Annotated in this window: 49 protein-coding genes and 16 tRNA genes; 8 read left to right on the plus strand and 57 right to left on the minus strand. The window is 45.5% G+C overall.

Annotated elements, in window-relative coordinates; genetic code table 11:
• Positions 1-189: 189 nt before the first annotated feature.
• From pgsA to WFJ73_RS31985, 8 genes are all read right to left on the minus strand, one after another.
• Positions 190-777 carry a CDP-diacylglycerol--glycerol-3-phosphate 3-phosphatidyltransferase gene (gene pgsA / locus WFJ73_RS31950; protein WP_336776825.1) on the minus strand — a complete coding sequence of 196 codons (588 nt, stop codon included), beginning with the start codon at positions 775-777 and terminating at the stop codon, positions 190-192.
• 461 nt (positions 778-1,238) lie between these two features.
• Complete coding sequence (locus tag WFJ73_RS31955) at positions 1,239-1,703, minus strand: SMI1/KNR4 family protein (protein ID WP_336776826.1); 465 nt, start codon at positions 1,701-1,703, stop codon at positions 1,239-1,241.
• 141 nt (positions 1,704-1,844) lie between these two features.
• Positions 1,845-2,366 (minus strand): GNAT family N-acetyltransferase, encoded by a 522-nt coding sequence (locus tag WFJ73_RS31960; RefSeq protein ID WP_336776827.1) that lies wholly within the window; start codon positions 2,364-2,366, stop codon positions 1,845-1,847.
• A 153-nt stretch (positions 2,367-2,519) separates the two neighbouring features.
• Positions 2,520-2,813, minus strand: coding sequence for a hypothetical protein (locus tag WFJ73_RS31965; RefSeq protein ID WP_336776828.1), 294 nt, complete (start codon positions 2,811-2,813; stop codon positions 2,520-2,522).
• A gap of 1,092 nt (positions 2,814-3,905) precedes the next feature.
• Positions 3,906-4,238 carry a hypothetical protein gene (locus tag WFJ73_RS31970; RefSeq protein WP_336776829.1) on the minus strand — a complete coding sequence of 111 codons (333 nt, stop codon included), beginning with the start codon at positions 4,236-4,238 and terminating at the stop codon, positions 3,906-3,908.
• Between the two features lie 281 nt (positions 4,239-4,519).
• Entirely contained in the window at positions 4,520-5,032 is a 513-nt protein-coding gene (locus WFJ73_RS31975) for a hypothetical protein (protein ID WP_336776830.1), read from the minus strand.
• A 295-nt stretch (positions 5,033-5,327) separates the two neighbouring features.
• Positions 5,328-6,242: a phosphotransferase gene (locus WFJ73_RS31980; RefSeq protein ID WP_336776831.1), complete on the minus strand. Its 915-nt coding sequence runs from the start codon at positions 6,240-6,242 to the stop codon at positions 5,328-5,330.
• A 372-nt stretch (positions 6,243-6,614) separates the two neighbouring features.
• The gene (locus tag WFJ73_RS31985; RefSeq protein ID WP_336776832.1) at positions 6,615-7,013 is read right to left on the minus strand and encodes a hypothetical protein; all 399 of its coding nucleotides are present in this window, start codon (positions 7,011-7,013) and stop codon (positions 6,615-6,617) included.
• A gap of 804 nt (positions 7,014-7,817) precedes the next feature.
• Here WFJ73_RS31985 and WFJ73_RS31990 point away from each other — a divergent pair.
• Together WFJ73_RS31990 and WFJ73_RS31995 are read left to right on the plus strand one after the other, a co-directional pair.
• Positions 7,818-8,315, plus strand: coding sequence for a hypothetical protein (locus WFJ73_RS31990; protein ID WP_336776833.1), 498 nt, complete (start codon positions 7,818-7,820; stop codon positions 8,313-8,315).
• A gap of 29 nt (positions 8,316-8,344) precedes the next feature.
• A complete protein-coding gene (locus WFJ73_RS31995) occupies positions 8,345-8,938 on the plus strand; it encodes a hypothetical protein (RefSeq protein ID WP_336776834.1) in 594 nt (197 codons plus the stop codon).
• A 360-nt stretch (positions 8,939-9,298) separates the two neighbouring features.
• Here WFJ73_RS31995 and WFJ73_RS32000 read toward each other — a convergent pair whose 3' ends face one another.
• The 3 genes from WFJ73_RS32000 to WFJ73_RS32010 form a co-directional block, all read right to left on the minus strand.
• A complete protein-coding gene (locus WFJ73_RS32000; RefSeq protein WP_336776835.1) occupies positions 9,299-9,691 on the minus strand; it encodes a hypothetical protein in 393 nt (130 codons plus the stop codon).
• Positions 9,692-10,354: 663 nt separating this feature from the next.
• The gene (locus WFJ73_RS32005) at positions 10,355-11,284 is read right to left on the minus strand and encodes an SPFH domain-containing protein (RefSeq protein WP_127493835.1); all 930 of its coding nucleotides are present in this window, start codon (positions 11,282-11,284) and stop codon (positions 10,355-10,357) included.
• Positions 11,285-11,287: 3 nt separating this feature from the next.
• The gene (locus WFJ73_RS32010; protein WP_336776836.1) at positions 11,288-11,713 is read right to left on the minus strand and encodes an NfeD family protein; all 426 of its coding nucleotides are present in this window, start codon (positions 11,711-11,713) and stop codon (positions 11,288-11,290) included.
• Between the two features lie 303 nt (positions 11,714-12,016).
• Here WFJ73_RS32010 and WFJ73_RS32015 point away from each other — a divergent pair, with 303 nt between their 5' ends.
• Positions 12,017-12,217 carry a hypothetical protein gene (locus tag WFJ73_RS32015; protein WP_336776837.1) on the plus strand — a complete coding sequence of 67 codons (201 nt, stop codon included), beginning with the start codon at positions 12,017-12,019 and terminating at the stop codon, positions 12,215-12,217.
• A 423-nt stretch (positions 12,218-12,640) separates the two neighbouring features.
• Here WFJ73_RS32015 and WFJ73_RS32020 read toward each other — a convergent pair whose 3' ends face one another.
• The 11 genes from WFJ73_RS32020 to WFJ73_RS32070 form a co-directional block, all read right to left on the minus strand.
• The gene (locus tag WFJ73_RS32020) at positions 12,641-12,859 is read right to left on the minus strand and encodes a hypothetical protein (RefSeq protein ID WP_336776838.1); all 219 of its coding nucleotides are present in this window, start codon (positions 12,857-12,859) and stop codon (positions 12,641-12,643) included.
• Between the two features lie 157 nt (positions 12,860-13,016).
• Entirely contained in the window at positions 13,017-13,652 is a 636-nt protein-coding gene (locus WFJ73_RS32025; protein WP_336776839.1) for an HAD family hydrolase, read from the minus strand.
• 436 nt (positions 13,653-14,088) lie between these two features.
• Positions 14,089-15,345 carry an outer membrane protein assembly factor BamB family protein gene (locus WFJ73_RS32030; protein WP_336776840.1) on the minus strand — a complete coding sequence of 419 codons (1,257 nt, stop codon included), beginning with the start codon at positions 15,343-15,345 and terminating at the stop codon, positions 14,089-14,091.
• 174 nt (positions 15,346-15,519) lie between these two features.
• Entirely contained in the window at positions 15,520-15,804 is a 285-nt protein-coding gene (locus WFJ73_RS32035) for a hypothetical protein (RefSeq protein ID WP_336776841.1), read from the minus strand.
• 624 nt (positions 15,805-16,428) lie between these two features.
• Positions 16,429-17,196 carry a nucleotidyltransferase domain-containing protein gene (locus WFJ73_RS32040; RefSeq protein ID WP_336776842.1) on the minus strand — a complete coding sequence of 256 codons (768 nt, stop codon included), beginning with the start codon at positions 17,194-17,196 and terminating at the stop codon, positions 16,429-16,431.
• Positions 17,197-17,792: 596 nt separating this feature from the next.
• Complete coding sequence (locus tag WFJ73_RS32045) at positions 17,793-18,170, minus strand: hypothetical protein (RefSeq protein ID WP_336776843.1); 378 nt, start codon at positions 18,168-18,170, stop codon at positions 17,793-17,795.
• A gap of 169 nt (positions 18,171-18,339) precedes the next feature.
• Positions 18,340-18,909, minus strand: coding sequence for a GNAT family N-acetyltransferase (locus WFJ73_RS32050; RefSeq protein ID WP_336776844.1), 570 nt, complete (start codon positions 18,907-18,909; stop codon positions 18,340-18,342).
• Between the two features lie 56 nt (positions 18,910-18,965).
• Entirely contained in the window at positions 18,966-19,463 is a 498-nt protein-coding gene (locus WFJ73_RS32055; protein WP_336776845.1) for a 2,4'-dihydroxyacetophenone dioxygenase family protein, read from the minus strand.
• A 332-nt stretch (positions 19,464-19,795) separates the two neighbouring features.
• Complete coding sequence (locus WFJ73_RS32060) at positions 19,796-19,951, minus strand: helix-turn-helix domain-containing protein (RefSeq protein ID WP_336776846.1); 156 nt, start codon at positions 19,949-19,951, stop codon at positions 19,796-19,798.
• A 150-nt stretch (positions 19,952-20,101) separates the two neighbouring features.
• A complete protein-coding gene (locus tag WFJ73_RS32065; RefSeq protein ID WP_336776847.1) occupies positions 20,102-20,896 on the minus strand; it encodes a TrmH family RNA methyltransferase in 795 nt (264 codons plus the stop codon).
• Between the two features lie 8 nt (positions 20,897-20,904).
• A complete protein-coding gene (locus WFJ73_RS32070) occupies positions 20,905-21,570 on the minus strand; it encodes a potassium channel family protein (RefSeq protein WP_336776848.1) in 666 nt (221 codons plus the stop codon).
• A gap of 155 nt (positions 21,571-21,725) precedes the next feature.
• Here WFJ73_RS32070 and sspI point away from each other — a divergent pair, with 155 nt between their 5' ends.
• Positions 21,726-21,953 (plus strand): small acid-soluble spore protein SspI, encoded by a 228-nt coding sequence (gene sspI / locus WFJ73_RS32075; protein WP_336776849.1) that lies wholly within the window; start codon positions 21,726-21,728, stop codon positions 21,951-21,953.
• Here the strand turns inward: sspI and WFJ73_RS32080 are convergent.
• The 5 genes from WFJ73_RS32080 to WFJ73_RS32100 form a co-directional block, all read right to left on the minus strand.
• On the minus strand, positions 21,950-23,149 hold the full coding sequence (locus tag WFJ73_RS32080) for an alpha-D-ribose 1-methylphosphonate 5-triphosphate diphosphatase (protein WP_336776850.1): 1,200 nt from the start codon (positions 23,147-23,149) through the stop codon (positions 21,950-21,952). The genes sspI and WFJ73_RS32080 overlap by 4 nt on opposite strands.
• Positions 23,150-23,276: 127 nt before the next feature.
• Entirely contained in the window at positions 23,277-24,377 is a 1,101-nt protein-coding gene (locus WFJ73_RS32085) for a Gfo/Idh/MocA family protein (RefSeq protein ID WP_336776851.1), read from the minus strand.
• Positions 24,364-25,065 carry a ThuA domain-containing protein gene (locus WFJ73_RS32090; RefSeq protein ID WP_336776852.1) on the minus strand — a complete coding sequence of 234 codons (702 nt, stop codon included), beginning with the start codon at positions 25,063-25,065 and terminating at the stop codon, positions 24,364-24,366. The genes WFJ73_RS32085 and WFJ73_RS32090 overlap by 14 nt, the downstream gene beginning before the upstream one ends.
• A gap of 30 nt (positions 25,066-25,095) precedes the next feature.
• Positions 25,096-26,265 (minus strand): Gfo/Idh/MocA family protein, encoded by a 1,170-nt coding sequence (locus WFJ73_RS32095; RefSeq protein WP_336776853.1) that lies wholly within the window; start codon positions 26,263-26,265, stop codon positions 25,096-25,098.
• 29 nt (positions 26,266-26,294) lie between these two features.
• Positions 26,295-27,299 carry a LacI family DNA-binding transcriptional regulator gene (locus WFJ73_RS32100; RefSeq protein WP_336776868.1) on the minus strand — a complete coding sequence of 335 codons (1,005 nt, stop codon included), beginning with the start codon at positions 27,297-27,299 and terminating at the stop codon, positions 26,295-26,297.
• 217 nt (positions 27,300-27,516) lie between these two features.
• Here WFJ73_RS32100 and WFJ73_RS32105 point away from each other — a divergent pair, with 217 nt between their 5' ends.
• A complete protein-coding gene (locus WFJ73_RS32105; RefSeq protein WP_336776854.1) occupies positions 27,517-27,858 on the plus strand; it encodes a TM2 domain-containing protein in 342 nt (113 codons plus the stop codon).
• 9 nt (positions 27,859-27,867) lie between these two features.
• Positions 27,868-28,254: a TM2 domain-containing protein gene (locus WFJ73_RS32110; protein ID WP_336776855.1), complete on the plus strand. Its 387-nt coding sequence runs from the start codon at positions 27,868-27,870 to the stop codon at positions 28,252-28,254.
• Between the two features lie 62 nt (positions 28,255-28,316).
• Here WFJ73_RS32110 and WFJ73_RS32115 read toward each other — a convergent pair whose 3' ends face one another.
• The 4 genes from WFJ73_RS32115 to WFJ73_RS32130 form a co-directional block, all read right to left on the minus strand.
• Positions 28,317-29,906 carry a peptide chain release factor 3 gene (locus WFJ73_RS32115; RefSeq protein ID WP_336776856.1) on the minus strand — a complete coding sequence of 530 codons (1,590 nt, stop codon included), beginning with the start codon at positions 29,904-29,906 and terminating at the stop codon, positions 28,317-28,319.
• A gap of 42 nt (positions 29,907-29,948) precedes the next feature.
• Positions 29,949-30,575 (minus strand): cyclase family protein, encoded by a 627-nt coding sequence (locus WFJ73_RS32120; RefSeq protein ID WP_127491048.1) that lies wholly within the window; start codon positions 30,573-30,575, stop codon positions 29,949-29,951.
• 39 nt (positions 30,576-30,614) lie between these two features.
• Positions 30,615-32,159: a glucose-6-phosphate dehydrogenase gene (gene zwf / locus WFJ73_RS32125; protein ID WP_336776857.1), complete on the minus strand. Its 1,545-nt coding sequence runs from the start codon at positions 32,157-32,159 to the stop codon at positions 30,615-30,617.
• A 123-nt stretch (positions 32,160-32,282) separates the two neighbouring features.
• Positions 32,283-32,960, minus strand: a complete 678-nt coding sequence (locus WFJ73_RS32130) for a YwmB family TATA-box binding protein (protein WP_336776858.1) — start codon at positions 32,958-32,960, stop codon at positions 32,283-32,285.
• Positions 32,961-33,145: 185 nt separating this feature from the next.
• Between WFJ73_RS32130 and WFJ73_RS32135 the strand changes: the two genes are divergently transcribed.
• Together WFJ73_RS32135 and WFJ73_RS32140 are read left to right on the plus strand one after the other, a co-directional pair.
• Complete coding sequence (locus WFJ73_RS32135) at positions 33,146-33,526, plus strand: hypothetical protein (protein ID WP_336776859.1); 381 nt, start codon at positions 33,146-33,148, stop codon at positions 33,524-33,526.
• Between the two features lie 75 nt (positions 33,527-33,601).
• Positions 33,602-34,267 carry a hypothetical protein gene (locus WFJ73_RS32140; RefSeq protein WP_336776860.1) on the plus strand — a complete coding sequence of 222 codons (666 nt, stop codon included), beginning with the start codon at positions 33,602-33,604 and terminating at the stop codon, positions 34,265-34,267.
• 106 nt (positions 34,268-34,373) lie between these two features.
• Here WFJ73_RS32140 and WFJ73_RS32145 read toward each other — a convergent pair whose 3' ends face one another.
• The 26 genes from WFJ73_RS32145 to WFJ73_RS32270 form a co-directional block, all read right to left on the minus strand.
• Complete coding sequence (locus tag WFJ73_RS32145) at positions 34,374-35,072, minus strand: response regulator (RefSeq protein WP_442956011.1); 699 nt, start codon at positions 35,070-35,072, stop codon at positions 34,374-34,376.
• 4 nt (positions 35,073-35,076) lie between these two features.
• Positions 35,077-36,090: a sensor histidine kinase gene (locus tag WFJ73_RS32150; RefSeq protein WP_336776861.1), complete on the minus strand. Its 1,014-nt coding sequence runs from the start codon at positions 36,088-36,090 to the stop codon at positions 35,077-35,079.
• Positions 36,091-36,220: 130 nt separating this feature from the next.
• Complete coding sequence (locus WFJ73_RS32155; RefSeq protein ID WP_336776862.1) at positions 36,221-36,922, minus strand: PspA/IM30 family protein; 702 nt, start codon at positions 36,920-36,922, stop codon at positions 36,221-36,223.
• A 2-nt stretch (positions 36,923-36,924) separates the two neighbouring features.
• A complete protein-coding gene (locus tag WFJ73_RS32160; RefSeq protein WP_336776863.1) occupies positions 36,925-37,419 on the minus strand; it encodes a PspC domain-containing protein in 495 nt (164 codons plus the stop codon).
• The gene (locus tag WFJ73_RS32165; protein WP_248758096.1) at positions 37,407-38,093 is read right to left on the minus strand and encodes a PspA/IM30 family protein; all 687 of its coding nucleotides are present in this window, start codon (positions 38,091-38,093) and stop codon (positions 37,407-37,409) included. Before WFJ73_RS32165 ends, WFJ73_RS32160 begins: the two co-directional genes overlap by 13 nt.
• 24 nt (positions 38,094-38,117) lie before the next feature.
• Positions 38,118-38,417, minus strand: coding sequence for a LiaF transmembrane domain-containing protein (locus WFJ73_RS32170; RefSeq protein WP_248758095.1), 300 nt, complete (start codon positions 38,415-38,417; stop codon positions 38,118-38,120).
• 216 nt (positions 38,418-38,633) lie between these two features.
• Positions 38,634-39,737: a GerAB/ArcD/ProY family transporter gene (locus tag WFJ73_RS32175; RefSeq protein WP_336776864.1), complete on the minus strand. Its 1,104-nt coding sequence runs from the start codon at positions 39,735-39,737 to the stop codon at positions 38,634-38,636.
• Between the two features lie 6 nt (positions 39,738-39,743).
• Entirely contained in the window at positions 39,744-39,983 is a 240-nt protein-coding gene (locus tag WFJ73_RS32180) for a hypothetical protein (protein ID WP_336776865.1), read from the minus strand.
• A gap of 16 nt (positions 39,984-39,999) precedes the next feature.
• Positions 40,000-41,202 (minus strand): Ger(x)C family spore germination protein, encoded by a 1,203-nt coding sequence (locus tag WFJ73_RS32185; RefSeq protein ID WP_336776866.1) that lies wholly within the window; start codon positions 41,200-41,202, stop codon positions 40,000-40,002.
• Between the two features lie 34 nt (positions 41,203-41,236).
• The gene (locus tag WFJ73_RS32190; protein ID WP_336776867.1) at positions 41,237-42,697 is read right to left on the minus strand and encodes a spore germination protein; all 1,461 of its coding nucleotides are present in this window, start codon (positions 42,695-42,697) and stop codon (positions 41,237-41,239) included.
• Between the two features lie 168 nt (positions 42,698-42,865).
• Positions 42,866-42,947 (minus strand) — tRNA-Leu (locus WFJ73_RS32195).
• A gap of 12 nt (positions 42,948-42,959) precedes the next feature.
• Positions 42,960-43,036 (minus strand) — tRNA-Arg (locus tag WFJ73_RS32200).
• 18 nt (positions 43,037-43,054) lie between these two features.
• Positions 43,055-43,128, minus strand: a tRNA-Cys gene (locus tag WFJ73_RS32205).
• Positions 43,129-43,137: 9 nt separating this feature from the next.
• Positions 43,138-43,212 (minus strand) — tRNA-Gly (locus WFJ73_RS32210).
• 5 nt (positions 43,213-43,217) lie between these two features.
• Positions 43,218-43,292 (minus strand) — tRNA-Gln (locus WFJ73_RS32215).
• A gap of 29 nt (positions 43,293-43,321) precedes the next feature.
• Positions 43,322-43,397: transfer RNA gene (locus WFJ73_RS32220), tRNA-His, on the minus strand.
• Positions 43,398-43,419: 22 nt separating this feature from the next.
• A tRNA-Trp gene (locus tag WFJ73_RS32225) sits at positions 43,420-43,493 on the minus strand.
• 3 nt (positions 43,494-43,496) lie between these two features.
• Positions 43,497-43,580 (minus strand) — tRNA-Tyr (locus tag WFJ73_RS32230).
• A gap of 7 nt (positions 43,581-43,587) precedes the next feature.
• Positions 43,588-43,663: transfer RNA gene (locus tag WFJ73_RS32235), tRNA-Thr, on the minus strand.
• A gap of 25 nt (positions 43,664-43,688) precedes the next feature.
• Positions 43,689-43,764: transfer RNA gene (locus tag WFJ73_RS32240), tRNA-Phe, on the minus strand.
• Between the two features lie 15 nt (positions 43,765-43,779).
• Positions 43,780-43,856, minus strand: a tRNA-Asp gene (locus WFJ73_RS32245).
• A gap of 36 nt (positions 43,857-43,892) precedes the next feature.
• A tRNA-Met gene (locus tag WFJ73_RS32250) sits at positions 43,893-43,969 on the minus strand.
• 17 nt (positions 43,970-43,986) lie between these two features.
• A tRNA-Val gene (locus WFJ73_RS32255) sits at positions 43,987-44,062 on the minus strand.
• Positions 44,063-44,144: 82 nt separating this feature from the next.
• Positions 44,145-44,219 (minus strand) — tRNA-Glu (locus WFJ73_RS32260).
• Between the two features lie 39 nt (positions 44,220-44,258).
• A tRNA-Ser gene (locus WFJ73_RS32265) sits at positions 44,259-44,349 on the minus strand.
• A 5-nt stretch (positions 44,350-44,354) separates the two neighbouring features.
• Positions 44,355-44,430: transfer RNA gene (locus WFJ73_RS32270), tRNA-Asn, on the minus strand.
• Positions 44,431-44,603 lie beyond the last annotated feature (173 nt).

The raw sequence follows: 44,603 nt of genomic DNA on the forward strand, positions 1-44,603 counted from the left end.
ATATATTCCTGTTCCGAAAGGGACGGTTATTTGTCATACCCTTTTTTCACTATATCATCTCTTGAAACGACAATTAACATTTAATTATTGACAAGCTATTAGCTGGAATAGTTGAGAAAAGCAGCCGGTCATAGTGACCGACTGCTTCCCTGTTATGGAGCTAACGTTCCCCGTTAGCGCAATAAATTATTATTGCTTCAGTTGTAGCTCACGATAATTATTTTTCATGTATTTATACCCGGAATATGCAGTCAAAGCAACAGCCAAAATCATGATAGTCAGGTCAATTGGAAACTTCGTGAAATACGAGAATGGGTAATTGCCTAATAATACTGCAGTAATTGCAACTACTTGGAGAACTAATTTTAGTTTTCCATGTTTATCTGCTGCAAGCGCAGTGCCCTTCGCAGCAGTCAGGAGACGGATTCCAGATACCATTACTTCACGACCTATAATTATAACTGCAATCCAAGAAGGAATCATTTTTTGCTGAACCATCATAATTAAAGCGGCTGAAACTAAAAGCTTATCGGCGAGTGGGTCCAACAACTTTCCCAAATTAGTAATTTGATTATACTTACGAGCGATGTATCCATCTAATTTGTCGGTAGCTGATGCAATAACAAAAATTCCAACTGCCCAGTATAAACCATAGTGATTTATGTAATTCAAAAGCTCTATGCGCTCTGCTATCCACGATGGATATTGTTGAAAGGCGAGTAGAAAAAGTGGAATCATCCCAATTCTTACGATTGTAATTTTATTAGCGAGGTTCAATTATTCATCACCATCCAATTTAGTTTTATGCCTTAATATTACCATATTTACACAGTAAATCATGCGTAAAATAGAATTAGTTGTTAGTACTAATCTGCACTTTACTTCAATAAAGCTGCAGCTGATCCTCCGATCTGCTGCAGCTTTATTGAGTGAACTAAAGTTTCCCGTTAGTTGAACGCTCACTTCGATGGTAAATATTCTTGAGGGGGGTTATCGAATCCATCCCAGAAGAACCAAAGTCTTTTACACTCCTCGCAAACAAAGAACATTTTCATTTGAGTGTATAGCTCTTCAGAATCAACTAGCCCCTGCACTTTATCGTAATCAACATCTGAGATAAAATTGTATTGGATTTTACATGGGATGTCCCCGAATCGTAGAATATTCCCACAACTACAAAGCATTTTTGGGCATTACTCATCCTCCTTATTGGCAACTTCACTATCGTTCCTTGTAGTTTAATTCCTTTTAACAGCTTTTTGAATTTGTAACTCTATGTTATCAATTCTCTTTTGTGCTTTTTCTTTAATATAATCTAACGATTTACTCCATTTCTTAATCTTATTTGTTTCATGATTCCATATGTAGACATCTGGAAACAGTAATGTTGAATTCGACTTTTTAAGTACCAACTGATTCCCTGTATCGCCTGATGCTATTGAAATAAGTTCTTCGTGCATGTAATCCCAACGTGCTTTTGTGTTTTCGTAAACTATATGGTTTGAAGTTTTTCGAGGATTAGATTTATCAAAAACGGGGTAAAATCGCCAGCCTCCTGGTAGTTCCAATCCATTTGATACCTTCCAAATCTCATTTAATTGTTCGGGGAATTCCACTCCTAGTTCTTCCGCGGCCGCCTTTATCATTTCATCAGTGACACCAAGATTTAGGGAAGTCACTTCACTGGTTTTATTTGTCTTCACTTTCGCTCCACCTCACTTTAAATGTATCTCGTCAACTAAATTTATACAATCATCTTATAACTTTTCGAATAATCTATCAGTAAAGAAGCCGCCGATCGTGTCGGCAGCTTCTTTACTGGTTTTTTTAACTATCGTCTCCCGTTAGCTTAAATCAGCACCTGACTCAAATACAAAGACAGGCCCATTCCATTTCTCGTTCTGCAGAATAGTCTCTTGATAATCATTGTTTGTATACTCATAAATAACTTGCTTCCAAAAGGTATAAGCAGGCTGGTTATTAGCTGTCTGCCTCACTTCCCAAAAACCAGCAAACTGTTCAAAGAGTAAGCACGCAACATGCCTGCCAACCCCTTTACGTCGGTACTTCCTCATAATAAAAAAATCACTTATTACATTGGTTTTCTCTGCTGTACTCAACTTCATATATTCCTTTGGTACGTCCAGACTAATTAAGACAAAGCTTGCAATTTCTCCATCAGCCTTTACCATCAATGGACGCCGGTACTCGTCTGTCCATTGATGATCAAAGTATTTGTATAAGTACAAACCGTGATTATTAAGAACATGTCCGTCAAATTCACTACTGTCGTAACGATATAGTTGTATGAGATTATAAAGAATTGTTTTATCTTCATAAGGAACCTGCAATAATTCGATTCTCATTTTACCCCTCCTCCATTTGGTTAATTTTACTACAAACCTAATGGTCGAGTACCTTTATAAACAAACTATTCTACCTTACTTTAACAACAAACTGGCAACAGATAAGAGGTCTGCTGCCAGTTTGTTGTTTTAAACTAATGTTCTTACGTTAGCTTAATTCAAATTGGTAAAATAAGTTCTGAGATTATTCCAGACATCTTCAATAACGAAATAGTTTTCTCTTGCCTTTAACTCTTGACCTTTATTATCAACGTAATGAATAAAGATCTCTAGATTATCTCCAACTGTATCGAGGCTCCAGTCTAAGTAAACTACTGTATCGCCAATAGCGAGTTCATCTGATCTGGTCAAATCAAGTTCGCCATCATCATCAGTAACTACATTTGAAATAAATCCTTCAATCACATAAATTCTATCCCCTTTTCGACTTTCACTTGATACACTCATATTTCACCAGCTTTCCCTACGTATATTAATGAGGCTATTGTTTTCCGTTAGCTCAATCCTCAAGTTCATTATTAATATCTCTTTAACCACGACTGCCAAAGAAACAATCCTGAAAAAATGACTGACGCTATTGACAACCATTTATTGCTTTCATGAAGCTTAAGCAACCAGATAATATAAAAAAGGAAACAAAATAAGGTTGTCGAACTAAACCACCATCTGATGTGAAAAGAACTTCTATTAAAAACTTGTTCATGCTTTTTATTTACGACAAACCCCCAAAAATATAAAACAACAGCAATACATACCAAAATCAAATAAACAATCCACATCCCTCCGCTGAAGTATGGAATTTTCTCTCATCATTAATTCGGAGCATACGCCACGCAATCCTGCCCGTTACTTCAATGACAACGGCAGCTGATCATAGACCGGCTGCCGCATATCGTAATTGAACTATCGTTTCCCGTTAGCATAATGATTTATAAGGTATTCCAAAGTTTCAATATCACTAAACCAATATAATAAATGTTCAGGACCGGATTTATAACGAGGACGATCGTGTAAGCCATCATGCGTTTATCATTTTTCTGTAGATTCAAATTGTAGGTACCTCGCCACCATTTCCCTATCGATTTCGTAATGATTCCATGGTTATGAAAAACAAATTGACCGCTACAAGTAAATATTCTCGAAAAAATTCACTCGTATTACCACTTACCAATCCAATCAGAATATCAAGCGACTTATTCTTTTGATAATCATTATACATAGCAGCGATAAAGCTAAGTAGTAAAAAGAAGGTAGAGCATTTTAAAGACCACCTTACCAGTATTGCATAATTTCCACCTGATTTTCAGTAAAGTATGTGCTTTACGCCGAAGAATAAAATAACACTTATAATAATGATTGCGACCGCCATAATAGACTCCTTAACTTCTTGATGAGGACGATATTTATTACGGTGGCCATAATGTAACGTTGCACCATTATTCAAACAATTCTGCTGCCCTTCAATGAATAACAACGGTAGCTAATACTATGATCGGCTGCCGCTATGTTTGTTTATTGAGCTAACGTTCTTACGATAGCTCAAATTCCAATGTAAATGATTAGATATTCACCTGTTTCAACCATCGATGAAAATTCAGTTAATCGATTTAATAAATCAAGGACTTCTCTTCTGTTAAATTTTAATCTTTCATATTCACCAGTTGATTGTTGACCTTCATCATCTTCACTCCAGGTATACCGCCCTCTTAAAATTACATCTTCAGGAGCTACATCAAACATACAGTACCATGCTTTCATAATCTTTATAAACTTTACCGCACCATTCTTATCAATTATCGAGCGTCCGTAGTAATTAAATCCTAACATACGTTCATTTTGCCTATCCGGATTTGATGTTTCAATCCAATTCAATGAATCCTGCATATAACCAAACATGTCGTCATGTATTTGTACAACTTTTTCCGAATTGCAAGCAATGTATTGATTAATACCAGCTATGGAAATTTCCTCGAATTTACTTTTTGAGATAAGAACAAAGTCATGAACTAAAGCTATAAAAAAACCTCCCTTATTAGTTGTTTTTTACCCTATTTTACCACGCTAAACTGCCCATTACTTCAATAAAGCTGCAGCTGATCCTCCGATCTGCTGCAGCTTTATTGGTTGAACTATAGTATCCCGTTAATGTGATATCATTCTAAAATAGGTATATGTATTTGTCCGATTCTTCGATCTTCATCAAGCCACTCCATATGGATGTCAGATCCAATTAAATATAAATAACCATCATCCGATTTTATTCCCACCTCAAAATTATTCAACACAAACTTTATAGAGAGATACTCCACTTCATCGTTAAACAATGGGGATTTATAACCTGTATATCTTTTCTTTTTACTTTGTTCTTTCAGATCCAACTCATCTAATAATAAATCAAATTCGGTATCATAAATTGTAAAAGACTGATTAACAAAGTCAGGGGCATTCCAATCAAAATGAGCAACGAAATTCATAGTAAATTTGAGCTTTTTCCAGACCCAAATCCCTGAGTTTTCTTTGTTACCTTCCCAATTGTAATAATCAATAATGACAATACATTTTCTGTTAAACTGATCATTAGAAATCAGTTCAATAGATGTTATTTCACTATCGTGGAAATATAGGTTACCTAATTTATCTTTATAATTTTTGAATGGATTTCTCACTAATGTTCATCCACCTTAAATTGAATTCAATATAATTATCTCTCTTTATAATACTACCACATATTGGAACTAAACTGACCGTTAGTTGAACGAAGGCAGCTGATCTTTTTCACTGACCAGCTGCCTTCGTGTTTTGTTGAGCTATCGTTTCCCGTTAGAGAACGACTTACTCTGTTGAATTTCGTGTTCCTCAACATAAAGCGGTATCAGAGAAGGCGAATCGTACCTTATCGCGGCTTTAAAACGACAAAATGGTGCCGATAGCCATAGCCCCAGCTGCAACGAAATAATGAGCCTAATCCGACAGTGCTCGCATGATGTTGGATTTCGCCTCTGCCGCAATCGCTTCATTCCCGTCATCGACCGCTTGCATCAAGATCAGTACGGGGATGTATACCGCGATCAGCCGCGCCAGCAGCTTCGTTTCCTCGTCCGCTCCTCCGTAAGTTTCGAAAAACACGCCGCGAGCGTAAGGTGGTAAAAAGCTGTAAGCAACGCTCAAATCGCAAGCCGGATGGCCTACGCTCAGATCGCCCCAATCAATGATGCCGGAAACGATCCCGTTCTCATTCACAAGCATATTTTTGAAATGAAGATCGCCATGTAGCAGTGCATTCACCGCCTCGACACGGTCCGTTTGCAGCCTGCTAATATACGCTTCGATCACACCGGACTCCTCCGGCGACAAGTGTTCAACCACCTTCGATAGAAAGCCCTCCAATTTCACTTTGCGCGATGCTATGTCTGTCAAGCTTCGATGATCTTGCTGAACTCCGCACTTCAGCGCCGCCTGCACCGGAAACTCATGCATTCTCCGCAAAAATTTTGCCAGCGTCTCTGCCGATAAAGCCCGGCGTTCTTCCGTCAAACCGATTGGGAAATCTCCTGGCACGTAGGCATAGCCAAGAAATGGTGCCGGGTATTCGTCACTTGCTTCGCCATAAAACAACGGTTTCGGATAGGGGAGAGTCATATATGCCTCCAGCTTCGGCAGCAGCTTCCCTTCCATACGAATCGAGCCAACTGCAATCGTTCTTCTTGGAAACCGGAACACGTACTCGTCACCGATGAGAAAAACCGTATTGTCCCAGCCCCAGCCCAATCGCTTCACTTGCTTCGATGACAGCTGAGGGAATTGTCTGCCGATCAGCGTCCGCGCCTGCTCTTCGTTAACCTCCCACTCCGCATCCCATACATTCGTTCCTCCCATGAAATGTCTGCCTCCTCGTTCCTTACTTTATTTAGACGTTTACATTCCCTGGAAGTTACGCATAACTGCCCGTTACTTCAATGAGCATCAAAAAGGAGCTGGCCTCATGGCAGCTCCCCCACTATCGTTTCTCGTTAGCTCAATGCTAAGTTCGCACGTTTAGAAAAAGCAGACCTGAATTATCAATTAGCGTATATTTATTATCAGATATTCGGTCCTTTAAAGTCTGCCCAATTAGGATGGCCTGGAACTTTTGTAGGTTATCTTTAAAGTTAAGATTGACTAAGTTATATTGTTCATTTGGCCATCCATCGTCAACATTAAAAAGACCCTTGATATCCTCTTCTATCGCTAGTCCGCCAACACTAAAATCTAGCATCTATACAGTGAGATCAAGAGATGTATGAACTCATCTAACTCTTCACCTTTTACCCCAGGCTGATTCCACTCCGGGGCATCAGTTGTAGCACCATAAAAACAAATCGAAAATGATACTAGACCGGAACTTATTTTCTCAACTAAAAGTAAAGCTCTCCGCAGTCGGGCAGTATGAACAGTTAAGTTAAGTGTTATTTGATGAATCATTACACTGTTAGTATCGTTTTCGTCATAAAGAGAGCCTTCGTAGTATTGTTGGAGGTATTCCGGAGGATTGTGAACTTCTATTCTAACGTCACAATTCTCCAGCTTAGAGACTATATTTTCCATCTCGGTTGGATCATTCATAATAAAACTAACTTCTAAAAAGGGCCCTCCTTGTAACCAACTCATTACTAATCACCTCACTAGCAATACTACCACATATTGTAACTATCCTCCCGTTAGCCATCCATGCATCTCATATTTGCACCACAGAGCATTAAAGTTAGCTCGTTCTTTCATGGTAGCTAAATAATTTTATGGTCTGCACTAGATTATGCGACTCTCAATGTTACCATGTTCTTGTCACCCGACAGCACCTTCCTTGGGCTTGTCTCACGCTTAACCTCAACTCACTCGCAGTTACTGACGTTGTTCCCAGTAACGATCTAGAGTGCCATCTAAATCTTCCTTAGGTGATGCCATGACTTAGCAGACGTGACCCTGCTATAAAAAAAATAAATAATTCCCCTTATAGCCCATGGCAGCCAGGCAATAACGATTCCAGGTAAATGGTTATTCGCTATTGTTTATCCTTACTTCGAGGCGCAAGGGAAAGGTATAAAGTCGCCGATAAATACATGCATGACCACTTCCTTTCTTCCCCTCATTCCGAGGTTACAAATGTTCATACACCTAACCATGATGAATGTTTCAATTATATGGATATTTTTTAAAAGCTGATTGATCTGCGAAGCACCAGATCGGAACGATCAAACTCCAGCAAACGGCAAGGCAGCCACCGCAACAGCTGCGAAGCACCAGCCACCCGAGAGGACCCGATTACACCGTCAGAGCTGAGGGGGAATTAGGTAAATAAGATCATATATCGGAAAAATATAAATACATTATAGAAATGGTAATATATTCATAATAAGATAGATCTGTGCTATTATAGCTGTGAATGAATAATAATTTATTGGGAGGTTAATATTTATGAAACGATTTATTTGTGCCGTTTTAATCTTCACTCTCTTACTATCAGCCAACGCTGTATTCGCTAATACTGATCCTGGCTGGGGTTCACAATCTCCTAATATCAATGTACCTCCAATCACTTATAACAATACTTGGAAGACGCCTATGGATGCTGCTGCTTCCGCATGGAACGGTACAGCTACTCTCGTAACAGTCGGTACATTATCATCCTCTAAAAATTCATTAATAGTGTCTAGTTATTCAGATACTTGGTACGGAAATTCATCATCTGCAAACCCAGGGCCGTTTACTATCAAATTAAATTCAAGAACCATTAATAGGGATGCCACAGACTTTGCAAATTTCGTTCAATCCGTTTTAGTTCACGAATATGGTCATGAATTCTGCTTAGATCATACATCACAAACTTCCATCATGAACGATTCGCGTGATCGTAATACTATGAAAGTCCCTCAACCATATGATGTTTCTGAAGTAAACACAGTTTATAAATAAAGAATAAATTTATTAGGGAGGATTTAATAATGAAACATAAAAAATTTTACATTGGTTTTGCATTCCTTGTTTTGGTAATTGGTACGATGCTTCTAATAAATAGAAATGACACAAGTGTAAAAAAAGTATCCATCTCTGCAGATTATCCGGAATATGATAATTTGGATAATCTAATTGATAAGGCGGATACAATTATTAAAGGTAAAGTAATTGATTATAAATACAAAGAAATAAGCATAGCCCAAAATCCTCAAACCGATGACGAACGCCTTAATCCTGGCGGCAAAATAGATGATAGTCTTTTGCCGTATACAATTTACACTGTTGAAGTTAAAAAAACATATAAAGGAAATATCGAGAAAACAGAAACAATTCAAATTAAAGAACCTGGTGGAATTTTTGGTAATACTGAATATATCAATAAGGATAGTGCTAACCTCAAGAAAGGAAACAATTATGTTTTCTTCCTTGAGACTTATCCAAACTCTCCTGCTAGTTTGCTGAACCCTATTCAAGCCAGCTATCAATATGATGATAAAGATAATATTATTAATGATAATAACAACAAAAAAATTAAATTTAAAATGAAAGATTTGGATGAGAATCAAAAACTCAAAAAGTAAAATAAAAGGGATGGTAATCATGGACTAAAAGTCTTGATTACCATCCCCTTTATTAAGAGTTATAGTGCGTGTCTATCCTTTGTTTAAGCCCCCCCTTGCACCGCTGTGTTGCATGTTTCTCCGAAACTTAGCTTCATCTGGAAAATAAGGGGATGGTTTAGGTAATTAAAGTTGATTATCCTAACGGAAGGACACTACAAAATAATTTTGGCCTTAAGACCGTTCAGTAAAATGAACGGTCTTTTTTTACGTAAAAATTTGAATGTCCGAAGTTTAGGTAATGTAACGTCGCCCACATTAATAATCCATAGCCCGGCTTCATCCAGTGGATTGTAATGGAGAAAACAACGTCTAATATTATTATCCTTCAACTAATTGATAAAATCTAATGTCTCCATTTCCTGTTTCAGCTATCAGTACGTCGTTTCGCTCTTTGACACGGAATATCTTTGTTCCGATTTCCAGTTTATTTGCTGTTCCGTTATTAAAATCTTTACCATTATTACTTTGGTGATTGATTTCAGTTACTTGTATGTCTTTGGTTAATTTTAACTCGTCTACCCAAGGAACTCCTGCATTATAAACGGTCTCTCTGTACATGAAAATATTAGCATTCGAATCCATTCTTAAAACTTCTTGTGCTGTTGGATTTCCAATTGTATTAGTCTCAATCTGCTTGGTGGGTTCTTTACTGCAGCCAATCAACAAAGCAAAACTACAAATTACAACATAAATAATCATCCTTTTTACCAATTGTAGCCCCCCTTTACCAAATCCATTGATTGAATATAAACGTGGAAATCCTCAAGGATGTTGCAGCCTTTATTCAACTATGCTGCCGTGGGAGTTTAATAAGACTGCAGCTGGCCACATGAGAATATAGTCGAGAATGTTATTAAGTTCTTGGTCACTCATCGGGATTGTTATGAAATTCTTGGTAAGGTTCGGCGCGATCGAATGCCAGCGAACGGCTAAGGCAGTCACGGCTCCAGCTTAAACTCAAATTTTCAAGTAGTGGTTTGCGATCTTGCTGGAAGGTGCTTGTTCGCATGCCATAATTGCGAAGGCAAATAGGAGTAACATTGATGCACAAAAAATTTTCTTCATATAGAAACCACCATCTTCCCCATTAGTACCGAATTCAAAAATAATAACGGGATATTCCCTTGTTTTGTTGCGCAAAGCTACCCTTCGTTCTACAAAAACGCAGCCGTACGTAATTCTCGGCTGCTGGCGTGTTGCTGAACTATCGTATCCCGCTTAGCTTAATGCCCACCCACAGTCTACAACTTTATTTTCACGGTCTAATACTTTATTTTTCAGTCTAATACTTTATTTTTTCAAGACAGCAGGTCACAATTGTGACCTGCCATGGCTGTTTTTTGTGTGTTTTGATTGTGAATTTTACACTTTTATTCATTTTTGCACATCAAAAATCTTGCTGATCATACCGACAGATCCCAGCGCATTCATAACCTCGGTCGGAACAAAGATCGTCGACGCCTTCCCCTCTGCCATTTGCGCTAAGGCTTCGAATGACTTGTAAGCTAAAATTTGCGGATCTAAGCCTGCCTCTTTGATTGCTTCGATCCGAGCCCGCTCCGCCTGCGCGACATGTCTGATCGCTTCCGCTTTCCCCATCGCTTCAAGCTCCTGCGACTTCTGCTTGGCTTCCGCGTCCAAGATTTGCCGCTTCTTCTCGGCTTCTGCTGCCAAGACGACAGCTGCTTGTTGGGCTTCTGCGCGCAGAACGGTCGCCTGCTTCTCCCCTTCCGCCTGCAAAATGCTGGCGCGCTTCTCACGCTCCGCTCTCATCTGCTTCTCCATCGAATTTTGAATATCCGCTGGAATTCCCAACTGCAAAATTTCTACCCGATCAATCCGAACGCCCCAATTCTCCGATGCATTATCGAGCGCCTGCCGCAATTCTGCTTGAATGCGGTCACGGTTGGACAATATTTCGTCCAGCTCCATCTTCCCTATCGTGGCTCGCAGGGCGGAAGCGACAATATTGTGGATCCCTTCCACATAATTCGCAATTCCATACGTTGCCAGCTTCGGATCGACTACTGTAAAAAAGGTTGCCAGTTCGACGCCGATGGCCACGTTATCCTTCGTAATCACCGATTGCGAAGGTACTGTTTCCTGCTTCATACGAAGATCATGACGGATCCGAACTCTGTCGATAATCGGAATGATGAGATTTACCCCGGCATGTAGCGTGTTTGAATATTTGCCTAACCTCTCCACAATCGCTACCGATTGCTGAGGGATAATGCGAACGCCTCTTGCGATAATGACAACAACAATCACGAGTATGATAATAAATACGATTACGCCTGTCATTTATTATCGGCTCCTTTCTACAATCAGTTTTGTTACGCCTAACCCCTTAATTCGCACTTTCTCGCCCTTGCTTATCGATTCATCCGCGACGGCCGACCATATTTCACCGTTCACGCTGACTAGTCCAATCTCGCCGCGTACAATATCTTGCACGACAAAGGCTTCTTGGCCGATCAGCCTTTCCTTAATCTCTGGCATCGTATCCGTTGAAGTAGGAATGACTTTGCGTATAATTGGAATTAACCATACGTACATCAGAAATGCTGAGCCCACGAAAACAAAACATTGCACCAGAAATGAAGTGTTTACGAACACCATACCTAGCGCGATGAGAGACGAAATGGAGAGCAACAGAAAATAAAAGGTACCTGTATTCAGTTCAATCAACAAGAAAATAGCGAACAGAATAAGCCATCCGATCCAAAGCATAGTCCCCCTCCCTTACATGATTCCATAGTACATGGCTATGTGAGACAGGAATAAAGTATGCAGTAGACTACCTAATCCATCATTCCAAGTGGGATTTCCGGCGAAAACATACCTTTGGACAATATTCCCAACATTTCCCTAATCATTGGTATCGAAAATGCGCATTACAAATAAACATAACCAGCCATTGACGTCTACTTGCACCCCCTATATAATGGCTGAATCTAGAGCAGCGCCTCACGAACCAGCATCATATGGATTTATTTTTACCACACGAAGCACACGATCAAAGCCATTGATGATTTGTCTGAGCAGCATCGGCTGCTGAGCGCCGCCCATGCAATCAGCGGCTATAAGATTATCGGCGACGAAGAAGTTCTGTTCTACGATACATTAGCGCTAGTGAAAGAGCAGATTTTGCTGACGTTGGAGAGGACATTGGATGACCTCGAACACAAAGGAGACAAATATCACGAGAAGAATTTTAAAGATGGTGTGGAGTGACAAACACGGAAGTTGTGTCTTGAATACTCCGGCCGTATATCCAGGCGACGATGAAGCATTATTAGAGCAGCCGTGGCAGGTCACATCATGACTTGCCACGGCTGTTTTTTTGTGTCCCTTTGTGAATCACACTTTAAGAGCGCTTCTGGAGGAGATTAATGTGAACCGCACAAAAATCATTGGATTAAGTCTATTAGCACTTGGAATTCTTGTTCTGAGAAAATAAAGTATTAGACTGGATGTATTGAATTCGTGCGGTTTTTCGAATTACAAAATCGTCAGGCTCAAAAAAATAAGTATTAGACTGCCCCCTAGAAACGGAACAGCAGCAGTCATGAACCTGAGAATAAAGTCCTAGACTGCTGCTGTTTTTGAACTATCGTTCCTCGTCGTAATCCCCACTAGAATGAGGAAGGTGTCCTGCTATTTATCCTTTAAAAGAAAATAGTTCTTTAATCCGCTACAAATAACAAGTAGTCCGATAACAATTGCAAGGGTTCTAACAATAAATTCAGCAACCAATAAATCCCCCATGACATGTGTAGTATCGTACCATTTGCCTGTCACTATAACGGGCGAAAGCGCGATGAGTATGCCGATGATAAGACTGCAGAAAAGAAATACTGATTGATTCGGTTTCATATTAACTATCCTCCTTAAGAATAATTCCCTACCTATTTTACACTTCCATTATATGGATAGTTGCGTTGATAAAAATAGAGCAGCTACCGTTGTGGCAAACTGCTCCTGGATGGCAGGACTATCGTTTCCCGTTAGCTTAAGCTCCCTTGTGTTATTGTCAATTCAAGATAATATCCTTTAGTTCAATCAGAGTTTTGATTCGATAGTTGGCTTTTGTAAAATCATGTGTCTTTGTGAAGTCATTATGTACAATAGCACAGTCGATACCAGCCGCCACGGCTGAATTCAACCCTCTATTTGAATCCTCTACAACCAGGGTCTCTTCTTTGGTAGCACCGAAACGCTCTAAGCCAGTCAAGTATGGTTCCGGGTGCGGCTTGGTGTGCTCGTAGTCTTCACGAACAAGGACGAATTCCATGAATTGTCTAATCTGACGCTTTTCATGAATAAGTTGAAAATCCACACGTTTTGCAGTCGTCACGATCGCCATGCGAACGTACTTTGACAGCTCGGCTAGAGTTTCAACTACACCTTCGATCTCTATAGCTTCTGTTCTTAGATATTCCTGATAATAAAAGTTTCGGACCTCACGCTGCTTGCTGATGATCTGCTCATCAATACCTGCTGCCCTAGCTTGGGACCAAGTCCCCAATGACTGGGTCATATCGCGAAGGTATTGATCTTTATCCAAAGTAAATCCAATATCAGCCAGAGCGCGTGCTCCCGCTTTGTAATACCAGAATTCCGTATCAACTAGAACACCATCATGATCGAAGAGTATGTAATTTTTCATTGTTTCGGTCTCCTTTTTCAGCTGCGGCAACCTTGGTGGCCACCAAGTATATTGTCCTCCAGCCTGCCCAACCTTTGTCCATTACCCTAACAATGTATTAACTTAAAAATAAGTTGATCAAGTTCAATAATACCAAATATTGGAACTGCCCTACCCTTACTTCAAAAACAACCGGCAGCGGATCTTGGTTCTGCTTGCTGCCGGTTGTTGTTCTGAACTATCGTTCCCCGTTAGCGCAATAACTTTCGGAAGTACTTATCCTGTTGGTTTTGTTAGCTCCTAGCAAGGATAGAAAGCATTAAGAACACTACGCAACATCTTATTCCCAAGATCGTATTATTGGTTAGGATGACTAGCCTAGCGATCCTTTGTACACCATTTCTAAGCTAAAGTTCTCCGCAATGACTGAGCAAGCCGTCTTTCACCGCCAGTGCGTTTACTTTTTTCGAATTGTGACTTTGTAGATACCCGCATCTCCGTTCGCAGAAACGGCCACCCCTTCCGGACTTACATAAAGCGGTGTATACGATCTGTTAATGTCTCTTGTCAGCACAATAAAGCGCTCATTCCCGTTCGAATCAAGCGAATATAGATGTCCGCCATTATCAAGGAAATAGACATTCCCCTGGTCATCGCTCATTAAAGAAAGTGGCGCGATCGAGGAGTATCCGCTAAATCTTAATTTATAATGCCAAATGATTTGTCCCTTTTCGTTGAATTTGACGACTCCATTCCCGCTCGGTAGTCCATAAGAATCTTCTTTCTCGGGTGCATAGAACCCCCCTTTTCTGTCGTTCGGAAGGGTAAACCGATTATAGCTTGCATAATCAATCTTTGGCTCTTTGACTCGTTTTCCTGTATTTGCATCAAAGTACGTATGCTTCAGATGTTGAGACGACACCAAATACCGATCGTTTCCTATGACCTCGAATAAAGCCGATCCTAGTTTTTCTCGCCAGACCAGTTGCTGTTTAATATCCCGTTTCTCGATCCACCCGTTTTGGTCTAGAATATAAACATTGCCTGAACTGTCCACTCGTAGGGATACCGTCGTCACTTGCTTCAGATTCAAATTGTTTGTTATCGAAGGTACCTTCATTTTCCAAGCTAACTTACCGTCCCGAATACATACGATCGCGTCACTGGTCACTGTGTAGAAAGCATCTTGGGGTCCGGTTTGCCAGACAGGACTGAACATCTGCTGCGGTTCCGTGAATGTATATTTCCATTTCAACTTCCCCTTCAAATCAAACGCGTAAAGTACATTCGGTTTAGCCGCATGGAGCATAATTGAAGGCAATACGTAAACAAACAACGTGTCCTTGCCAGGGATTAACTGCTGATAACCTTGCTCCTGAATAATCGTTTTCTGAGCCAGCTTCCCTGATGAATCAAAGGCGAAAAGCACGTCCTCATCTACGCCCTTAAATACATTAAAGTTATCTAACGCATATGTCCACTTGGTAATCGGTGAATAATAGAGCTCCTTCGGTGTTATCTCAGGAGCTAGACTGTCAAATAAAAAAGCCGCGTTCCCTCTAAATTGGCCATGTGATTGGCCGTCAATCTTGATTGTCGTAAACTGGCTGACTGGAATTTGCGTTAATGTACCTGTTGCTGATACCGATGAGGCCGCCATCAGTATCCCCATGCATAAGATTATGAATCTGCTTATTCGCTTGACCATTCGCATTTACCTCGCTCCCGTTTGTTGAGAAAATTTTGCCGAATTTACTCTAATAAATCTATGGGAATATATCGGCTTTAAAGGAAGCAAAATTTGGGGTTGATTGCATTATATTGTTACCTTTTATCCCCGATGTGTTAAATAACCAGTGCCCATTAACTTCGTAAGTTTCATTTGGCATCAGCCACTTACCAACAGCAAGTTTGTATCACCCGATTGAGAGTTGCTTTTTACTGACTCTATAAAATTCACCTGAGTATCTTTTACATAAACGGGATAGTGACCTCTGTTCTTTATTGTTGCATTAAATTTAATTGATTGCGAGGTATTTATATTTTCTTGATCTTTAGAAGTGGCTCCCAAACCACTGACAAACGTATTGGGTAGAAACCAAGTTCGAAAATAAACACCAAGGAAAATAGCAATTGCCAATAACAAAAACGGAATAACTAAAGACTTCCGCATTTCCCCCCTCCTTTCCACAGCTTCTCCGTTACATAATATTACCACAATATGTAACTATCCTCCCTCTATGAAGAAACACTTTTCTCTTAAATACTCTCGTTTTCTTAGATTTTGAACGTTTTTCTTTCATACCAGACAATCATTAGATGGAACAAGGTTGTAGAAGATGTGCAAATATGGGGCGGAGAAAGCGCAAATATATATCCACCCAGACCACTCGTTTTAAAAAGTGGACATTCTGGACATATATGGTCGCACTTTTGGATCTCCTCTTAGGCTCATGACGGTCAACCCTCCCATGTCTCACAGAGTCTTCGCTCCCACATTCCTTCATTCAACCTGTCCATGAGGTGGAGGTCGGATATGCTGCCCGACAGGATCTTCGTCCGTATGATAGTTCTGTTCCGACTCATCCGTGCTTCAATTGTCTGTATTCCGTATTAATGTTCTACTAAGAAAGCATTGAATAGGTACCGCTTCGTGCTCGATGGCCAAATAATTTGTTTCACAGTAATAATCTTCTTACATACCGATCAACATCCTTATTTTTTTGATGCCCCGACGGACTTAGGGGCTGGATGTGTTCACTCGCTTCTCAGAGTGACCCGGAGCGTCAATATGGTGTTAGCCGAAGGAAGTTCTGGAAGCAGCCATTGCATTTAAGGCGTTCTCAAAATAGCTAAATACTTCATCTGCAATTCCCAGAAACTCTTCAACAAGTACATTACTATCTAAGTAACAAGCATACAGATAATCAACTAAAGCGGAGTCAATCTCACAATAGTTTAATATGCCATTCTTCATCTTTATAATGTCATCTTGCCATACACCTGTATCTTCTAAAACCAAAGAGTATAATGCACGAATTAATCTCTTAGAGTAACCTTTAATATATCTAGTTTTCATTGTGTTATCACTAGCATTAGAAAGTAAACTATGTATACGATCTACTTCCTCCTTGGTCTCTGTATTTAAGGCTAAAATGAACTCTGGAGAAATAATTATGGGTGGTACTTTTTCACCAACATCATGACCATATACGCAAACACAAATTATCTTAACCCAAAAACCCCACTCATTTGGTTTACTTAATACATCGTCAATCGAGCAAATTATCGTATCAATCTTAGTTACTACTGGATATTCTTCCAAAAGCCTATCTTTAATATTTGTCAATCTTTCGTAATCAATATCTTTGGGATGTGCACATACAATAGTAAAGTCTGCATCTGACTTAAAAGGTATAGCAGTTCCTTTTGGAATCGAGCCACACATATAAATGCTATGAATCTTACCTTTAAATTCAGTAAGTATATTATCTATATACTTATCAACAAACTCCTTATATTCACTTTGTATTACAATTCTATTTATAACTTTTTCTAATATCATATAGACTCCTCCTAAATTAAGAACTTCTTTCGGCTAACGTTCTGGTATTCACGAGCCCGAGAGGTTAAGGACCGTAGGGAACGGGTCGTCAGACTTAGCCTCGCAGGGTTGTCCGGCTGCCACGCTTCCCCGAAATCACTCTGCCGGACCGAGGGCGTCAGCCCGAAGCGTGAATATGGTGTTATCGGACGGTCTCGCCTTCATTGAGATACCTTCAAAATGTCTTTCATCTTCTATCGCTCTTAGGACTCAATTTCTCTCTTAATCTTCAATTGCTCTTCTATTGTCTTTTGATCTTCAATCGCTATTCTATATTCGTCCCCACATGTAGTCTCTTCACCTCGAAAATAAACGGCCCCTTAGATCACTGAACTAAAGTTCTTCGTTAGTTGAACGATCATTGTCATCATAATCGTCATAAGCATCTCCGAGTGGCTGGAAATCCGTCAGGAGGGACGATCTGGCATTGATACTCCTTGTTTTCAAAAAGCATTACTCCTCCGCAAAGTTCATAAAAGTGTTTAAGATCCTCAGGGAGGCTGTAATCCTCCGTTTCTGGCATACCTTTTACTGGATTAACTCTACAGTGGGGTAAGCTAGCTATCTGTCGTAATAATGCCTCTATGTTCTTCAAACTTCATCGATCCTCTCCTGTTCCACAAAACATTCTTAGGGTCTAGGTCACCATGACTGATGACCATATTCGTTAACATTTGCTTAGCTGAATTTATAGCTTCGAGATTCCAATCGTTAAGCATTTGACAGATTAGCAATGAGTTCGGATCTGATGAAGTTTTGCATGGCTGTTGGTCTGGCCATAATTTCTCGTTTAATGCTTTGACTACGTATTTACCTGAGGTGGTTTGTACTGCATACATACGATGTAATAAACCGCCTGATAACGCAGTAGGGGCAATTGTTATATCACCAAGCCCTAATTCATTACATAGAGCTTCTATTTGACGAGGGTCCATTCTTATTCACCTTCCCACATCATCTACCATTTCGTATAATACAATTTCTTTGTAGCCATTACGATGTGCTGCCAGATCGCTTAACGACAGAAGGAGCAACTGCCGCGGCGGCAAACTGCTCCCTGGAATGATCAAACTAAAGTTCTCCGTTAGGTTAACAATGTATGACTTATATAAGGTCTCTTATAAGTTCCAATGCCTGCACAGTTTGATTCTCATATCCTCCTGGTGCATTTTCATAAAGCTCCAACTCAAATCCAGCCCACTTATAAAGCTTTATTGCTTTAAAGGCCCAAGTTGATGTAGGTATATACATTATTTGATCACCTTCCACATCTATCATATGCCTTATGCCTTGTGCAATTATCGCTTTACCAAGTCCTAATCCTTGAAAGCGCGGCTTAACAGCAACCCACTGAACAAATGGATGCCGACGAATCCCTGTATATCTCCACCAAGCAGTAAAAGTACCAATTTTTTCGCCGTCATCAGCCTTAATAAATAAAGTTCTTATTTTAACTTCATTTATGTAAGGAAGATAGTTCATAGTAAAATACTCCAAAGCAACTTCTTTAGAGCTAAATTCCAAGACAGATGTTTCAATTTCCGCCCACGATTCTTCATCCCCAGCCTGAAACATTTCGAAAGAGAATCCTTTAGGTAATGAAGCTTGTGGAAGCAGTGTTCCTGCATTACGTTTAAGAATGACTCTGTACCATTCCAAACTCGTATCAAGCATAACTCCCCTCCTTTTTTGTCTCCCGATACCCTATGGGATAGATGTAGTACCTAGACTTAATATATCAGGTCATCTCTGGCTTCAATCCCATGCAATTCGCAATAAGCTCTATACTTATTTAAAACGGTATAAATATCGTCTTGACCAACAATTTGATCATTCTCATCAAAGTACTGTAGAGCTCCCCCCAATATAAATAGCGTTATTACTTCATCGTTCTCCGTTACAAGGGTATGAATGTCACCCGGTGGCTCGAAGATAAAGGTTCCCGGTTCAGCAATCCATTCTCGCCCTTCATATCTCCATTTTCCCTGAATATTATAGCCAATTACCGATCCACCAGTGTGTCGATGTCTTCCCAAAACCTGATTACACTTAATTTTAAATAAGTAAATCCATGTTCCAGTGTTTAGATCAAAGCGTAAAGGTTTGAAGTAGCAAGAGTGATTATCAGTGAAAGGAACCCAGGGTAAATCTTCAATATTCACAATACGCTCTGGCAACTGAAATCTCTCTGCGAGTTTTATTACCGATTCTTCAATTAGGGAATTCATTAGCAGCACCTTCATTCAATTTGGTTAGATCATATCATTCGATATTAACCCATATTTAACCTTTATTACCAATAGCGTAACGAATTCAATGAAACAGGGAGCAGCACCTCGGGGCTGCTCCCTTGGGATAGGTTTCATTCAATAAATTTGTTGGGCTTTGCTCTTATTCTATCGACGGTTATTTTCATATCCAATGATAAAAGAAGAGCCTAACTCCTCATCTATTATAAAATTATCCTGCTCGTCAATAACTTCTGTCCACTTATAAATAAAAAGCGATAGCTAAGAATAAAAGATTCTTAGCTATCGCTTACGAAGAAAACTATTATGTTTTATTTTTCATCCAAAAGCCAATTCAAATCAACTTGAAACTTACTTCTTAATTGCTGAAGAGTATCGGCTGATGGTTTAGTTTTTCCCTTCTCAATTTCACTTAATCTTTCCTGAGAGATTCCAAGTTTATCTGCAAATGAAATTTGACTCTCCACTTAAATGACTGAAACTCCATATTAACTATGGAGTTTTCCCTTAATTTTGAAACGTCATTCCTATGACAAAATTACGTTCAAAATGAGTGAAAAAATACGTTCCAACTAGTGACAAACTGAATTACAACTCACATGATCTTTTAGAACTTATCAGCTATACTTCCGCTGTCTCAAAGCCTCATACAGCAGCACCGTTGCGGCCATCGCTACGTTCAGTGATTCGGCTTCACCTTGCATCGGAATAATAACCGATTCATCCACTGCCTGCCGTACCGCCTCGGACAACCCCTCTGATTCATTGCCCATCAGGAGCCAAGTGCCGGCCGTCCAGTCATATGTATAGCAGGTGTGCGTCGCCTGCAGGCTTGTCCCGACAAGCTTGATCCCATTGCTCTGCGCCTCGGGCAGCAGCTCCGCAAGATCCGCCTCGATAATCGGCAGATGAAATAAAGAGCCCATCGTAGAACGCACCGTCTTTGGGTTATACAGATCAACGCTGCCTTTACCCAGCACGACCGCATCCGCGCCAACCGCATCCGCACTGCGGATAATCGTGCCGACATTGCCCGGATCGCGTACACCGTCCAGGACAACTACAAGGCTGTCATTGCGGAACAAAGCGGTATCGTCCCGCTTCAGCTTCTCCAGCACGGCGAACACCGGCGGCGGCGTATCGGTTCCCGTGCATTTCGCCATCACTTGGGTTGTTGCCTGCACCCATTCCGCTCCGCCTTCCCCGGCAAGCTGCTCAAGCTCATGCGGAATGCCGCGCTCCGTATTGTATACGACGCATTGCACGGCAGCGGAGGACTTGAAGGCTTCCTGCACAAGATGGACGCCTTCAATAATGAATAGGCCTGTCCGGTCCCGGTATTTTTTATCCAGCAAGGAAGCCCACTGCTTCACCCGTTCATTTTGAATAGAGGTTAATAATAAATGATTCATAATTCCGATCAGCCTTCCGAATAAGCTATTTCCAAATTGGATAAATCCGCGTTTCTTCCAACGATAACAAGGACATCATCCGGACGGATCAGATCATCCGGATAAGGAGCGATGTTCATTTGTCCATTCGTCTTGATCGCCATTACGTTGCATTTGAATTTCGCCCGGATGTCCAGCTGCTTGAGGCTTTTCCCGATCATCGCTTCCGGCGCTTTCAGATCAATAATGCTGTGATCCTCCGAGATCTCGATATACTCCAGGATATTAGGGGAAATCAGATGATGAGCGACGCGCAGACCCATATCCCGCTCCGGAAAGACCACTTTATCCGCGCCAATCTTCGTTAGCACTTTGCCGTGCAAATCGTTTTGCGCTTTGACGACAATCATTTTAACGCCGAGATCCTTCAGGATCAGCGTAGTCAGAATGCTTGCCTGAATATCTTCCCCGATGGCCACCACGACAACGTCAAAGTTGCGGATGCCAAGGGAACGAAGCGCCTCTTCATCCGTCGAATCCGCCGATACGGCATGGGTAACTTTATTAATGGCGTCCTGGATTTTGTCTTCGCTCGAATCGATAGCCAGCACCTCAAAGCCCATTTCCGTTAGCGAACTGGCGATACTGGAGCCGAACCGCCCCATTCCGATAACTGCAAATTGTTTCTTGGCCATTTCGTTTCATCCTACTCCCTTCAAAGCATGCAAGATGCGTTTACGACATTGCCTAATCCTGATTATTATAGCATATCCACCACGCCCGGATGAAAATCGCCCAATTCGGAAACAGTAATGAAGCACGATTTCATGAAGACTTGGAGGGAATCCGATTGATTAATCTGGATTTGCGTCAAGCCATTATCAACAACGTCAGAAACAACACAAAAGAACAAATGAAGGACGTTATCGAGGACTCCGTAGGCAATGAGGAAAAAACGCTCCCCGGACTTGGCGTATTATTTGAGCTGATCTGGAAAGAGATATCCGCCGAGGAGCAGTCTAAGCTTGTTGATGCCCTGCATGCGAAGCTTCAGCAACTGAAGCCGGATGCAACCTAACGCACATCTGCTGTATAGACGGTTTTGCCGCCTACAATGGTATGCGTAACCCAAGGATGACCTTGGTATTGATCAACAAGAATTAAATCTGCAGCTTTACCCGGCGCAATCGCTCCGAATTGATCGGCAATGCCAAGCGCCTGCGCCGGGTAAAGAGTCCCCAATCGTACAGCCGCCGGCAAATCTAATACTCCCTGCTCTGTGAGCATAAATATAGCTTTCAATAACGAGGACGGATGATAATCGGAGCAAATAATAGTTGCTTCGCCTTCCTTAATAACATCCAACGCGCGCAGGTTATGATCATGGGAACCTCCTCTAACGAGATTAGGCGCTCCCACGCATACGAATAGACCCGATCTGGCGGCATATTGGGCGGTTTCCATGTTAATCGGGAATTCCGTTACCGAAATACCAAAACCTCTAGACCGCTCTACTTGCTCCACCGAATCATCATCATGGGAAGCAAGCCGGATGCCCTGCTGTCCAGCCAAACGGCTGAGCTCGCGGAGATTCTCCCAATCGATCTGGTTTCTGCGCATAAGCAGCTCTTCAACGATAACCTGTACTTCCTCGATGCCAACCCCTTGATTTTTCATGACATATCGTTCAAAAGATCCCGGCGCCCTATATTGTCCCTGCCCCGGGGAATGATCCATAAAGGACAAGTAGTCTATCTTCCGGTCTTTGATATACTGTTCAACGATTGGATAACCCGCTAAGTAAGAGACTTCGTAACGCAAATGAATCCGGTTGCGGATAACCGAGCGCTCCCTCCGGTACTGGTCGATACATTCAACCATCCCCGTCAACAGATGATCTCCTCGCAAGCTTAAGCCAACGCCAAGAGACAAAGAATGGTACATCGTTGTAATGCCATGAAGCGGCATTTTGCGTTCGAATTCCAGGAATGACATCACAAGCGGAAATAAAGTATTAGGCCGTGGCTGCACTTCTTTCTCTATCGCGTCGTTATGAATATCGATTAGTCCGGGGAGAATGTATCGCCCTGCTGCATCAATCCGATTCATAGCTCCCTCTCCGCAGCTATGCTCATACTGCCGAATAGCTTCTTCATCAGTCAGAAGTGCATCAATGATACCCTCCTTCACGGCAATCGCTGCAGCAACAAGCTGGTCTTCAAGCACAACTACTCCATTCCGGATGAGCAGACGGTTTTGCGTTTGAGCAATCATCAGGCCATAACCCCTTTCATGCTTCTCCCCAAAAGATACCATAATTTAACTCTATTCATAAGAGGGTTGAGGCGAAAAAAAAGCCGGCGGGATACCCGCCGACCTAATATTGCTTATATTTAATGGATTAGTCCAAGCTGTTTGGCTGAAGACCAAGTTTAAACGGCGCCGGCTTCTCGCAGCTGCTCTTCATGGTGTAATGCGCGCCTTGCTCGGCCGCATCGAAGAACCCATGCATCGCTTCCAGCACATGATAAGCAAGCTCGCCGCTTGGACGCGCTTTGCGTCCGGTAAGCGCCGCTTTCGCAAGATCGGCAGCGCCTAGACCGCGTACGTTATCCGTGTTCGGATATACGAGCGGAATCTCCGACCATTCATGCGAGCCCGCGCGTTTGAACTGGATAGGACCGCCAAACGTATTCGGATCCGGAACAAGCAGCGTTCCTGCGGAGCCGTATACTTCGATGCGAGGCAAAGTGGAGCCGCCCTTCACGTCAAAGGTTTGCAAAATCGTTCCAATCGGGCCGGATGCAAATTCGATAATACCCGCGACATGCGTCGGAACCTCAACCTGAATCTTTTGCCCGAACTTCGGCTGGCTCGTAATCGTCCGTTCCGGGAACGAAGCGCGGGCCATGCCGGTTACGCGGCTGATTGGTCCAAGCATAGCTACCATAGCTGTCAGATAATACGGACCCATATCAAACATCGGGCCGCCGCCCTTCTGATAATAAAACTCCGGTGCCGGATGCCAAGTCTCATGACCGCCCGACATCATAAACGCCGTTGCGCCGATTGGCGTACCGATCCAGCCGTCTTCGATCAGCTTGATGCTCGTCTGGATACCGCCGCCAAGGAACGTATCCGGCGCGCTGCCCACAAGCAGCCCTTTTCGTGCCGCTAGCTCAAGCACGGCTTGCGCTTCTTCGCGGGTAACCGCAAACGGCTTCTCTACGTATACATGCTTGCCGGCTTCAAGCGCCTGAAGGCATACCGACGCATGCGCCTGTGGAATCGTCAGGTTGATGACCATTCCGATTTCCGGATCGGCGAGCAGCTCTTCCACCGAGCAGCCGCGGATGCCGAACTCTTCGGCTTTTGCCTTCGCGCGGTCTACATCCAGATCGGCGCAAGCGACCATTTCCATCGAATCGAACTTCGTAGCGTTGTTCAAATACGCGCTGCTGATATTGCCTGTTCCGATAACACCGACCTTAAGCTTTTGCATGAGCGTGAGTCCCTCCATTTACCGCTGCCGTTTTGCCTTCCGCGCACCAGTTGAAGCCCCGGCGCATCATTTCTTTGACAACGGGAATATCAATAATGTTGGCTTGATGGCCAAGAGAGTTATAATAGACGCGTCCAACACCCCAACGCTTCGTCCAGGCTACCGGCATATCAACCGCCTTGTTCAGGGAGTGAGGCCCTTCCGTCACCGGGAACCTGGTTGTTGCCAGCACTTCAACGGCCGGATCGACATGCAGATAATACTGCTCCGAGCTGACTTCAAAGTCTTCGATGCCTTCCGTCAGCGGGCTGGAGCTATGCTTGATGTTTACGACATAATCGGTACCGTCATTGCCCGGATGCGCCACCCATTGGCCGCCGGTCATGAACTGCCAGTCTACGTTTTCCCGGAAAGCATCGCACATGCCGCCATGACAGCCGGCAAGGCCAACGCCGCTTTGAACGGCTTCCGATACGTTTTGCACATATTCCGGCTTAATCTTGTCCATCGTCCAGATCGGTACGATCAGATCGAGGCCCTTCAGCTTTTCCCCGTCCGCAAACGCGTCCAGCGTATCCGATACTTCCACCTCGAAGCCTTCCTTCGCCAGCACGTCTTCAAAAATACCTGCAACTTCCTTCGGCTGATGGCCGTCCCAGCCGCCCCATACGATCAGTGCTTTTCTCATCGTCTTCGTTAGTCTCCTCTGCCCGCAGAATTATTGGAACTCTTTCAATGCAACCCAGCGACGCTCTGCTATCGAACGCTCCACCGCAACAAGCACCTCTTGGCATCTCACGCCGTCATGGAAGTTCGGCACCGGCTGGCGGTCTTCCGCGATTGCCGTCATCAGCTCATGCACCTCATGAGTGAATGTATGCTCGTATCCGATTGTGTGACCAGCCGGCCACCAGGCATCCATGTAAGCATGGGAAGCATCGGTTGCGAGTACGCGGCGGAAGCCTTGCACATCGTCGGCATCCTCCGTGAAGTACACCTCCAGCTCGTTCATCCGTTCGAAGTCGAACTTGATGCTGCCTTTGCTGCCGTTAATCTCGAACGCATTCGTGCAACGGTGGCCTGCCGCAAAGCGGGTCGCTTCAAAGCTGCCAAGCGCGCCATTATCGAAACGAGTCAGGAACAGCGTTGCGTCATCAACCGTGACTTCCCCGCGCGGCGCGTCCGCACCGCTTTTTGTTGCGCTAAGACCAGTCATCGATTCGGAAACCGGACGTTCCTTGACGAACGTCTCTTCCATCCCGATGACTTCCTTGAACTCGCCAACGAGGAAACGGGCCATATCGATCAAGTGAGCGCCAAGGTCGCCATGCGAGCCGGAACCGGCAATTTCCTTCTTCAGGCGCCATACCAGCGGGAACTCCGGATCAAGAATCCAGTCCTGCAGGAAGACGGCGCGGAAGTGATGGATTTTACCGATACGGCCTTCGGAGATCAGCTTCTTCGCCAATTGGACAGCCGGAGCAAAGCGGTAGTTAAAGCCAACCATATGCTTCACGCCTGCTTTCTCGGCAGCAGCCAGCATTTCGTTCGCATCTTCAAGCGTCAAAGCAAGCGGCTTCTCGCAGAACAGATGCTTGCCCGCCTCGGCGGCCGCAATCGTAATCTCCTTATGAGCATCGCTTGGCGCATTAATGTCGATCAGATCAATATCCTCGCGTGCGACCAGCTTGCGCCAATCCGTCTCGCCGCTCTGCCAGCCGAACTGCGTCCGCGCCTTCTCGAGACCCACCGGATCACGGCCGCAGATCGCCGTCATTTCAGGCAATACCGCGGTTTCCGGGAAAAACATCGGCAGCGCGCGGTACGCGTTGCTGTGTGCTTTACCCATAAATTTATAGCCAACCATTCCGACACGAAGTTTGCTCATTCTTAAACTACCGCCTCTCGATAAGTATTTTAGGTTGTTTCTCGCTTAATGAGTTGAACGGGAAGAATCGTATTCCCCGGCTCCTCGGTTTCCGCTGCCAGCAGCTTCATGGCGGCTCGACGTCCCATCTCGTAAAAAGGGACCGATACCGTCGACAGCTTCGGCGTTACGATTCTGGAGCTGTCTGAATCATCGTAACCAATCAGGCCGATATCCTTGCCCGCTTCAATACCATGCTCCCGAAGGCCGTCCATCAAGCCAATCGCCATCCGGTCATTAGCCGCAAAAACAGCGTCAATCTGCTTGCTCTTGATTCCCTCGACTAACCGTGAGGCCGCTTCATACCCGCTCTTCCTGCTGTAATTACCGGTGAATATCCGCTCTTCCTCGTACCGAATTCCCGATTCCTCCAGCGCCCGCTTATAGCCGGCAAGCCTGTCCCCGCTGCTCGAGAAAGCGTCCGGCCCGTTCAGGAAGGCAATCTGCTTGAAGCCGTTTGCAATCAGATGCTGAACAGCCGTATAGCTTCCCGATTCATGGTCCGCATCGACAGTCAGGTATCCTTCCTCGTCAAAACGCTGGTTCACGAGGCAGAACGGATAACCTTCCTCCTGAAGCTCGGCTAGCGCGGCACGTTCCTCGGCAACATTTTGAGCGCCCAGCACGATACAGGCATCCACCTTCTGCGTTCGGAACAGCTTTGCATAATCACGCGGGCTGTCCGGCTCCCGGAAGATTAGCAGCAGATCATAGTTGCAGGCTTTCGCCGCCTCGCCGATCCCGCTTAAAATTTCCGCGAAGTAATAGGTCGAGAACAGATGAACCTTCGGCACAAACGGCAGAATGACGCCAACGTTCCCGCTTTTCCTCCTGGCAAAACGCTGGGCAAGCGCGTTAGGCACATACCCCAGCTCTTTGGCCGCCTCCAGCACGCGGATTCGAGTCTCTTCCTTAATAGGCCCTACATTGTTAAGTACCCGGGATACCGTTGCTTCCGATACACCGGCCAGCTTCGCTACTTCTTTCCTGCTGATAGTCGGCGCCTCCTGTTATTGCATTTATTACTTAAGTCATTTATTGCTGTTTTGCTGTAATGTACACGCGTACATTATGGCATGAAAGCGCTGTTCCGTCAACCGGATAAGCCAATAAAGATTTCCATTATCTTTACGAAGATTTGGGTTGTATGATTTTTACATAACCCCTATACTTTAGCTGGTGGACTACAATTTAGATAAAGGGGAGCAGTACATGTCATTTAACATCGCGCAAAAAAGCCAACTAGACGCCAGGGAGTTACTTCTGCTGGAGCAAGAGGTGAGGGATCGTGGCAAGAATATGATCATCGCTTACGTGCTCTGGTATTTCCTCGGCATGTTTGGCGGTCACCGCTTCTATCTCGGGCGTACGGGCTCCGCTATTGCACAGCTTATTCTTTCCATTTCCGTTATCGGTGTGATTGTGACTTCCATCTGGTGGATCGTGGATGCTTTCCTCCTGCACACATGGGTGAGAGACCGCAACCGTGCAGTCGAGGGCCAGCTTATTGATGAAATATTGTCTCACAAGCATTTTCACGGTGGCTCATTCTAGGGGGTCTTCATGAACCGACAAGACCTCACGCTGAATGAATTGATGGTATTCAACTCCGAGATGCGGAGTAGCGAAAAATCGGCAGCTATCGCTTATCTAATGCTTCTTGGCGGTCACCTGGGTGTACACCGCTTTTATCTGAAGCGCAAGAAAACAGCCATTATCCAGCTGGTTCTCTTCCTCATCGCAACTCCAGCCTATATATTTTTCAGTATTGCCTCCGCATCTGAACAAGAGGCCTTACAAATTATCGGCATCATCCTATTCGCCTTGCCTGCCGCTGCCTTGTTCATCTGGGTTATCGTGGATCTCTTCCTGATCTCCCGAATGGTCAAAGAGTACAACAAGGAAGTCGAACGGGATTTAATTGAGCAAATTATCCGCTACAGGCAATAGCAACGCAAAAAATCCCCTGATCTCAATCGATCAGGGGATTTTTATTTTGAGTCTGTCTCCGCTTATGGAGCAGTCTCCAGGAATTTCATGGTAGGATTCTTATCCATCGCGGTACGCATCGCGTATTCATTCTCGAAGAGAACAACATAATTGCCCTTTTTGTCCTTCACAAGGGTAGAGTTGATCCGGAACTTCGAAGGATCGATCTTATCGTCAATGATCCAGCGCGCGAATTGGAAAGGCATACGGTGCAGCTGAATATCAACTCCGTATTCACCCTTCATCCGGTACTCGAATACCTCGAACTGCAGGTGTCCGACTACGCCAAGAATCGTTTCGTCAGCAAAGCCGCTTGCGGAGTAGAATACCTGAATGGTTCCTTCCTCCGTCAGTTGGTCTATCCCCTTCTGATACTGCTTATGCTTCAAAGCGTTCTTCACGGTAACCTTGGCGAAGATCTCCGGAGAGAACGTAGGCAGCTCGTCGAATACGACTTCGGAGCCTTGCGACAAGGAATCGCCAATCCGGAAAATACCCGGGTCGAACAAACCGATAATATCGCCCGGATATGCCGTCTCGACAATATCGCGGTCTTGCGCCAGGAATTGCTGCGGCTGGGACAGCTTAATGTCTTTGCCTGCACGGACATGACGGACGCTCATACCGCGCTCGAAACGTCCGGAGCAAATCCGAAGGAAAGCAATACGGTCGCGGTGAGCCGGGTTCATGTTCGCTTGAATCTTGAAGACGTAACCGGAGAACTTCTCGTTTGTTGGGTCAACGGAACCGCTTGTGCTCATCCGCGGAGCCGGCTTTGGTGCCAGCTCCAGGAAGTTCTCCAGGAAGGTTTGAACGCCGAAATTATTCACGGCGCTGCCGAAGAAGATTGGTGTCAATTCGCCTGCCCGAACTTTTTCGAAATCAAACGGATCGCCCGCTACATCAAGCAGCTCCAAGTCCTGTATAAGCTGATCATGGAGGTAGTCGCCAGCCATTTCGCGAATGACCGGATCCGTATAATCCTCGACTTTACGAACCTCAATCGTGCTGTGGTCATTGCCTTGGAACAGCTCAACCTGATGTTTCATCCGGTCGTATACGCCGCACAGCTCGCGGCCCATGCCGATTGGCCAGTTCATTGGCACCGAACGTATGCCAAGTACCCGCTCCAGCTCTTCCATCAGCTCGAATGGGCTTTGGCCTTCACGGTCCAGCTTGTTAATAAAGGTGAAAATCGGAATACCGCGTTTGCGGCAGACTTGGAACAGCTTGATCGTCTGCGCCTCGACGCCTTTCGCAACGTCGATCAGCATGACCGCGCTGTCCGCTGCAGTAAGCGTGCGGTACGTGTCTTCGGAGAAGTCCTGGTGACCAGGCGTATCCAGAATGTTAACGCGATGTCCCAGGTAATCGAACTGCATCACGCTGGACGTAACGGAGATACCGCGCTGCTTCTCGATTTCCATCCAGTCGGATGTAGCGTGGCGGCTCGCTTTGCGTGCTTTTACCGACCCAGCAAGACGAATAGCTCCCCCGAATAAGAGGAGCTTCTCTGTTAATGTGGTTTTACCCGCGTCAGGGTGAGAGATAATCGCAAAGGTACGGCGCTTATCTACTTCCTGTGTGATTTCATTACTTAACGTTTGGCTCATGCTTGCCTTCCCTTCATAGCGTCGCCGCGAAGCAACGCTCCTTTATCCATTCCCGATCAACAGCGCGCGTGCCGGCGCCGCTTCAATACCGGTCAATTTCAAAGGCGCAATCACCATGAAATAAGAGCCAGGGGGCACTTCCTTCAGGCGAAGCCCTTCTACAATAATGACATTGTTGCGGAATAACGTCCGGTGGGTTGGATACTCCGCCTGGGAGCGTTCAATCCCAAGTCCGTCCGTACCGATTCCGCGAACCCCTACCTCAACGAGGTAACGGGCGCCATCCTCCCGCAAGAATACAAAATCGGATTCAAAGGAATCCGTAAATGAGTTCTTCGTTTTTACGAGAATGAACTCGCCCTTTTGCAGGCCATGCTTCTCCAGGTCTTCTCTTGTGATGCTGTCGTTCACGTCCGTGAAGTCCAGAACGCGGGCATTTCCGACGAGTTCCTCGAGACCAATTGTTTCGATTGTTGAGCCATCCTCCGGCAACATATGCAGAGGCGCATCGACATGGGTGCCGCAATGGACATCCATATCGATGCGCGATTCGTTAACGCCGTCTGGAGAGGTAGGCTGGGAGTTGATTTCGGGCTGCTTGCCGTCATGGTTGCCCCATACCGGCATGCCCTTTTCGATTGTCATCGAAATATCGTAAACCTTAAACATAAAGGCATATCCCTCCGTCAGCGGTGTGCTAGAAATAAATTACTTGCCGCTATTCGATACCCAAATCACATTGTCTTCTTCTTGCCCGTTAACCGGCCACCATTTGAAGCCGTCTTGCGCCAGCAGCTTTTCAGCTTTCTCAGGGCCCCACGAGCCTGCAGGATAGTGCTGCAGATCAGCCGAATCTTCGCGCCATGCATTAGCAATGCGGTCAACGAATTCCCATGCTTGCGCCACTTCATCCCAACGGGTGAAGTACGTCGAATCGCCGCGAACCGCATCATGGATCAGGCGCTCGTAAGCTTCCGGCGTATTAATGCCGATTTGGCAGCTTTGGCAGAATTCCATGTTTACGGGCTGAACCGAATTGTCTTCGCCCGGCGTTTTGGCATTTACTTTAATATAGATGCCTTCCATCGGGTTAACGCGAATAACGAGCAGGTTCGGCTGCAGGTCATGACGCTGCGCGAACAATACGTTTTGCGGCATCGATTTGAATTCGATAACCACTTCCGTTGTTTTTACCGGAAGGCGTTTGCCTGTACGGATATAGAACGGTACTCCCGCCCAGCGGAAGTTGTCAACCGCCAGCTTGGCGGCAAAATAAGTTTCCGTTGTGGAGTTCTCGCCTACCGAGTCCTCTTGGCGGTAACCAGGAAGCTCTTTTCCATTGAGGGAGCCTTCGCTGTATTGACCGCGTACAACCAGGTTGCGCACTTCGTCGCTCGATTTGTACGGACGAAGGGAGCGAAGCACCTTAACCTTCTCGTCGCGAATATCTTCGCCATGCAGACGGCTAGGCGGCTCCATTGCGATCATCGTAAGCATTTGAAGCATATGGTTCTGGCCCATGTCTCGAAGGGCGCCAGACTTGTCGTAATAACCGCCGCGCTCTTCTACGCCAACCGTTTCGGAGAGCGTAATTTGCACGTTTGCGATATGATTATTGTTCCAGAGCGGCTCAAAAAACGCATTCGCGAAACGGATCACTTGAATATTTTGCACCATCTCTTTGCCGAGGTAGTGATCAATACGATAGATTTCTTCTTCTTTGAAGACTTGCGTGATTTGGTCGTTCAGCTTTTGGGCCGATTCCAGATCATAGCCGAACGGCTTCTCGATTACGACGCGGTGCCAGCCTTTGGATTCGAGCAGTCCGCCGTCGCGCAGGCTGAACGATACGGGGCCGAACAGCGACGGTGCAAGCGCCAGATAGAACAGACGGTTACCCGGAATATTGAATTTGGCATCCAGTTGATCGGACAGAGTAGCCAGACCGCGGAATGCTTCCACATTGTTAATGTCAAGCGGCATATATTCGAAGTGCTCCGCAAAACGGTTCCAGAGCTCTACGTCATCTGCTTTGTAACGGCAGAATTCCACAATCGACTCATACAGGTCGGCGCGGAACTGCTCGTTAGTACGCTCTCTGCGCGCGAGGCCTACAACGGCGAAATTTTCAGACAGCTTTCCTTCTTTATATAAGCTGAACAAGGCAGGAAACAACTTGCGCTTCGCCAAATCGCCTGTCGCCCCGAAGATATAATAAATAGCGCCTTGCGCATTTGATGATTCAACGTTCATTTCAGTTAGTTCCCTCATTCTTTCCATATATTTTTTTATTTTTATTTATGTAGTTTAGCATATTAATCCTTAAACTGCTATTCATCCAATCATAAAAAAAACTAATTAGCCATCATATTTCTTCTAATCGTTTTCCGCTACGGAAACGGTGTAATCTCCCGTAATTAGCGGGGTTCCGACGATCAGAGACAGCGCCCCGGACTCCGTTTCCCGATGTTCGGCAATTTGCAGATTCGCCTTCTTCCCCGCTCCCGCTTCCACCGAAGAGAACAGCTTTTCCGAGTAGTAGGCTTCGCTGACCGTTCCGCTCTCGTCTTTATACCGGTCAACCCGCTTGCCTCCCGCGGCCTGGGCCAGGCGTACCGCTGCGTTATTATATTCCGTCTTTCCCCGAACCGTCATACCTCCGGTATAAGAAACGCCCGCCTTCTTTAAGATGGCTTCCGTACGGTTTACAACGGCAAGCAGCTGCTCCTTATCCGCCTTTTGCTCGGTTGTAAATACAAGCATTGCCTGATGATCCGACGTTAGCGGGAATATGGACAGTGTTCCCTGCTTCTGCCCCTTTTCATCCGCCTGAAGCTGTTGTTCCGCTTGTTCCAGGTCAGCTTTCGTCCCTTCAATATCCCATCTTATTGTCCATTCCGTATTCGCCGCGCCTTTGCTGTAGAGTTTGTCCGTCCACTGCCATAACAGAACGAGATCATGAGCAACGATTCCCGGATTCTCGTCGGACCGGAGCTCATCCCTATTGAAGACTGCCCAGATGATGCCGACCACCAGTACAACCGCTGCCAACATAACTGCTCGCCGTGCTTTCCGCCGGTTGGACTGCTCGGCATACTTTTGAACAAAACGATTCGCTGCGATGACAATAACCTCCCTTAACCGTTTATTACTGCTAGGTGTTTAACCATACCTATTCGCCTCTGGGTGAATACACTGGTTGCAAAGCCTAATGCAAGTAAACATAAGGAGGAGCCTGAATGGAACAGATTTATCCTCTCGAGGAAGATAACGTATCGCGGTATTGCGGAATGCCCGTGTATATCATTATGAAGGATGGAACGAGGCATATCGGCATGTTGAGCAGATGCACGGGCGGAAAGCTTACGCTTAATGGAGATCCTAACGTTTCCGCTGCGGATGAGCCGGAGGATGTTCCGGTTAAATCTTTGAAGAAAGGCAAAAAAAACTCGAAATCCAAATTCCAGCAGCAAGCCAAATCAAGCAAACCGGAACAGCCCGTCCAAACGCAGTCCTACCCGTTTGACCCTTATTACTACGAGCCTCGCCCTTACTATCCGTTCCGCGATTTGATCACGCTTGATTTTGCGCTTATTGCCTTTTTATTTCTTTTGTTTTGACAGACACCATTCGCCAGCCTTTGCTGCGAAACCATACTATGCTGATCATACCAAAGGTAAAGGGAGGCCGTTTATATGCAAATGATGTCTATAATGCCTGCCAGGCAGACCGACCGGCTTCAAGCCGTTTCTCCGGTTCGCCCTTACGGCACAAGTACATTCCGTGAAGAAGAGCCGATAAGGCTGCCTCCCGGATCTGCTCTATTTGACAGCTTCGATTGGGGTGTCCCTTACCGTCATGCTGCCGAAACGGCGGCAGGATGGCTTCGGCATAGCAGACAAGCCCAGCTCATGATCCGGCTCTCCGCCCGTAAAATCAAACTAAATCCATCTTTATCTGTTATTGAGAAAGAACTGAAGAAGGTGGCAGCAGCCGTAAACGGACTCCTTGCTTTCCTTCAAGAAGCTGAACCCTTCCTAAATCCGCAGCTTAAGCTCTCTATCGAGCAAGCAATGTCCCATCCTGCTGCGGTTGAATATGGTCTAAGGCTTGTGAACGGTACCTGGCGGATCCAACTTCCGGATTCCTGCAAGAACGATTCCTCCGTTCAACTGCTTACGGGTCCAAAAGGCTGGATCACCTGTCTTCACAAAGCGCTGGAAGAGCCTCTTTCTGCAAGAGTGCTCGATTTGCTGCGCAAGGATATGCCGCTTCTGCAGCCCTATAGCTGTTACTATAATTCCATGGCAACGTATTGGCCTTTTCCAACAAGCGGAATGCTTCTTAACCGCCGCCTTTAACTTATTTTAGCAAAAACTGGTCGTTCCCTCCAGCCGCCAGACAAAAAAAGGGGCTCTCCTAAAGTTCAACTTCAGGCAAGCCCCACTCTTATAAAAACCATGTATCCTACTCCGCAATCCCTTGCTTATGCGCATAAATCGCCGCTTGCGTACGGTCCTCAACGTCAAGCTTGTTAAAGATGTTCGTAATGTGGAATTTCACGGTCTTTACGCCGATAAACAGCTCGTCCGCTATTTCCTGATTGGACATTCCTTGCGCTACCCGCTTCAGCACGTCCATCTCCCGCTCCGTCAAATCATCATGAAGCGCGGCCTGTACCGGCTGCTTCGGCTTGCGGAGCCGGCTCATCATCTTGGCGGCAACCTGCGACTCCAGTACCGACTGTCCGCGTGCCGCTGCGCGGATCGCATCCGCAATCTCCGTTGCTCTCGCCGTCTTGAGCAGGTAGCTGAACGCCCCCGCTTCAATAACCGGATACAGCTTGCTGTCGTCAATAAAGCTGGTTAATACGATAACCTTGCACTCCGGATACAGCTCAAGCAGCTTTTGCGTTGTTTCGACGCCATCCATGCCATCCATAACAAGATCCATAAGTACGATGTCAGGCTTGTAGGCCTGAGCCAGCCGGATTCCGTCATAACCGTTGCTTGCTTCCCCTACGACTTCGATACCTTCTTCCGTATCGAGCACCGCAGCGAGTCCGATACGCACCATCTCATGATCATCCACTAACAATACTTTAATCCGTTCATTCAGTTGCTCGATCGGTTCCACCTTATTCACCGCTTCCTTCAACATGTACATGATCCTACTTCTCTATTTCTCCGTCAATCGGAACCCGGATATCTATGCTTGTTCCCTCTCCCGGTTTTGAAATCATATGTAAATAGCCGCCAAGCTCATTCACACGCTCTTCCATCGTTAATAATCCGTAAGAGGTTTGTTTCTTCGCTTCCAGATCGAACCCGATGCCGGTATCTTTTAATAACATACGTACTTCGGGGCCTTTCCGATGCAGCTTAATTTCCATACTTTCCGCTTTTGAGTGCCTAAGGGTATTCGACAAGGCTTCTTGCGCGATCCGGAACAAATGATCCTCCGCCCCCGGCTTCATCGTAATCGAATCATCAACGTCCAGATCAATCGTCATCGGCACCTTCTGCTTAAGCTCGTCCACCAGCGCGGTTAATGCGGCAGCCAGATTTTTGCCGTCCAGGTGAACGGGTCTTAAATGCAGCAGCAGGGCGCGCATCTCCGATTGCGCTACGGAAGCCATCTCCTCGATGAGCTGTACCTGTCTCTTCGCCCGCTCCCAGTCCCGCTCAATCGTACGGCTGACAGCCGTCGCCGTCATCGAGATCGCGAACAGCTGCTGACTGACCGCGTCATGCAGTTCTCTTGCAAGCCGCTGGCGTTCTTCGATAACAGCCGAGAACTTGACCTTCTCCGTCCAGATCGCATCGCTTTGCTCCTGTTCGGACACCGGAACACCGCCTTCCTCCTCCGCCGAATTCAGCGTTACCCGATAGCTGCGTCTGCGTTGCTGCTCGCTGAGCCGCTCAACCGCCTGCTTGAGCTTGGAATTCTGCAGAAAACCAACGATCGCTGCTGCTGCCATTGCTGCCCCGATTACGGTAAGTCCTAAGATAGCCCACTTGCCTTGGAAAGTATACAGTCGCACGTAACCAATCGCTTGCAGCACAATGATGACAAGACTCACGATAATAATGAGCCATAATACGGTCTCGGTCACATTTTTGCGTCTTGCTTCTTTATTGGGCCTCTCCGCACGATGGTGCTCATTCGCTTGTCCTTCAGCCATCCAGGTCCACTCCTTCAAATACGTACGCAGGGAAGAGCAGACCGGTCCCCCCGGCAATTTCATTAAGTTAAAGCTTAATGAAATTGCGGTTACCCGATCCGCTCTTCCGTCCTTGCATACTTCTAGTTGATTATACTTCTTCCGGTTTGTTCAGCTTGCTTTTCAAAGCTTCAAGCTGCTCGTCAACCTTCAGCTTTTTCTCCATATCAACGGCATTAAAGGAGCCTGTATTGTTGCCTGTACCGCTGTATGCTGCCGAGTAAGGAGTGCGAAGAACATCCGCTTCCGCTTCAAGCTGCATGATTTTCTCTTCCATACGGTAGAAACCTCTCGAAGCCGTACCGCTGTCGATCGTATGGTTCGAAGAAATTTGAGCCATTTGCTTTTGCGCCTTCGCGATTTGGGCGCGGGATGCCAGCTCATTGCGTTTATTGCGAAGCTGGTAGAACTCATCCTTCATGCCATGCAATTGCTGCATCAGCTCTTCGGCTTGCGTTTTAGCTTGCGCATGAAGATCACTGTACTCGTTCACCTTCTGGTCGAAATAAAGCTTCTCTTCGAGCAGCTTGCGAGCCAACTCTTCCTGGCCGGCGCGAAGTGCTGCTTCTGCCTTCGACTCACGGTCTGCGATGCTTCGTACCGCTTCATCCAGACGTTGTTTCAGACGGCGTTCGTTTGCCATTTGTTTCGCTACCGTTACTTCCGCTTGATGAATTTCCGATTCCATGTCGCGCAGATATTGATTCAGCATGACTACCGGATCTTCCATTTTATCCAATACCTCATTCACCGATGCCTTAGTCAGATCCTTCATTCTTTTAAAGATTCCCATTGTTAAATCTCTCCCTTCTCGTATTTAGCCAATTTGGCGCGTAATTCTTCGATTTCTTTACGAAGTGCTTTCTTCTCCAGATCATCCATCATGCTATCGAATTGCGACGACGAGTCTTGCTGGCTGGAACGTGCTTGCGAGAAGCTGTCCCATTGCCCTTGCGGCGGGTTCTTGTATGGTCCGCCGAAGGAGGAACCGAAGCCGCCTTGGCCGCCTTGACCGCCGTTATAACCGTTGCCGTACCCGCTGCCGCCATAGCCGCCTCCAAACCCGCCAGGTCCAAAGCCGTGACCGTTATAAAACGTTGGTTCCTTAGGAACGATAAGGCCGGCTATGATATAGACAGGAATTGCGAATCCGCTTGTAAAGATGGTAACGACGATGAGCAGGATACGGATAAGAGTCGCATCTACATTGATCATTTCCGCGAGTCCGCCGCAAAGACCAAACAGCTTCTTGTCGCGGGTAGACCGGTACAATTTTTTCAAGACGACCATCCTTCCTTCTCAAGCTTCTTCTTTAATTGCTGCAGCTCGCGTTCGATAACGGATTGCACTTGATTGCCTGCTTCGCTGATGAACTCTTTGCCCATTCGGCGGAGATCATGCAGGCTTTTTGCCTCCATCTCCATATCGCCGATCCGGTCCTCCAGTCTGCGGAACATCGAGCCTGGCTGAATGCCACCCGCTTGGCCGCCTTCCGTGTAACGCGCATTCATACGCTGCTGAAGTCTGAGCGACTCCATTCTTGCCGCGTAATATTCGCGTTTGTCATAGACGAGCTGGTATTCGCTCCGCATTTCGCGAAGCTGATCTTCCAGGTCCACCGTATTCTGACGGCTTTGCTCATACAGCTCGCGGTATTGATTGGAGCGCTCCTCGCTTGTCGTCTTCTCGTGGAGAGCGATTCGCGCAAGCTGCTCTTCACCGGCTTTCAGAGCGGTCAGCGCTTGCTGCTCGCGTTTTTCCTTCTGCTGCTCTGCTTGCAGCCATTGCGCTTTCAGATGATTGCTATGTCCCAGATATTGCTGGTGCAGCCGTTCCGCTTGAATAATCTCTTCGCGTGTCGACCAGAGGAACTGGTCAATCAGGCGAACCGGATCTTCTGCTTTCTCCAGTCTTTCATTTAAACTTGCCACTGTAATGTCGCGCACTCGCCGCATAATGCTCATGTATGGCCCTCCCAACTTTTTTTATTAGAAATGTCGATTGTTGTTATTGTTTTTCACCATCGAAATACCGAACAGGATCAGCACGACCGCAATACCCAGCATAATCAGTTTCGACAATGCCGGCAGCAGCATCAAAATACCGATTGCGCCAACGATTCCGCCGATGATTTTTTTATTGCTCCTCCAGGCAACTACCCCAAGTCCGATTAATACGATTGCGAACAGGGTACCTACCAGTGCACCAAGATGGATGCCGAAGAATTTAAGTACCATGATACCGCCTGCAACTGCAAGCAATAAGCCTAACGCTTTTTTACCATCCATTGCTTCTTCCACCGCCTCTCAAAGATTGCTTTGTTTTTTCTCTTCTTGTGAATCTCTCTTGCTTATGTTCCTATTGTAGATCGAATCCGTACTTTCTAAAACGGACCACCGACGGTTTCTATGCTAGACCTAGGTCGAGTGGCTCTTCCGCCTTAAGGGTCGAATCCTGTCCTAAAACGCAAAAAAGGCGCTTTACCCTATGCAAGAGTCAGCACCTCATGATGATGATTGGTTCTGCTTGAAGCTGGAACGGAGAGCATCTATGCCAAGCAGCCCAACCGGGATGATTACCATAAAGATAGTCGCATACAAGGAGAATACCTTAGGCGTAAACGCAATAAAGCTAACGATATTGTCATAGACAAGAAGAGACAAGAAAACAAGCAGCAGGGCAAACGGCAGAGTCAGCGTACGGGGGTCCTTCAGTCTCAGCGTCTGGGCTGTCCCAAGCGTTACGGCGTACACGCAAATCACTGTCTTGAAAAAAATCGTGATCAACCATATAATCGCCAGCATGGCCTCGACCCTCTGTAGAAAGTTCCCCACGCTGATTTGCTTCGCCAGGGTATAGCTGGCATACATATTCCTCTGCGTAAATTCGGTGCCAAGTACCAGCGTCGACAGCAGAACGCTAACGATAATAACCACGCTGCCGAGCAAGGTTCCCGCGAGCAAGGCGCTTCTTGCTTTTTTCGGCCTGTTCGTATAAGGAACCAGCATCATTAGAATAACCTGTTCTTGAAGATTAAAATAATAGAACGCGCCTAGCAGGATTGGCTTTATTCCATGCTCGAAAACAGGCTCAGCCCGGTCTAATTCAATCTGAGGCAACAGGAAGAAAGTGAGGAATAGAAACAATGCGATTACAAATGGCAAGAAAATCTCTGCTGCCCTAGCCGTTGTCTCAATACCAAGCCGAACCGCGTAAACCACCACGGTCATAAATAAAATGATCATTATTTCGATTGGCGTGTTTGGCATAATATGAGTCGTCATAAAATTCCCTACGACCCGAAGCAGGAAAGAAGACAACAAAAAGATAAAAGAAAGGAAAAATAACGAAATCGCCTTTCCAAGCCATTTCCCCAAAATCTTTTCACTAAACTCCGCAAGCGTTAATGTAGGATAGCGGCCGGCCAGCGCGCTATAAATGAATATGCTTAGAAGATTGGCCGCTATCCCTATAAGGCATGCAATCCAGCCGTCTTGTTTAGAGAACACGGCCATAATGGAAGGAACGATCAGAATGGAGGTGCCAATCGTATACAGAAGCGTTAGAACAGTCAACTGCCGGTGACTTATTTTTCCCTTCTCAAGCATTCCCCATCATCCCCCACTTAAATTTTGAAAAATCGCCTCGGCCAGGGGCCGCAGCATATAATCGAGTCCGTTTACCGGATTAGGAATATGCAAATTGAGGAACCTCATAATCACCAGCACGATACCTAACCCCAGCAGACAAGAGAATACCCAAAGATCCTTCCTCAGCCTTCTCTTCCTCAATGACGGCACCTCAATCAGAACAATTACAGCTGCGGCTGCGAAAAGCCATATATATTTCATCATAGTTGCTTATTCCTTCTTACTTTATTTCTTGCATAAACGAGTTATTAACCGTACCGGTCTGCCGGATATTTACCACAACGTCTATCTTGACCGGTATTTTCTGAAAGACGGTATCCCAATCATTTTCAACGTTTTTCCAATAGGCAGGATTCGCGCGATGTACAACATCCCCAAAGCCAAATATATCAACTTTGTATTTTTCTTGAACCTGATCGATTGTTTTCTGCACATATCCCTTTATTGCTTCCTCACTTTTGTGCTCCAACTCATAAATAGACGATTTTTGAGTCAGATCGATTTTACACAACACCTCGCCTATGCTGGCCTCAGTACGGATCGCTAAATGTATTTCCGGTTCTCCGTTTACAAACTTGGCTTTGGATATCGTCTTGGAACGAATGACCTCAATGGTCATTCTTCCTCCATCAGGGCACTTAATCACCCCGACCGTATTATGTACATCGTTATGGATAACAGAGTAGCCTCTGCTTTCGGATTGGTTCAGCCACCCAACCAGCTTATCCTGGTTAAAAACAGCTATTCCCGAATATTGCAGGTGGGCTGGCGAAGCAATACTTTCAACACTTTCCCTGCTCTCGCCCTTTTCCCTGTCGCCTCTCAGGCGGAGTCCGGTGACCACCGGTTGTTTACCTTTGCTAACGATATCCATAATGAGTTGATCCAGCGTTATCGATGCAGTTGGTGCCCATTGCTTCTGCGAGTTAAGCAAAGAAGAATACATCTGATTGGCAGGGATAGCCTCCAGATGGGTTAATATTTTCAACGTGCTTGCTGCGGTAGTCTCTCTTGCAATGGCGATGTAGAAATCGGTGCGGTGCTCATAATACCTTGACATGTATTCAAGAGCGTCCCCAATCCCTTCTTTGGCTAACTCCTCGCCTATGACTAACATCCGTAAGTGAGCCGAATAAATAGGCCTCGGCGATACCGTGGTCATTTTGCGTATGGCTTCAAATATGGTTCTGCCTCTAGCCTGGTAAAAAGTAACGGGAGTCCGCGTCATCGTTCTGTTGTTTGCGGCAACTTCTCCCGGATCAACGACCTGAACCGATACCTGGTATTGATTCTCCCCGTCCTTATCGATTCCGATTGCCACTGCAATAGCCAGATCATTAAGCTCGCGGCGATTCCAGCAGCCCGTCAGCGTCATCGCTATTAAAACAAACAATAAGGAAATTAATAGCCTTCGCATCATCATCTCAAATTCCTCATCTCGTTGCCTGTATTCTCGATTAACGCTTCGGACCGGGAGCCTTGTTATTGCCTCGGGTAATATTATTCTGATTAACTAGACGCAGGCGTTTCCGCATAGCCCAATGCGGTAACCGGAATAAGGTATCCTTCGTATCCTCAGCAATAAATGGTCCAAACGGACTCATATACGGTACTCCGAAGGTACGAAGACTGCATAAATGGAGTACGAGCGCAAAAACGCCTAAGATAATCCCGTATAAACCAAAGGACGCAGCTAGACCCATTAAAGCAAACCGGATCATCCGGATGGAGATCGACATATTCATAGCGGGTACAACAAAGCTTGATATAGCCGTGATGGATACCACAATAACCATCGCAGCGGAAACAATCCCCGCATCAACAGCTGCCTGCCCAATAACCAAGGTGCCGACAATCGAAATAGCCTGACCCATTGTTCTAGGCATCCGCACCCCGGCTTCGCGCAGGATCTCGAACGTAATCTCCATAATCAACGCCTCGATAAATGCCGGAAAAGGTATCCCTTCCCTTTGAGCTGCAAGTCCAATGAGCAGCGGAGTAGGAAGCATTTCCTGATGAAAGGTAGTTATGGCAATATAAAGCGAAGGCCCTAACAACGCGATAAAAATACCTATAAAGCGGAGAATTCTTATCAGCGAGCTAATATCGGCGCGTTGGTAATAATCCTCCGCAGAATGCATGAAGGAAATAAACAATGCGGGAACCACTAAGACATGAGGGGTTCCATCCACCAGTATCGCAACTTTGCCTTCAAGAAGCTCCGCAGCGATGACATCCGGCCGTTCGGAGTTATATATGGTCGGAAATGGACTATAAGCGGAATCCTGAATGAGCTCTTCGATATAGCCGCTTTCCAGAATCCCGTCAATATCTATTCTGGATAATCGGCTGCGTACCTCATCCAAAATCTTATCGCTTACAATCCCTTTTATATACATAATGGAGACGCTAGTCTGAGTCACTTTTCCGATTCGCATATTTTCCAGCCATAAATCGGGGTTCTTTATTTTCCTTCTGACCAATGCCGTATTTGTGCGAATGGATTCCGTAAAAGATTCTTTTGGACCGCGGCTTACCGTTTCCGTCATCGCCTCTGAAACAGCACGGTCTTTAATCCCGTTCATTGCAATGGACAATATTTCATTGCTGTCCCATATAAGAATGACATGACCGGAAAACAGGTTATAGTACATCGTATCCGTCGATGTTACTTCTTCTATGTCTCCCGCAGTCAGCAAGTCCAGAAAAGGATGCTGATTCGTATTAAGCTTCGGAAACTCCACCATTAAAGTCTCCAATATAAAATCTTGAACAGAGTCCGTGTTTACTAGCCCATCCGCATAAAACAAATTCACTTTTCGAGATTTGCCACCATATTCGATTTGAAATTCTTTAAAAATAATATCGTTACTATTTCCGAGTTTTTCTTTAATCGTTGAAATATCGATCTGACTCATGCTGCATCACATCACCCGTATTTGATAATTATCAGTATGGTCATACGCCAATCGATATAAACAAAAAAAGCATCCGTCGGAGGTTAGTCCGCCAGATGCTTGTAAAGTTTGTAAACATGCAAAAACGCTGACTGTACAAAGTACAATCAGCGCAATCATTTCAATATATGGTGCCGGTGAGAGGACTCGAACCTCCACGGTTTCCCTCACGATTTTGAGTCGCGCGCGTCTGCCATTCCGCCACACCGGCATTTGGTAAATATGGCGTGCCCTAAGAGATTCGAACTCCTGACCTTTTGATTCGTAGTCAAACGCTCTATCCAGCTGAGCTAAGGGCACATTTTATTGAAATAATTGTGGAGGCGCCACCCAGACTCGAACTGGGGGTAAAGCTTTTGCAGAGCTCTGCCTTACCACTTGGCTATGGCGCCACCTAATTATGGAGCGGAAGACGGGAATCGAACCCGCGACCCTCGCCTTGGCAAGGCGATGCTCTACCGCTGAGCCACTTCCGCATAAATGGCTGGGGATCAAGGATTCGAACCTTGGAGTGACGGAGTCAAAGTCCGTTGCCTTACCGCTTGGCTAATCCCCAACAAAAACCTTTTTAAATCTTAGTGAAAATGGGGCGATCGATGGGACTTGAACCCACGAATGCCGGAGCCACAGACCGGTGCGTTAACCCCTTCGCCACGACCGCCATACTCACTATAAAAATTATCTGGCAGGGGCAGCAGGAATTGAACCCACACCAAAGGTTTTGGAGACCTTTGTTCTACCTTTAAACTATGCCCCTAAATGGTGGAGGGTGATGGATTCGAACCACCGAACCGTTAGGAAGAGATTTACAGTCTCCCGCGTTTGGCCACTTCGCTAACCCTCCGTAAACATGGTGCCGGCGATAGGAGTCGAACCCACGACCTACTGATTACAAGTCAGTTGCTCTACCAACTGAGCTACACCGGCATATTAACTTTTTCACCATCTAATATGGTGGCTCGGGACGGAATCGAACCGCCGACACGAGGATTTTCAGTCCTCTGCTCTACCAACTGAGCTACCGAGCCTGATGTTTGATTAAATGGCGGAGCTGACGGGATTCGAACCCGCGGTCTCCTGCGTGACAGGCAGGCATGTTAGGCCTCTACACCACAGCTCCACATCGAATTCTCGGTAAAAACCGAAGATAAAGTTTTGGTTGCGGGGGCAGGATTTGAACCTGCGGCCTTCGGGTTATGAGCCCGACGAGCTACCGAGCTGCTCCACCCCGCGTCGTTATAAATCTTATATGGTGGAGGCTGAGGGGATCGAACCCCCGACCCTCTGCTTGTAAGGCAGATGCTCTCCCAGCTGAGCTAAGCCTCCATATTCTCTCGAGCGACTTTTATAATATATCACATTCAAGTCAGCTTGGCAAGAACTTTTTTTTATTTCTTTTTTGTGAATATGGTGACCCGTAGGGGATTCGAACCCCTGTTACCTCCGTGAAAGGGAGGTGTCTTAACCCCTTGACCAACGGGCCTTACGTATTACGTAGCAATCAGCTATGTAATAAAAATTATGGCAGAGAGGAAGGGATTCGAACCCTCGAGACCCGGTTAGAGCCTACACGATTTCCAATCGTGCTCCTTCGACCACTCGGACACCTCTCTATATATGGCTCCCCGAACAGGACTCGAACCTGTGACAACTCGATTAACAGTCGAGTGCTCTACCAACTGAGCTATCAGGGAATACATTCAAAGCTTGCGCCTTGAAAACTGGATGCGAAATAATGATTCCTTAAGTCAATTATGGGGTCCCCGAAAAGTAATCGGAATAAGCTGCAACGCTTAACTTCACTTTTTGGGGGTTTTTTAGGATAAGCCCTCGACCGATTAGTATTCGTCAGCTCCACACATTGCTG

Source organism: Paenibacillus sp. MMO-58, from assembly GCF_037146255.1.
Classification (GTDB): Bacteria; Bacillota; Bacilli; order Paenibacillales; family Paenibacillaceae; genus Pristimantibacillus.

What these genes read in the sequence shown, in the direction of transcription:
- WFJ73_RS31960 (WP_336776827.1), bottom strand. Translation starts at nt 2,366, where the DNA reads ATGAGAATCGAATTATTGCAGGTTCCTTATGAAGATAAAACAATTCTT.
- WFJ73_RS31965 (WP_336776828.1), bottom strand. Translation starts at nt 2,813, where the DNA reads ATGAGTGTATCAAGTGAAAGTCGAAAAGGGGATAGAATTTATGTGATT.
- WFJ73_RS31980 (WP_336776831.1), bottom strand. Translation starts at nt 6,242, where the DNA reads ATGGGAGGAACGAATGTATGGGATGCGGAGTGGGAGGTTAACGAAGAG.
- WFJ73_RS31985 (WP_336776832.1), bottom strand. Translation starts at nt 7,013, where the DNA reads ATGAGTTGGTTACAAGGAGGGCCCTTTTTAGAAGTTAGTTTTATTATG.
- WFJ73_RS31990 (WP_336776833.1), top strand. Translation starts at nt 7,818, where the DNA reads ATGAAACGATTTATTTGTGCCGTTTTAATCTTCACTCTCTTACTATCA.
- WFJ73_RS31995 (WP_336776834.1), top strand. Translation starts at nt 8,345, where the DNA reads ATGAAACATAAAAAATTTTACATTGGTTTTGCATTCCTTGTTTTGGTA.
- WFJ73_RS32005 (WP_127493835.1), bottom strand. Translation starts at nt 11,284, where the DNA reads ATGACAGGCGTAATCGTATTTATTATCATACTCGTGATTGTTGTTGTC.
- WFJ73_RS32010 (WP_336776836.1), bottom strand. Translation starts at nt 11,713, where the DNA reads ATGCTTTGGATCGGATGGCTTATTCTGTTCGCTATTTTCTTGTTGATT.
- WFJ73_RS32020 (WP_336776838.1), bottom strand. Translation starts at nt 12,859, where the DNA reads ATGAAACCGAATCAATCAGTATTTCTTTTCTGCAGTCTTATCATCGGC.
- WFJ73_RS32025 (WP_336776839.1), bottom strand. Translation starts at nt 13,652, where the DNA reads ATGAAAAATTACATACTCTTCGATCATGATGGTGTTCTAGTTGATACG.
- WFJ73_RS32030 (WP_336776840.1), bottom strand. Translation starts at nt 15,345, where the DNA reads ATGCGAATGGTCAAGCGAATAAGCAGATTCATAATCTTATGCATGGGG.
- WFJ73_RS32035 (WP_336776841.1), bottom strand. Translation starts at nt 15,804, where the DNA reads ATGCGGAAGTCTTTAGTTATTCCGTTTTTGTTATTGGCAATTGCTATT.
- WFJ73_RS32040 (WP_336776842.1), bottom strand. Translation starts at nt 17,196, where the DNA reads ATGATATTAGAAAAAGTTATAAATAGAATTGTAATACAAAGTGAATAT.
- WFJ73_RS32045 (WP_336776843.1), bottom strand. Translation starts at nt 18,170, where the DNA reads ATGGACCCTCGTCAAATAGAAGCTCTATGTAATGAATTAGGGCTTGGT.
- WFJ73_RS32050 (WP_336776844.1), bottom strand. Translation starts at nt 18,909, where the DNA reads ATGCTTGATACGAGTTTGGAATGGTACAGAGTCATTCTTAAACGTAAT.
- WFJ73_RS32055 (WP_336776845.1), bottom strand. Translation starts at nt 19,463, where the DNA reads ATGAATTCCCTAATTGAAGAATCGGTAATAAAACTCGCAGAGAGATTT.
- WFJ73_RS32065 (WP_336776847.1), bottom strand. Translation starts at nt 20,896, where the DNA reads ATGAATCATTTATTATTAACCTCTATTCAAAATGAACGGGTGAAGCAG.
- WFJ73_RS32070 (WP_336776848.1), bottom strand. Translation starts at nt 21,570, where the DNA reads ATGGCCAAGAAACAATTTGCAGTTATCGGAATGGGGCGGTTCGGCTCC.
- WFJ73_RS32080 (WP_336776850.1), bottom strand. Translation starts at nt 23,149, where the DNA reads ATGATTGCTCAAACGCAAAACCGTCTGCTCATCCGGAATGGAGTAGTT.
- WFJ73_RS32085 (WP_336776851.1), bottom strand. Translation starts at nt 24,377, where the DNA reads ATGCAAAAGCTTAAGGTCGGTGTTATCGGAACAGGCAATATCAGCAGC.
- WFJ73_RS32090 (WP_336776852.1), bottom strand. Translation starts at nt 25,065, where the DNA reads ATGAGAAAAGCACTGATCGTATGGGGCGGCTGGGACGGCCATCAGCCG.
- WFJ73_RS32095 (WP_336776853.1), bottom strand. Translation starts at nt 26,265, where the DNA reads ATGAGCAAACTTCGTGTCGGAATGGTTGGCTATAAATTTATGGGTAAA.
- WFJ73_RS32105 (WP_336776854.1), top strand. Translation starts at nt 27,517, where the DNA reads ATGTCATTTAACATCGCGCAAAAAAGCCAACTAGACGCCAGGGAGTTA.
- WFJ73_RS32110 (WP_336776855.1), top strand. Translation starts at nt 27,868, where the DNA reads ATGAACCGACAAGACCTCACGCTGAATGAATTGATGGTATTCAACTCC.
- WFJ73_RS32115 (WP_336776856.1), bottom strand. Translation starts at nt 29,906, where the DNA reads ATGAGCCAAACGTTAAGTAATGAAATCACACAGGAAGTAGATAAGCGC.
- WFJ73_RS32120 (WP_127491048.1), bottom strand. Translation starts at nt 30,575, where the DNA reads ATGTTTAAGGTTTACGATATTTCGATGACAATCGAAAAGGGCATGCCG.
- zwf (WP_336776857.1), bottom strand. Translation starts at nt 32,159, where the DNA reads ATGAACGTTGAATCATCAAATGCGCAAGGCGCTATTTATTATATCTTC.
- WFJ73_RS32130 (WP_336776858.1), bottom strand. Translation starts at nt 32,960, where the DNA reads ATGTTGGCAGCGGTTGTACTGGTGGTCGGCATCATCTGGGCAGTCTTC.
- WFJ73_RS32135 (WP_336776859.1), top strand. Translation starts at nt 33,146, where the DNA reads ATGGAACAGATTTATCCTCTCGAGGAAGATAACGTATCGCGGTATTGC.
- WFJ73_RS32140 (WP_336776860.1), top strand. Translation starts at nt 33,602, where the DNA reads ATGCAAATGATGTCTATAATGCCTGCCAGGCAGACCGACCGGCTTCAA.
- WFJ73_RS32145 (WP_442956011.1), bottom strand. Translation starts at nt 35,072, where the DNA reads ATGTACATGTTGAAGGAAGCGGTGAATAAGGTGGAACCGATCGAGCAA.
- WFJ73_RS32150 (WP_336776861.1), bottom strand. Translation starts at nt 36,090, where the DNA reads ATGGCTGAAGGACAAGCGAATGAGCACCATCGTGCGGAGAGGCCCAAT.
- WFJ73_RS32155 (WP_336776862.1), bottom strand. Translation starts at nt 36,922, where the DNA reads ATGGGAATCTTTAAAAGAATGAAGGATCTGACTAAGGCATCGGTGAAT.
- WFJ73_RS32160 (WP_336776863.1), bottom strand. Translation starts at nt 37,419, where the DNA reads ATGGTCGTCTTGAAAAAATTGTACCGGTCTACCCGCGACAAGAAGCTG.
- WFJ73_RS32165 (WP_248758096.1), bottom strand. Translation starts at nt 38,093, where the DNA reads ATGAGCATTATGCGGCGAGTGCGCGACATTACAGTGGCAAGTTTAAAT.
- WFJ73_RS32170 (WP_248758095.1), bottom strand. Translation starts at nt 38,417, where the DNA reads ATGGATGGTAAAAAAGCGTTAGGCTTATTGCTTGCAGTTGCAGGCGGT.
- WFJ73_RS32175 (WP_336776864.1), bottom strand. Translation starts at nt 39,737, where the DNA reads ATGCTTGAGAAGGGAAAAATAAGTCACCGGCAGTTGACTGTTCTAACG.
- WFJ73_RS32180 (WP_336776865.1), bottom strand. Translation starts at nt 39,983, where the DNA reads ATGATGAAATATATATGGCTTTTCGCAGCCGCAGCTGTAATTGTTCTG.
- WFJ73_RS32185 (WP_336776866.1), bottom strand. Translation starts at nt 41,202, where the DNA reads ATGATGATGCGAAGGCTATTAATTTCCTTATTGTTTGTTTTAATAGCG.
- WFJ73_RS32190 (WP_336776867.1), bottom strand. Translation starts at nt 42,697, where the DNA reads ATGAGTCAGATCGATATTTCAACGATTAAAGAAAAACTCGGAAATAGT.